Raw genomic sequence first — 57,671 nt, 5'->3', positions numbered from 1 at the left:
TTGATAGTCCAGGCCCCAGCCAGGCAGGTTGCTGCTCAGCAGCTCGGCCAGGCCACTGCCGGCCTTGCTCAGGACCACCACGCGTCCACGCAGCGGCGCGGCGGGAATCGCTTCGGTGTGGGTCAGCAGCGGCAGGTCGGCGCTGAAACGGCTGCCAAAGCCTGCGGCTGACTGGATATGCAGGTGGCCTTGCATGGCTTTGCACAGGTTGCGCGTCAGGGCCAGGCCCAGGCCGGTGCCGCCGTACTGGCGGGTGATGCCGGCACCGGCCTGGGTGAACGGCTGAAAGATTCGTGCCTGGGCCTCTTCGGGGATGCCGATGCCGGTGTCGCAGACTTCCAGGCGTACGCCGCCGACAATTGGCGACAGGCGCACATCGACACGGCCAAAGCGGGTGAACTTGAGCGCATTGGACAGCAGATTGCTGACGATCTGGCGCACCCGCGTTGGGTCGCCGAGCACGGTACTGGGAAACTGGCTGGCGATCAGGCAGGTCAGCTCGACGTTGGCGGCGGCGTTCTGCGACAGCAGGTTGGCGGTGTCTTCGACCATCGCGCCGAGGTCGAACGGGATGCGCTCCAGCTCCAGCTGGCCGGCGTCGAATTTGGACAGGTCGAGGATATCGTTGAGCAGTTCGACCAGCACCTTGCCGGAATCATGGGCGATCGACAGCTGTTGGCGCTGCTCGGCCGGCAGGCCGCTGTCCAGGGCCAGCGAGATCATGCCCAGCATGCCGTTCAGCGGGGTGCGGATCTCGTGGCTCATGTTGGCCAGGAACGCCGCGCGGGCCTGGGCCATTTCCAGGGCGCGGCGGCGTGCTTCTTCAAGGTCCTGGTTGGTCTGGCTGAGGCGATCGTTGCTTGCCTTGAGCTCGTCGGTGCGGGCCGAGACGCGGTCCTCCAGTTCGTTGAGGTAGTCGGTCAGGCGGTTTTCCGCAGCGCGCCGCTGCTGAATCTCGGTGGCCATGCTGACGAACTGCCGATTGGCCACCTTGACCAGCACGCCGATCTCGTCCGACTCGTGCCCGGGCGGGCAATCCACCCGGGTTTGCTGGGGCTGGCGCGGGTCGCTGTTGCTCAGCGCGGCAATCACCGTCACCAGCGGCTTGGTCAGCATCATGTAGAACAGGCCGAGGAGGATGCCGGTCAGCACCAGGCTGCGGGTAAAGCCGTTGAGCAGGGTGACCCAGGCGCGCTCGAGAAAGCGCCCGCCGAAGGTGTAGGTGTCGACGTCCAGGTACAGCGTGCCGAGGTAGTCCTTGGGCATCTGCGCCAGGTGCAGGCGCTCCTGAAACTGGCGTTGCTCGCCGAACAGAAAGTCGCTCAAAAGCCGATAGCGGTCTTCCAGGCGCGGGCGCTGCACATCGGCCAGCACCGTGTCATTGTTGTCGATCAGCCGCGCACGGATCACCGCCGGCGATTGCAGCAGGCCGCCGGTCAGCTCTTGGGCAAGCTCGGTGTCGATGTTGTAGGCGATGCGCGAGGCGGGGTTGTGGCTGATTTGCAATAATGCCTGCACTTCGCGGTTGATAGACGCGTCTTCGCTGGCATAATCGATACCGATCTGGATGAGACTGAGCAATGTTCCCAGTATGAAGCCGACCAGGACAGTCAGCCGGGCTTGCTTGTAAGACAGACGATTGGTGAACTTTATATCCATGGATCCCAAGCCGGTTTCGCGCTCCTGCGCTGCGCAAGCATAGCCGATCAACCTCGGCAACTGGTGGGTCTGTCAAACATTCAGCCTTTCCCTGCATCCGTTTTAACCAGGAGTCACCATGGACCCCCGCCTCACCGCCTTTCTCGAGCGCGCCGAATCGGTGCTCGCCCGGCTCGAACCGCTGCTGCCCGCGCTGCGCCCGCAGATCGACTGGGACATAACCCTGGCGGCCCGTTGGCAGCGCGATGGCCGCAGCGGCTACCTGATGCCGCTGGAAGTCAGCCTGGACATGCGCCTGTCCGACCTGATCGGGGTGGACAAGCAGCGCGATCAACTCGGCCGCAACACCCATCAATTCATCAACGGCCTGCCGGCCAACCACGCGCTGCTGTGGGGCTCGCGTGGCACCGGCAAGTCGTCGCTGGTGCGCGCCTTGCTCGCCGAGCACGCCGGCGCCGGTCTGCGCCTGATCGAGATCGAGCGCGATCACCTAGCCGACCTGCCGCGGGTGGTCGAGCAATTGAGCAAGCTCAAGCAGCGCTTCGTGCTGTTTTGCGATGACCTCTCGTTTGAAGCAGGCGAGGGCGACTACCGCGTGCTCAAGAGCGTGCTCGATGGCTCGCTGGAGCAGGCGCCGGACAACGTCCTGCTGTACGCCACCTCCAACCGCCGCCACCTGGTGCCAGAGAAGCAGAGCGACAACGAAAACTGGAAGATGGTTGACGGCGAGCTGCACCCCAACGAGGCGGTGGAGGACAAGATCGCCTTGTCTGACCGCTTCGGCCTGTGGCTGTCGTTTTACCCGTTCACCCAGGAGCACTTCCTCGATGTGGTCGAGCACTGGATCGGCCAACTGGCCAGTACCGCCGGGTTGCAATGGCAGCGCGACGAAGCACTGGAAATTCTCGCCGTGCGCTGGGCCACCGGGCGCGGTAATCGTAACGGCCGCTGTGCCTATCAGTTCGCCCGTTATTGGGTCGGCCTGCAATTGCTGGAGCAAAACTGAAATGATCGACCTCAATGCCAGTGGCGCAGGCCTGGACGGCTATCACCTGCTGGCCGCGCAAGTGCAGGCGCTGTTTGCCGACGAGCGCGACTTCATCGCCAATGCCGCGCAGTTCTCGGCATTCCTGTACAGCCAGCTGGATGACCTGAACTGGGCCGGCTTCTATATCAACCGTGACGAAGAGCTGGTACTTGGCCCATTCCAGGGGCAAGTGGCCTGCGTGCGCATTCCTTTCGGCAAGGGCGTGTGCGGCGCGGCCGCAGCCAGCTGGCAGACCCAGCGGGTGGAAGACGTGCATGCGTTTCCCGGGCATATCGCCTGTGACAGTGCATCGCAGAGCGAACTGGTGATTCCGCTGGTCAAGGAGGGCAGGCTGATTGGCGTGCTCGACCTCGACAGTCCCAGGCTTGCGCGTTTCACTGAGGCCGATCAGATGGGGCTGGAGCGATTGGCGGCGATCTTTCTGGAATTGACCGACTGCTGAAAACGACAAGGGGCCTGATCAGGCCCCTTGTGCTGTGTTGCAACCGATGCAGCATGCCAATCAGTCGTAGATGACCTTTTTCTTCCAGGTCTCTTCCTCGTCGGTCTTGAGGCCTTCGGTCAACTCATTATTGTCGCTCTCGGCAGGCTCCATCTGGTCCAGCACCATAGCGTTGGCGCGGGCCAGCAGCTTCTCCAGATAGGTCAACTGCTCTTCATACTGCTTGGGCTCCTGCTGCTTGCGCAGGTACTGCACGCCGCGCTCGAAGGCCAACCGCGCCTGACCAGGCTGATTTTGCTGGAGTGCCTGCTGGCCGAGGTTGTTGAAGAACTCGATGTGCAGCAGCACCAGGATATGGCGGATTTCCTTGACCCAGTACTTGCCCTCGTTGCTGGCCAGGAAGCCTTCCTGGGTGGCACGCACGATCTGGTTGTGCAGTGCTTCCAGCAGGAAACGCACATCCTTGGCTTTGACTTCGGTCTGGATCGGGCTCGGTGGGTTGTTCACCGGCAGCTTGTCGCCCAGTGCAATCAAACCTTCCAGCTCGGCCAGGCGCGCTTTCAGGGGGGCGCTGTTCTTGTCCACCGCCAACTGGCGCTGCGTGACGTTGTGTTCCAGGCGCGTCATCAACAGCTTCAGCGCCGGGTTCATCAGCTGCCCGGGGAACGTCTCGTTGATTTCGCCACAGCGGCGGGCACGTTCGGCCAGCTCGATTTTCAGCCGTGCGCGTTCGAGCTTGCTGTTCTCGACCACATTGTTGAGGTAGCCGATAACGATTAGCAGGGCAATGCCGGCAACGATGAGCAGAGTGATCAGAAGTGGTGTCACCGTTAACGCCTCATGAATAAGTTTTGCTGCAATGAGTGTAGTGAGTTCGCTGGAGGGCGAACAGTGCAGCTTGGCGGACGCCAGGCACGATGCCTGTATCCTGTGTCGGCTCGCACGGCAAAAACTGCAGTGCAGTCGATCGCTAGTGGCACTTTGCTGCGAGCTTGCCGGGCTGCTGTCAGAAAATCAACGCCAATCCCCGGACGCTACCTATATAGCTGCGCAGCCAGCGCCGAAGTCATTGATTTCAATAAATTTATACAAAGGGGTTGACGGCTTTCGAAGGCATCCCTAGAATGCGCGCCACTTGCAGCGGAAAGCTAACCGCTAGATGCAGCAAGTCAGTAATAAATAGTGAAGATGTAGCGTGTCCCCTTCGTCTAGTGGCCTAGGACACCGCCCTTTCACGGCGGTAACAGGGGTTCGAGTCCCCTAGGGGACGCCATTGCGGGAATAGCTCAGTTGGTAGAGCACGACCTTGCCAAGGTCGGGGTCGCGAGTTCGAGTCTCGTTTCCCGCTCCAGTTTTCAGGGTTTTGCCTCACGGCAGGGCTCGAAAAAAGAAATCCAGGGCTTGTACCTGGTGCGCTGCAAAGCGTCGGCATTGTCCCCTTCGTCTAGTGGCCTAGGACACCGCCCTTTCACGGCGGTAACAGGGGTTCGAGTCCCCTAGGGGACGCCATTTGCGGGAATAGCTCAGTTGGTAGAGCACGACCTTGCCAAGGTCGGGGTCGCGAGTTCGAGTCTCGTTTCCCGCTCCAGTTTTTCAAACTGTGGCGTTCATGACGTAACAGCGGTGGTGCAGGGCAGTACAGCCTTTCACGCCGACAGAAGCACGCTTTACATTGCGGGAATAGCTCAGTTGGTAGAGCACGACCTTGCCAAGGTCGGGGTCGCGAGTTCGAGTCTCGTTTCCCGCTCCAAACGTAGTACGAAAAAGGGGACCTCTGGTCCCCTTTTTTGCGTCTGGATTTTTTCACGCTGATCCAGTGACTGCGCCGGCGCCCCTGAATCAGGGGCGTGTAGGGCTCAGCGGTAGGTGATGGTGAAGTTCAACGCGCCTTCACCCACGCCCGGTTTCACCCGCGGGTCGATCTGAACATAGCGTGCCTGAAAATCCAGGCGGGTGAGGCCGATGTCCAGGGCTTTCATCAACTGATCGGCTTGCAGCGGCATCGGCGAGCCGTCGCTGCGCAATATCTGAATACCCAGGCCGATATCGTCCGACGTGCTCGTCAGGCTGAACACGCCTTGATCAGGGTCGATTGCCCGAGAGCCTTTGGCACCGTCGAGATACACATGGACATCCGCACGGGTGGCGCCGGGCACACTGCTGTCCTGGCAATCGTTTAGGGTGATATGGAAGGGTACAGACGGCGTGTGCGTGCCGACGCCCTTGAAGTCTTCAACCTTGTGATCACCCAGCAACACCGGGTCGGCACTCACCGCATCGGCTCTGAGGGAGCATTGCGCGCGAGTGACCGTCGCCGTGAGCCGGTAGTCCAGCACTTTGCCCAGGTCGTGGACAATCCCATGGAACATCTCTCCAGCGATCCGCTGCGGCCCCGCGGCGATGTCGTCGGTCTTGATGAACACCGCCTCGCCATTGATGGTGCTCAGTGACGCGGGGAAGCTGGTCATGGTCCTCATGGCGCCAGAGTAGGGGACTGCGTTGACAGCGTCCGGGCTGAAGCTATTGGTGCTGCTGCCATCGTAGGGATATCCCAAATCGATATACACACCGACGCCTGGGATATTGGTTTGCAGCACGTGACCATCAACGTTCTTGCCTTCGACCGGTGGCAGGCTGCCGCTGAACAGCGGTGCAGTGTTGGGCAACCTGGCGGTGACTGGGGTGGCGGCATCATAAAAACACTCCAGCGTCGTGCTCTCGTTATTGCGAGCGAATAATCGTGCTTTGCCAATGACGGTGCCGACCGGGGCGTCTCGAGGGATCCAGAAGCTGCCCATGTCTTTGACGAAGGTCATGTAGGCGCCACCGGTGCCAAATGCGCATCTGCCGTAGGCGTTGGTCGAGGCCAGCCCGAGCGCGAGGTTGCCCAGGATCAGCACGAGGGGACGCAGGGTACTGCGCAGCGCAGAAGTCATGAGGTGTGTTCCTGTAAGAGGGTAGCGGAGGCCGGGGCGGCGTCGTCAGGGGAGTACGGCAGGCACGCCAGCGTTTGCAGGCGATAGCCGTCGCTGTACGGCATCGTTTGCGCATCCAGCATCACCTGGCAGTGTTGAATAGCGCTGTCGCCCCAGCGCACCTGCAGCTGCTGCAGCCCGGGTTCGGTGATGGCCAGCAGGGTTTGCCCGGCTTGGCCGACGCTCCCCAGGACCTCGCCCTGGGCATTGCTGACCTGAGCGCCGAAGGGCAGCGGGCGGCCGTCGGGCTGATGCAGGGTCAGCACCATCCGCAGCACCTTGCGGGCATCGAAACGGGCCTTGATCACCGCGCCCCGGCGCGGCACCACCTGCTGGCTGGCATTGTCGATGATGACCTCGGGCGACAGCTGGTCGGTGTCCAGCACCAGCGAATTGATCCGATACGGGTTCAGGTGCGAGACCAGCAGATAGCCCTGGGCGTCGGTGCGAGCCGAGGACGCGTTCTGCACGCCGACGTTGGCGACGTCGGGTACATGGACCAGGGCCGGGGTTTCGCCCAGATAGCTGCCTAAGGCGATACCGTCGGCATGCACCAGTACCGCACCGCTGGCGTTCAGGGACAGGCTGCGTTGCTGGCGTGACTCGTTGTAACCTGCCCCGAAGCTGGCCTGGCTGCCCTGATAAGCGAGGGATACGGCGCCGTTCTGGTGCTGGTTCCGATCGTTGTTGAGCGAGGCATGGTAGCTGAGGCGATCATCCAGCATGCCGCCCTGCAGGCTCGCCCGCTCGGTGGACTTGCCATCGACGTGTTGCAGGTTGAACGAAGCGGTATGCGGGCGGCGGCCAAAGTCCAGCGGCAGGCTCAAGCTGACCCCGAACTGGCGGCTGTCGGTGTTGCGCGAACTGAGCGATTGCGAGGCGAACAGGTTGATCCCCAGCTTGTCCACGCGGGTGTTGTACTGCAACTGATACTGACGGCGTTGCTGATTGCTGTGCCAGAAGTCTTCCTGCGACAGGGTCAGGCTCAGCGAACTGCTGCGGCCAAGGTTCTGGTACAGCGAGGCCTCGACCCGGCTGCGCCGGCTGCCTGCAAAGCGCGCGTCGGCGAAGCGCTGCTGGACCGCTTCGTCAAAGTCGCGGTAGCCCTCGGTGGAGTAGCGGTAGCCGGCGAAGCGCAGGCTGGTGCGGGTCTGGAAGGTCTTGCCGTAACGCAGGCTGTAACTTTGCCCCTGGACGTGGCCCAGGGTACTACCCAGGTCGGTATTGGCCTGGGTGACATCCAGCGAAAACGCGCCCAGCTCGCCGAAGTCGCGGGCCATGCCCAGCACATCGGCTCGGTAGTGGTCACTGACAAGCAGGCCGCCATAAAGGGTGGTGCCCCAGGCGCCGCCGCGCGCCAGCGTGCCCTGCCAGAAGCGCGGCTCGTCGAGGTGCCTGGCGCCAGTGTAATTGCCAACGGTGGCGCTGTAGCGCCAGACGCCTTCGCGCAGGAGGCTGCCCATCGATGAATAGGGCTGGATGAAACGGCTGACCTGGCCATCGCTCTCGGTGACGACGATTTCCAGCTCACCGTTGCCGGAGCCGACACTCAGGTCGTCGATTTCGTAGGGGCCGGGCGCCACGTAGGTCGAGTAGATCGGGAAGCCGCTGCGCAGCACTTCGACCTTGGCCCGGGTTTGTGCCACACCGCGGATCACCGGGGCGTACTGTTGCAGGGTATCGGACAGCATGCCCTGGTCGGAGGCCAGGCGCGCGCCGGAGAAGGCGAAGGAGCGAAACATGTCGCCGCTGGTAAAGGTTTCACCCAGGGTGAGGTTGGCATACAGGCCCGGCAGGTCGCGCTGGGCGTAGGTGTCGGTGCGGGTCCAGCGGCGCCGGCCCTGTTCATCCTCGCGCAGGAACTGTTGGCTGCGCAGGCGCCAGGCCCCCAGATTGAGCCCGCTGTTGAGGTTGAGGTCCTGGCTGTGGGTGTTGCGCCCGTCGCGCCGGCTGCTGTGCTGGGCAGACGCCTGGTAGTTGATGAAGGCGGCCGGGATGCCGGTGTCCCAGCGTTCTTGCGGCACGCTGCTGGAGCGATCCTGGCGCAGGGCAATCTGTGGGATCGACAGCGACAAGCGTAGCTGCGACGGATCGAAATCAACCCGCGCCTGGGGAATCAGCGCTGCCAGGTCGATACAGCGATCGTCATCGGGCAAGGGCGTTTCCAGCGCCTGCTCGCGCAGGTTCAGGCCGCGCAACAGGTCGCGGGTCAGGCAGGCCTGCAACGCTTTGCCCGTGGCAGACTGACGGAATTCGATCTCGCGCGTTTCGACGGGCGTGAGGTTGACCAGCAGTGCCACCCGATAGCGCCCAGGGGGCAGCGGGGTATCCGCCGCCAGGCTTTGCAGGGCAAGCGCACCCGCTTCGGCCGCCTGGCCGGGTGGTTGGCGCATGAAGCCTGCCTGGAACTGCGAAGAGGGGCTTTCGGCAAGGGCGGGTGCGCTCAGCACCAGGGTCAGGCAACTGCCCGTAAAGGGTGGAAGCAGGGCGATGCGCAGGCGCGACGGCAGAGGCCTGCGCCGGTCAAGTCGGGACATGGGAGGATCCTGAACTGCATGCACTACCGATCGCAGCGGATCGGTGAGTGGTGGCTGGAGCGTGGGGGGAACCGCGATGTACCGACCGCCTCAGCGGCAGGTACATCGGGTTCGAGGGCGCTAGGTTAGGCTGGCGCCGGAAGGGGGGATGTAGGCAATTTCTCTGGTTCGCAGTGGAGTAGTCTACGTAGCGATATGGACTACCGCTGCATGGCGCAGAGCGTGCTCAGGCTCGACAACCCTCAGGTTTAGCCATTTATGATTCTCCATTGCCGGTGATTATCTCTCCAGGCGATGTATTGCCCCTTACCCACTTGGGTAAAGTCAGCGGGCACTGGTCTCCATGGGGATGCCGCCCCTGGTGTGGCAGTTGTATGGCCACTGTTTGCTACCGGATTGACGCTCGACGCTGAGCTCGCGCGCGAGAGTGCCGGGGAAGCGGCTGGTGACGGACTGGAAGCGTTGTCGAACATCGTTAGGTCCAGCCCTGCCCAACTTTGTGAACCGGTTCTGCTTCCCATGGCTGCGCCGGGCTCGGGCAAGGTGGCGATCGAGCTTCTGGTGGATCCACTCAAACTCGGCGACCTCGACAGCCCCGCTGGCGCATTACCTTTGACCTTGCTCGTGGCCGTGGCGACCTTGGAGACATTGTCGAACAAGGCTTTTTTCGCCGCTTGGTAACTGGCTGCGGCTTTCGCAGACTGCGCCGCCTTGACTGCGCCAAGTGCAGCGCGAGTGCCATTGATCCCCGCAGCCCCGATGAAGCCGCCCATGAAACTGAGCCCGTAGGCGATGTAGGTCAGGTTGGCGTTGTCATCTCCGGTAATTGCGGTGTAGGTCTGGATGCCGAGCGCCGCTGCGTTGGCTGCCACCCCGCCCAGACCGGCAACATAGCTCAGCGTGAGGCCAATGGTCGCCGGTGCGGTCCACGGCATGGTGAAGGCCGCCACGCCGAGCATCAAGGCGGCGATGCCTACGCCGATCCATGCGCCCCACGGTGTCTTCGGCTTCTCCGGCGGATCGACATACGACGGTGGATCGCGATCCGGCGAGACGCCTTCGGCCCGGTGCCCGGTGGGGTCACGCCAGTTGACCGGGTTGCCCAGTGCATACAGGTAGGGGTTGATGCCGGCCTCTTCGGGGCTCAGCGAATCCGGGCTGTGGAAGCGCATCAAGCCTGGGTTGTAGGCACGATAACCGTTGCCCAGCAGGTACCAGCCAAGCGCCTCTTCACGGGCTTCGCCGTTGAACGCCAGCAGGCTGCGCATGCCATTGTCATCGGGCCGTTCGCCGTAGGCACTATAGTCTGCGTGGCGTGTGCCCTGCGCATCGCATTCGCCGATGACGCTGCCCGACAGGTCGCTGAGCAGCAGTTGCGTGGCGTCGGCATCGGCGGGGTAGTGCTGCACCCCCAGCGGTTGGATGCCGGCATACAGGTAGTGGGTCAGCACATCGTCTTGCGAGGTGCAGTGCAATTGCTGACCTAGGAAGCGCCGGTCGACCTGGCGAGTGCCGCCGTGCAGCGAGCCCACCAGCTCATCATGGCCATCGTACTGGTACTCGACCAACGGAGTCACACCGTCGACCTCCAGCACCCGTTGCAGGCGGCCGAGGGTGTCGTATTCAAGCTTGCGCCCCTGCTCGTCATTGAGCATGTTGCCGAATTCGTCGTAGTCGAACGCTTGCTCTGCGGGGTAATCCTCAAGCAGGCGATGGGTCACTTTGGTCAGCTTGAAGCTGCCATCCGTCGCGTAGGTAAAGTCGGCTCGGTCGCTGGTGCCATCGGCGAATTGGGTTACGCAGCGGGTGAGGTTGTCTCGTTCGTCGAATCGGAACTGCTGCAGACTGATCGGCCGCCCTTTGGCATTGCGCGGCAGTGCCTCGCCGTCACAGCAATGTTCGAAGAGGCGATCGAGCTCATCGTACTCGAAAGTCTCTTTGCGCACCTGTTTGCCAGCGCGGTGCAAGGTACGGCTCGCAAGAAGGTCGTTGTCCAGCCAGGTCAGGTTGACTACCTGCTGTTCGCTGCCATTGACGCTCAGTGTGCGGGTAACCTCGCGTCCCAGCGCGTCGTAGGCCAGCGTGCACTGCACCTGGCGATCGGCATTGTCGCTGTCGCGGGTGGTGGTGGAGGCGAGCAAGCCTTCGCTGTTGTAGCCGAAGGTACAGTGCAGGCTGCCCTGGTCCACGCGGGTGACGCGCCCGAGGCTGTCATAGGCATAGTGGCAGTCGTGACCATCGGAGTGCTCGCGGGCCTGGATTCGCCCTTGCAGCGAGTGCCGGTAGGCGTTGTGATGCTGTTGCTGGTCGGCGACTTTCCAGGTTTCTGCGCGCAGGTGACCCTGAGCGGAGTAGTGGTATTCGCGGCTACCGCTGGCATTGGCGGCACTGGCAATCTCTGCGCTCACCGCGTCGTAGGCATAATTGGCCTGCAGTTCGCTGCTGGGCGCGCTTTGACCCTCCACTTCGATCCGGGCGCTGACGTGGGTCGGCTGCACGGTCAACTGCGGCAGGTACTGGTAGCCGATCACCCGCTTGCGCAGGCCCTTGCCAGTGCGCTCGAGGCTGTAGCTCGTGCGCTTCTCCACCAGCGGGGTGGTGCTGCGGTAATCGTATTCTTCGAGGCGCGGGCCAACCTTGACCTTGACCAGCCGATCCAGGCCGTCAAAGGCACGCTCGCAGACTGTCTCGGCGTCGCTGCCGGCACTTTTGCGCACCTGCAAGGCGGTGGTCAGTTCACTGGCGCTCTGCGCGGCGAAGTGACGGATCAGGGCGCTGCCATCCGGACGCACGGTCTCGACCATTCGGCCCCAGACGTCATAGGTGTATTGCGTCACGCGGCGTACTGCCTGGGTGCTGTTGTCAGTGAAGCTGAAGGTGTCCTGGACGCAGCGGCCGAGCCCGTCATAGACGAAGTCCTTACGCCCCACCTGGAGCGCTGGCTGGTCTCCCTGCTCGAGCTGGCGGTACTCGAATACCGGCTTGTTGAACGCATTGAGTTGGCTGACCCGCAGCTGTTGCTTGACCCCGGGTGCATCCGGGCTCTCGGACCAGTTGGTGAGACGGTCGCCACCGTCGCCGAACGGGGTGAAGTGGGTCAGCTCCCTGACGCCGTCTGGACGGGTCACTTCACTGCGTCGGCCCCAGCCGTCGTAACCGTAGCTATAGCTCAGGGTGACGTCCGGGGTCAGCGCCCGGGCATCCCCCGGCTGCGTCGGATAGTCATGGAAGGTTTCACCGACCAGACGGCCGACCGAGTCGTAGCGCATGGTCGACACGGTGTACTTCAGACGCTGTTGCGGGTCGCCTGGCATGGCGACTTCGCGCTCTTCCCTGATCTGGCGGTTTTGGCCATCGTAGACGATGCGCGTGAGCACCCCCTTGGCGTCGGTGACTTCCTCGCAGCTGCGCGTGCGGCGGTCTTCTTGCAGGATCGGGTAAGCGAAGCGGCGGGTGGCCCGGTAGGTCGGGTCATCGGGCGCGGTGGTCTGCTCGACCAGGCGATCGAGCACATCGTACTGGTAGCGGGTGACCACACCGAGGGTGTCCTGGTCTTCGACCAGATGGCCGCTGATGATCGACTGCGCCGAACGGGTAGTGGTCTCCAGGGTGCCGCATGGCGCGCTGTAGGTCTCGCGTGTCTGCAGCCAGGTCGATTGCCCGGCAGGGTCATCGACCAGCTCGTAGCGCCAGCGGCGGCTGGCGGAAACGCCATTCATGCTGAACTGATGCTGGTCGAGGCGACCGTGCAGATGCGGCTTATCGGGCAGGTTCAGGTAGCTGCGACGGTTGCTGTGCAACAGCGCTTCGTGTTCCTTGGCCTGATCGAGGGTGACCTCGAAGGTATCCTCCTGCGCGAGTGCGAGCCAGCCTTCAGGCCGCGTCTGAAGGGTGTTCCGGCTCAGGCCAGGGAGCAGCGTATAGCGATAGCGATTACGTTTGATCGCCGCGGCGGGCAGCGTCTCGTCGTCGACCGGGGCGGGGTAGACCGTCTCGCATTTGAGGTTGCGCACGAAGCCTTCCGGGTCCGCCGGGCAGCCGTCGCTTTGCGTCCTGGGATAGTACTCGCGCACGGTGCGTATGCCATTGGCGTTGGTCTCTTCGATCAGGTTGCCAAACGCGTCATAGCGGGTTTGCAGGGTTTCCGCGCGCCGGTCCTGCGAGTTGCCCTGCAGGGTCCAGGTCTTGGTCACCGTGTGCGGCAACTGGAAGAAGTTCGGCTGGTCGGCGAACTGCAGGTTGGGCAGTTCATGGTAGGTGGTGGTGACGGTTTCAATGCAGCCTTGTTGGGTAGTGACCTGTTCGGTCATCAGGTGGAAACGGTTGAAGCTGCGTTTGACGGTGCGCAGTACCGGGCCATCGAGGTAATGGCTGGCGGTGGAGTCGTAGCTGAAGTTGGCCTGGGTCGACTTGTAGAGGTTGTCCTCGCCCTGGTCGGACCAGGTGACGCCGGCGCCATAGCCGAGAAAGTTATTGCTGCTGAAGGTGTAGGTGTTCTTCATGTGGGTGGATTCATCCAGCGGGTCAGGCTGGAGAATGTGTACGGCGGCATAGGGCAGCGTGCGTGCGACCCCCGGAAGCGCGTGACCGTCTTCCTTGTAGGCCACCGTCTCGACGCCACCGATGGGGTTGGCCAAGCGAGTCAGGTAGTACAAGCCGCCTATGGTTCGATAGGTGAAGTCCCAGCCCGCCTGGTCGGTGCCGGGCAGGGTGATCCGGGTCAGCTGGTCGCCTTCCAGGCCCAGGGTGAAGCGGGCATGGGCGTCGGTCGCGGGGTGCAGGTCGAGCAGTACCCGGGCGTTGCCGCTGTAGTCGATGCTCAGCAGGGTGCGTTGGCTGTCGTCGCTGATCGACGCCAGGCGCGGTTGGCCGTTGAGGACTTGATACGTCAGGTCGACGCCATGCCCGGAGGGCGCCAGTACCCGCACCGGCAGGGCCACGTCGAAGCCTGGGCCCTGGGGTTCGAGGATTTCGACAAGGCCCGATTTATGGGCAATGCGCAAGCGCTTGTGTTCGCCTTCGCTGATGTTGCTGAACTGGAAGCTTTCCAGTTTGCGCTCCGCGATGACCGCGGTTTGCCCAGGGCCGTTATCGGCGACCTTGAAGCTTTCGCCGGTGTGCAGCTCGAGCATGCCATCGGCGAGGCTGAAGCGGGTCAGTTTAAGGCTCCAGCCGATGCCGAAGCCGCTGTTGCGTTCGTTCATCGGGTTGAAGCTCAACTGCAGGGGCAGATCGGGGCCGCACAGTGCGTTGGGGTTGAGTGCCGGCAGGTCGATGCCCAGTGCATATTGGCCGGTGCGTGGGTCGACACTGCCCTGAACGAAACTCATGAAGTTGAAGGCATTGGAATGCAGAGACATACAGTGCTCCAGGTGAAACCACTCAGCTCAGTGGGTGGGGGGGACAGGGGACGTGTCGACGGTGACTTTGCCGAGGGTGTCGCGGGTTATATTATTTTCAGTCTTTGCATCGACGACGATGCCCAGGCCTTCCTTGATAAAGTCGTTCGCCAGATAACCATTAACGAAGTAATCGACGTCGTGGCTGTCCAACTTTGAAGTCTGGTGAGTGGTTTTCAAACGCATCCACCACTGTGGTGTACCGTCACTGTTCAGTTGTCTGGACGCGAGTGTGATGCGTGTGGCAGACGGTAAGTCGTCCATTTGAATCTTGCGCGGTCTGCCCAGTTGGGTATCGCCTCGGGTGAGGTCCAGTGTGAAGGTTCGACCGTTGGCATCTGCCGGGATATTGAGAATCTTTGAATCTTGATCGGGATCGCTGACGATGATCACCGCAGATTGCAAGCGTGCGTTGTTATAGGTCATGAAACACTAACCTCGTGAATTAATAGTTTGGTTCACACGTGCGTGCAGGGCCTGTGTGAGCACAATTGGCGGGTGCCGTGCAGCGCTGTTTGAAGATTGGCAGGCTAGGAGAGTTTGACTGGGTGCGCACCTCGTAACATTCACAGGTGCGCGCAGGCTGGCCGCAAGCTGGCGAATCCAGAGGGCTGGTGAGTTCACCGTGAGCAGCCTAGTAGTTGTGCCAGCTGTTCGACTCATTCAACCCGGCTTATAACTGAGGCCCGGCAACCGCTGGCGATGCGGCGGTTAAATAAGTTCCGTCTCTGATTTGAGGTCGCTAAACATGAGTGTGCAACAGACGGCAGGGCTCGAAGAACCGTCAGTTCCTTATTTGAATGAATCGAATGAATTGGACCTGGATGCGTTGGGTAACCAGGACCTGCTGACCTATATCAAATATACCGGTATGCAAGATGGTGACTTGCTCCGGCCGCGTTGGATAGGCGCCAGTATCAGCGGCGAGCCGTTCGACGATGTCGGGGCCGTACGTCAGGTGGGCCCGGATGATCTGGTGAGCGGTCATCCAGTCATTATCAAGAATGAAGATATTCGCGCCGCCGCAGGGGGGCTGGCGGTGTATTCCTATAGCGTCAACGAAGGGCCGGAATCACTGCGCAAGATCTGCTACCTGGGCCTGCGTCCAAAGCCCGCGGCGGAAACCCTGTCGGTGCTGCATGCCTTGCCCTCGCATGACCTGACCCTGCAGCCACGGGCGTTGCCCTCCAATGGGGTCATCACGCTGGTGGTCGCGCCTTACCAGGCCATGCAGGTCGGTGACAAGATCACCGTGAAGCTGGTGGGCTACGACGAAGATGGGGTCGAGGACGATGACTGGTCGACTGTGCTGACGGTGGACAAAGACCATTTCGACAAGAAGCCGCTGTCCGCCAACGTTCCCAAGAACTGGTTCAGTTTCCTCGAAGACGGATGTGTAGAAGGCCATTACCGCATTGCCCTGGCTGACGGTAGCAGCCTGGACTCGCCTGCGCAGCGCTGGAAGATCGACTCGAGCGCAACGCTCCCCGGCCTGCTCGATGCAGCCGCCATCGAGGGCCACACCGAGGGCGAGCCGTTGGACCCGGCACGCTTTCGCAACGGTTTGACCCTTCGCGTGCCAGGTTATCCGGGGATGGCTGTGTCGGACCATGTCGTGCTGCATTGGCGTAGCCCGGCGGGTGACCTGATCCAGGCGGCGCGGGTAGACCTCAGCAGCGTGACGGCGGATTCGATGTATTTCCGAGTGCCTGCCGAAAACCTGGTGCACAACGCGGGCGCGAGCGTGCGCTTGACCTACCAGTATGGGCGCGAGGGCGCCAGTCTGGGCTCCAGGGAGCTGCTGATCAATGTGGCATTGATACGCACCTTGCTTGCCGCTGATGTCCGAAGTGCCATCCCGGAAAACGCGCCTGGCTCAGGCCGGATACCCGCTCTCGAGGCCCGAGGCGGAGTCTATGTGGTGGTGCCCCCAGACACCCTGGCCCCGGGCGAGCGAGCCGAGGTTCACTGGATGGGCCAGTCAGCGCTGGGCCAGTATGTCGCCAAGTCACCGGTCAGCGAGGCCAACCCGCTGCGCTTCCTCATTCCGCAAGACTATGTGCCGGCGAACTTTGGCCGCGGTGACCGGGACGAGTCCAGGCGTTTTCCGGTGTTCTACCGGTTGATCGGAGCTAACGGCCATGTCGACTCGCTGCCGTACAACCTTCGGATCACGCCGGTGCCCAGCGCCAACTACCCGCAGATCAACTGTACCCAGGCTGATGCGGGGGGGCTGTCACTGTCGAGGGTTCCTGCTGCGGGTGCCGACCTCACGTTGGGGACCTGGCTGTTCGGCAAAGAAGGCCAACTGCTGACGCTGGTAGCCAGCGGCCTGACGGCAACGGGCGAGGTCGAGGAGGTGATTCTCGACAGCGTTCCGGTCACGGCCGAGCAAGCCGAGAAAGGGGTACAGGCAAAGTTGCCCAGGGCATTCCTGCAAGGGCTGGTAATGGGCGAACGTTTCACACTTTCGCCACGACTCAGTTTTAACGGCGGGGACTATTACACGCCGTTTCGTAGTATCACATTAACGTTGAACCGCTAGTTCATACCATTCAATAACCCCGGTTGGCACGTTGTCAAGCTGCCTTCCAGGACACTGACTGATAGCAAACAATCCAAATCGACTCCAGGTTTATCTGGCGATTCATATCGCCTGCAATTCCATGCAATTCGCAGAATTGTTCATGACGACTCGATAGGTTAGGAGAAAGACCCTGATGGCTAAGCTTACATTCGCAAATTATTTAACTTACTTGAAACGTGAACCCCGCACCAAAGGCTGGGGTGCGCTGTTGGTGTATGACCGTTTCAAAACCAACATGCTGTTGGCGCAGGAACATATCGAACGCTTTGACAACAGCCGTTGGTTGAAACCGATCAGCGTGCGAGTGGAAACCGAAGGCGGCAGCTGGACCGATGTTTCCGAACTGACAATGGATAAGCCGAGCCTGTCCTTCGTCAATTCGAACATCAGCAGTTCGGCGGCCCGTTTGAGCATGTCTATGCAAGGTGGCAAACTCAAACAGTTGCGCAGAAAGACCGGCAGTGAGCAGATCGAACTGGTGGGGCTGTCGCGGCTCGACCCGCTGAGTGCACCGGCCGTGCGCATGAATATCAACCTCAACCAAAGTAACAACGGCACTATCACCGATCAGGGACGGGTGACCCTGGACCTCTCCGAGGGTTCGGGCTACACCTTCGAAGTGTCGAGCTGGAAAGACTTGAACGAAAAGGTCGGCGCCGCTATTCAGCGGAGCTTTGCCGCGCTACCGATCGAGGAGCGGGTGTGGGAGCTGAACACGCTGAAGCCGGTCGAGGGTGAGCTCAACCCCACCTCGTTTGCGGTACGCACCCATTCCTTGGCCAACGCCGGGCAATCTGTAGCCAGCACCGATCGGGCTGAGCAAGAAGAGGGCGCAGTGGTGATCGGTGTCGCCTTCAACGGCGCGAAGGGGGGCGATTTTCCAACCCGTGACCAGGACATGCCGTACTTGCTGCCCGAGCCTGCGCCGAACAGTGGTCATGCGCCGTACACCATGAACGTGCTCTTGAGCAATGCCAGCTGGACCCAGCAGGTACTGGTGAAGTTGCTCAGAAGTGTGCCTGGCTTTACCGAAACCGTGCCGACCTATGTGGTGGAGAATGGTTTCAATGTAGGGGTTGAGTTCGGCTCAGCCAATGTCGCGTTCCCGGCCGGCCGCGATGACTTCGATGGCGATAACTGGGTGACATGGCAGGCCTATGATGCCTTCGATCTGCAGCCGAGCCGTAGCGCGCTGAATTTCCGTGTGGAAGACAACAACATTGTTTTCTCGTGGCGCGCCGTGGCGGTCGGCACCTTCTCATCCCGATTCAAATATGCCGAGTCGTGGGTAGTGGCAGAGGGCCGAAAGGCTGAGTTTACCTTTACCTGCACCAAAAAGTTCGTATCGGAACTGCAGACCAGTGGTGCGCGCAAAGGCAGTGTCATTTTCAAGGGTGACGCGGTCACGTCCACTGTGGACGTCAAGCAGGTGGACGATACCAACTGGAATATCGGCCCCTTCCAGGATTACATTCGCCGTGATACTGCCCCCAAACTCCTGGCTCAGGTCGTCGAGAAGTTCGATACCTTTACCGCTGCCGTAGATGCCGCCGGGGTCTCGCTGGACGTCCTGCGCTTGAACAGCCTGCTGTTTCGCAGCGAGCAGGCTGCCGAGCCGGAGAGCCTCCAGGCCCCTGGTGACCTGTCACTGCTGGGCACCTTGGCACCCAAGCTCACCGCATTCGCCGTCGAACCGCTGAATGCCTCGCTCTCTGCGGGTACCAGCCAAACCTTCCAGCTGACGCCACGCCCTTCGGGTACGGTGACCTGGACTGTCGACCACCTGCCAGGGGAGACCGGCGACAAAGGCACGATCGTCAACGGTGTGTATAGCGCGCCGGCCAGCGAAACCATCACCGGTACGTCGAAGCGGGTCATCGTTACGGCCAAGGTCGGCGACCAGCTCAGCCGCGCGTTGGTGACCGTCGTTCCCCGCAGCGTGTCGGTCTTCCCCTTCCTGCTCAGTGGCCAATTCTCCAGCGAGCCGCCTGCGAAACCGTCCCGCTATGTCGTGACCGGCGGTAGCCTGGGCGCCCCGTTGACCTGGTCGATGGCACCCGGGGCCAAAGGCACCTTGCGCACGCCGGGCGCTGAAGACTCGGACCTGGACATCCCAGTGGACCAGGAGGTGCGGATCTATGTCGCGCCGACCAAACAACCGGGCGCTAGCGGCACGATCGACTCCCTGATGCAGCTGGATACGGTCAAGGTGAGTGCGGGTGCACAAACAGAGACCATGGATGTCGTCCTGCCCTGGATGCCCACCACCGCCGAACTCAAGGTCACTGCGCAACCGGGCAATACGCTCAAACTGGGCTTGTGGGGGCAGAGCTGGGGCGGCGGCTCGGTGGAGGTGCCACCTGAAAATACCCTGTGGTTCCTGGTCAAGGGTGAGGGCACCCTGGCTGAAACAGGGATCTACACGCCAGGTGCCGAGGGTGACTACATCATCGTTGCCGCGGTTGACAAGACTTCTCCGGCCCTTGTCTGGAGCTACACCATCTTGCCGATGCCATATGACCAGGCCTACACCGAATTGGTCGAGCATGTGCACGCGCACAGCACTCAAAGGAAGGGCTGATCATGACTGGCAACGCTAAACAAACCCTGCTCGATGAGCTGAAAAAGGGCGATGCCCTGCATGGTTGGGGCGCGATCCTCGCGCTGGGACGTAATCGCTTCAATCAGTTGCTTGAATCGCAATTCGTCGATGCGTTCGCGACCCAGGATTTCACCTTGCCGATCAGCGGCGAGTACTTCATGGAAAACCGCACCGAGAAGGTCGTCTTCGACAACCTCATGCTCGGCCCGCCTCAGCTGTCGTTCAAGCATGCCAGCGGGAAAACGGCGCAGGTCACGGTCAGCATGGAGCTGATCGCCGGTACCTGCTACGCGATCGGCCAGCATCCAGGCGCCCCCGACTGGCTGCGCCGCAGCCATCGCTTGCTGCAGGGCATGGGCTATCACTTGGAAATGCAGGCGGTGCTGCAGGTGGTCCCGCTGGAAGCGTCCGGCCAGAGCCAGTTGATCCTGGACCTGGGGGCTGCCACTGAGCCCACCTGCAACCTGGGGATGAGCGATATCGCCAGGCGCGCAATGGGTAACTTCATCCAGCAGCAACTCGGTGAGCAACGCCCCGAGTGGATACTGCCGGTGATGACCCTCGACATGCTCGGCTATGACGCAACCTCGGTGGCCGATTTCAATGTAGTCGCGCAGAAAGCACCGCAAGGCGCTGGCAGCGGCGCGTCACCGGCAGACGATGGTGCCGTGCTGCTGCTCCTGCAGTTGCGCGGTAGTGCCGCCGCAGGTGACGTCCCTTCGGCGCTGCCGTACCTGCTGCCGGCGAAGGATACCGGTGGCGGCAACTACAATGCCGCCCTGCTGGTCGACAGACTTCGTGCGCCGCTGTTGGGCCAGAAGGCCAGCAATACCCTGACGCGCATGCTGCTACCCCAGGCTTATCAGGTGCGCATGAGCGAAGAGCACCTGCCGCACGACATGATTCTGTTCGGTGACCTCGAGGCCACTGCGCAAAGCAGTGACCTGCAACCCGCCCTGAGCAGTGTCGCGGCCTCACGGCAGGTCAGTTACAAGCTGAACGGAACACCCGCCAGCGCATGGTCGGCGCGCAACCTCGTCCATCCACGTGCGTGCGGTGCGATCAGTCAAGGCCGCTATACCGCATCTGCGCGCGAAGATTTCGTCAGCGATCAGCAAGTGGTGCTGGTCACCGCACACGTGGCCGATGCAGCGGACAGCAAGCTGCGTACGGCGTTGCTGGTCGAGTCCAGCGAGTCCCTGGCCATCTCGCCGAGGGTGGTGCTGTGGGGCAAGGGCGATGGCCCCGTCAGCCTGCGCGCGTCGCAGAGTGACGGCCTGCGCTGGGAGCTGGAGGGCGCAGCGCACGGCAGTCTGCAGCCCGACCCGGCAAACCTGGGTACGGCGCAGTTCGTGCCCAAGGATCAGACCGGTGCGGCGCAGGTCGTGCTGCAGCGGATCAAGGTCACCCGTGGCGCGGACAGCGGTTATGCGACCGTGGCGATTCTCAACTACACGCCAGTGTTGAACGTCGAACCCTTCCATGTGAGCACGATGCCCGCCAGTGGTGTTCAGACGTTCGCCCTGGCCGATTTCCCCGCTGATGACTGGGTACTGTTCGGTGCCGGCGAAATCGACCGAGCGACCGGTGAGTACACGGCGCCTGAGAGCGGCGCGGGCGAGGTCAGCGTGGTCGCCGGCATCGCCGGTATGCACGCCGGCTTTGCGGTTATCGAACACCAGCGTAACAGCCCGCAACAAATGGCCAGCCTGCGCGCGCGCTGGAAAACCCTGAACAGGTTCGAGGTTTCGCTCAACAACGCCAACCGTAACCGGGTGCTGGCCAATGGGTTGCAGCAGGTGGGCATCGATATCCTGCTTGAAACCAACTCGTTCGAGGACGATGACGGTACGGCCTGGGACCCGGTCAGCGACCTGGAGCTGTCGACGTTGGTGATCCTGCATGAGGACGGCACTGAAGTCGATTACCTGCTGCCCGGGCGCGAAGGGCTTGACCCGGATAAACCCGGCGACGGCAAGCACTGGGCGGTGAGCAAGGTGCGCAATCGCTTCGACTACCTGCCAACCGCCAACCGCAGCGCCCAGGCCACGCCGGCACCGCAGCTGGCGCCGGCTGATGCCCGACGCATCGTCACGGTGTACGTGCATTGCCTGGAGGCAGAGGTTCGCAAGTTCAAGGCCAAGTTCCAGGATCATGCCAATGCCTGGCATTACTCCGAGCTCAAGGACGAAACCAAGGGCGTCGTGCAGCTCGAAGGGGTGGTGGTACCGCCACCGAACCTTGGCAACTACGTGATCGCGCCCAAGCGCGTGGCCCGTCGCATGGGCTTTGATCACGGCCAGCCACTGGATACCTTCAACTACTGGCACTACACCACCGATTACTGGGTGATCAGCGCAAGGGACACGCAATTCACCAGTGTCAGTTTCGATAAAGCGTCGATGATCCGCTGGGAAAGCGAACTGCTCAAGGAGTCGTATTGCACGTACACCGGCTACGCCTTCAAACCGCGCCGCTACCGGGGCGCAGTGCCGACATCGACAGGTATCGAATACCAGGCCGAATTGCAGCTGTTGGCGCAAGAACGGCAAGTGGCTTTCAAGGAACTCGACTATGGCTTCAAGGGCCAGGAAGACGTCGCTGAAGGCAGCCTGCTATTGACTCTGGATCGGGTACCGAACCTCGCCTACTGGTATGACACCGCAGGCACCAATTACCGCAAAGTCCTGGACACGCCGCTGTCGTTCACCCTGATCGACAACTTCGGCATTGCGCATCGGCTCAAGGTCACCTTCGGTGCCGGAGCAGACAGTCGCAACACCCTGACGCTGGACCTTCAGTAAGTGTGGGTCGCCCCTTCGCGGGGCGACTTTCCATCGCTATCAGAACGAAAACGATCCTATGACGACGCAAACCCTGATTCACTCCAACGCCTTCAACTTCCTCAGCTTCGTGCAGGGCAGTGTCGACCCGCGCACCGGGTTCTATTCCCTGGCCATCGCACTGCCCGAGCTGCCGGCCAACCACCTAAGTGGGCCCAACCTGCCACTGAGCCTGCGCTACAACCCATTGAACATTCAGGACAGCGGCTTCGGCGTCGGCTGGAGCCTCAACCTGACCCAGTTCGACGTCACCACCGGCATGCTCGGCCTGCACACCGGCGAAAGCTTCAAGGTGGCCGACAATGGGCCTGGCCAGACGGCAGTGATCCCTGAACGCAAGATCGACAGCTTTCACTTCGAGAATGTCAGCGAGGGTGCGCAGGAGCGTTTGCGCATCGCCCACAAGTCCGGCCTGATCGAGGTGCTTGAACCGCAGGCACCGGATTACTCGGTGGCGCTGCCAGTGCGCGTACTGGCCGCCAGCGGCCACGGCATCAGCCTGAGCTACCGCGTGGTAAACGGCGCGCCTTGCCTCGAAACGATCACCGATGACACGCTGCTCGACGGCCGCCCGCGCACCCTGCTGGCGATCGATTACAGCGGCAATGCGCAGGTGAAGATCGACCTCAATCCCGGCACTGAAGCCTTTGCGCGCTACACCCTCGAACGTTCGGGTGATGAGCTGGGCAAGGTCGTGTTGCCGACCGCCGACCAGGCATGCTGGGCCTTCACCTATCGTCGGGTGGGTGAGCTGCGCTGCCTGACCGCCATGCAGACCCCGGTCGGTGCCCGCGAAGTGATCGAGTACAAGGATGACGGCCATGCCTTGCCCGGCGGCCAGGGGCGCACAGTGCCGTACGTGCGGCGCCATGTCATCAGCCCCGGCGCCGGGCAGCCGGACGTCGAGACGCACTACGCGTTCAGCAGCAACAACTTCCTCGGCAATGGCACCGGGGTGAGCTGGGATAACGATGGTCTGGACAACCTGTACAAGTTTACCGGCTCACGCTTCGTCTACAGCTCGACGGCCAGTCACTACCAGGACGGCGCCGCGCTGCGCACGATCACCCGCGAGTTCAACCGTTTCCACTTGCTCACCGCCCAGGTCACCACCCAGCAAGGCTGCATCGAAACGGCGACAACCACCTATCACGAGCTCAGCGATCTGCCGTTCGCCGACCAGCCTGAACATTTCCAGTTGCCCCAGACGGTGACCACCGAGTGGCGCTTGCAAGGCAACCCCCAGGCTCGCCGCAGTGAAGTGACCGCCACCGACTACGACACCCACGGCAACCTCATCCGCGAGGTCCAGGCCAATGGGATGCAAACCCACTACAGCTATTACCCGGCCACGCAAAGCCAGGGCTGCCCGCGCGATCCGGAAGGCTTTGTGCGCACGCTCAAGTCGCAGGTCCAGCTGCCGGCCGCCGACGGTGAGGGCCAGGCCGAGGCCCTGCGCCGCGATTACACCTACATCGCGCTGGCCGCCCTCGATGCTCAGGCCAAGGGCGAGCTGTTGCAGGACAGCGAAGTGCTGGTGCGAGTGAGTGACGGCACGGTCCTCAGCCGCACCCAAGTCGAGTACGCGGCCGCGCTGGCCGATCCGCTGCTGCATGGCCGGCGCCTGAGCGAGATGCGCACCCTGGGCGGCAAGCGCACCCGTACCGACTACCGCTACGCCCAGCGCGTGGTCGACCGGCACCCGGTGGTGGAGACGGTGGCTACCCGGACGGGGTTCGATAAAACGCAAAAAGTCACCACCCTGCACCACTCGGTGCTGATCGGTGAGCCGCTGCTCAACTATGACGACAATCAGGTGCAGATTGCCTACGAGTACGACCCGCTCAGGCGTGTAGTGCGCGAAACCGTCTCGCCGAACGAGGAAGCATTCAAGGCCGCGCGCGCCTACAGCTACTACCTGTCGGCCACGGGCAACCAGGCGGTGCAGGTCATGACGGACGTCAAGGGCGTCACTACCTGGAGCTACGTCGACGGCCTCAACCGGGTGGTCCGGCAGATGCGCCAGGACCCTGACTACGCGACGACCCGGCTGGCCCAGGAAGCGCCGCGGCTGAGCTACAGTGCCCGCTACGATGCCCTCGGCAATCTGTGTGAAGAGATCGAGCACGAGTGGCTGGCGTTGGACGACCTGCCGCTGCGCACCCGCTTCGAATACGACGGTTGGGGCCAGCGCAGCTGTGTGATCGGCCCCGACGGCGTGCGCAACCACGAGCAGGTCGATCCGATCGGCACGCCAGAATCGAACGGGCCGATCCTCACCCAGTGGCGTGAGTCGGCGGATGGCCGTGTGCGCACTGGCAAGACCGTCATCTGGAACAATCTGTTCGACAAGCCGGTACGCGTCGAACGTCTGCGCTGTGACGATGCGCGCGAGAGCCTGCACCAGTACTTCTATGACGGCCTGGGCCGGACGGCGCGAGAAATCGACGGCCGTGGTGCGCAGACCGCCTTCGCCTACGACGAGTTCGACCGCCTGCACACGCATACCCTGGCCGATGGCGCGCAGGTGCTGCGCGAGTATGCCGAGCACAGCGATGAAGACCTGCCGGTGCTGATCAAGGTGCGGCATGCCGACGGTGCCACCCAGAGTGTGCTGGGTGAACAGGTGTTCGACGGCCTCGATCGCATGGTCGAGACCATCACCGGTGGCCGTCGGCGGGTGCTGCAGTACGCCGATGGCATGCGCCAGCCGGAGTCGGTGGTCACCCCCAGTGGCCAGGTCATCCGCTATGAGTACCTGCCGCAGTTGGGTGAGGAACCCTTGCAGCGGGCGGTGATTGGCTCCGGGGTCGAGGCGCGATACGACTACGACAAGCACAATGCGCGGCTGCTGTATTGCAAGGAGCAGGGCGAGGAGCTCTCGCGTACCTACTTCAGCACCGGCCAGGTGCGGTCGGAGGCGCGCGTGCAGGAGGGCACCCGCTACGAGATGGCTTATGTTCACAGCCTGGCCGGTCGCCTGTTGAGTTACACCGATGTGCTCGGGCAGGTCCAGTCCTATAGCTACAACCCGCTGGGCCAACTCGAGCAGACCAGCCTGGGCACGCTGACCAGCACCTTCAGCTATGACGCACTGGGCCGCAACACGTCGATCACCACCCAGACGCGTGACGCCGATGAGGCTGTTCGCAGCGTGCAGATCACCCTGGACTATGACGACTTCGAGCGTGAGACCGCTCGCCACTTTGATTTTGGCGATGCGCAGCAGGTATTGGCGCAGACCTACGATGCGGTCGATGCGATCGTCACCAAGACGCTCAGCGAGGGCGGACAACGGCTTCGCGAGGAAACGTACAACTACGACGAGCGAGGCCGATTGACCCATTACGAGTGTGAGGGTGAAGACGCGTACGTGCCGGTGGACCCCTACGGCAAGAAAATCCAGATCCAGCGGTTCGATCTGGACGCCCTGGACAACATCACCCGCGTGCGCACGCGCTTCAAGGGGGGCACCATTGACGCCCGCTATCAGTTCGACAATGCGCTCGATCCTGCGCAGTTGACCGGTATCGAGGTCCGCGGGCTTGAGGAAACGCCGCGCCGGATCGTGCTCGACTATGACCTGGATGGCAACCTGGTGCTGGACGAAGAAGGGCGCGAGCTGCAGTACGATGCCTTGGGGCGCTTGCACAGCGTCAAGGACGAGGACCGTTCAACCATCGCCCTTTACGGCTACGACCCGTTGGATCGGCTGGCGATGCAACAAACGCTTTGAGTGACGGGCGCGGTGTGACCTGGCATGTGCAGGCACAGCGGCCCTTGGATTGCCTCGAATGAACAAAGGCCTGTGCATGCACAGGCCTTTTTTTTGCTGTGGGCTGCGGCCGGGTGGTTACCGGCCAGCCGCTAACGACGCTGAATCACTGCACGCCCACCGGGCTGGAACGTTCGGCAGTGATGCCGCTGTAGTCATTGATCGTGGTGAAGCTGACCTGCAGGCCGTTGGTGACCGATACCTGCTTCAACGCATAGGTCTGGCGGGCCAATGGCAAGGCCATGTCGTGGGCGGTGATGGTTTCACGGACGCCGGCGCCGCTGATGACCAGCTGGTTGAAGGTGAAGTGGTAGGGCGAGGGATTGTCGACCACCAGGTGCGGTTTACCGTCGATCCGTTGTACCGACCAGACCAGGTCCTTGAGTCGATCTTCCGGGCGGCCTTTGAGGTGGCTGGGCCGGTAGAACAGCTTGATGCGTGTGCGCAGGGCGATGTTGAGGACGTTTTGCCCAGTGTCCGTCGCTTGCGGAATTTCCTGCAGGTTGAAATAGAACAGCGATTCACGGTCTTGCGGCAGGTCGTTGGGCAGGGCGTTGATCTGCACCGTCTGTTCATTGTCAGGGTCGATGCGGAACAGGCTGGGCGAGGCAATCAGGGGGACGGCAGTGGTCGCATCGTCGGCCTGGGTATTGACCCAGGCCTGTGCGGCGTACGACGTTTTCGAAGGGTTTGCGACAATCACCGAAGAGCTGCGCTTGGCGCTCTCATGGACGATTCGCGTGTGGCTTATGGTGAGTGCGGCATACGCGCTAGGTATGCTGGCGCTGAGCAGCAGCAGGCAGCTGCTCAGGGTAATCAGTGAGCGGGGCAGAGGCTGCATGATGTTTGACCGAGCGTAAAGAAATCGACTCCAGGTGCCAGCACCTGGAGTGCGTGTTAAGGCAGGCTCACCAGGAACGAAACTTCCGCTTCGGCCAGGCCTTCGCCAACCCTGGCGGCGTGGGACTCATACGCCGCATAGAACATCAAGTCGGTAGGCTGCGACTGGTACAGGTCGTAATCGGGAGATGCCGCATTGGGGTTGAGTTTGGTGCGGGTCCGGTCCTTGATCGTGATGCCCAGTCCCGTGGCGCCGCCATCGCGAATGGCGTAGAGGTTGGTGCCGATCACGCCGTGCAATGGCGTGAAGGTCACCTTGGTTTTGGTACCGGGAGCGATGACGCACGTGGTGGTCGGCGTCACGCGCAAGGCAAATGCCACGTCTGGGGTGGCAGTGCCGCTCGCGCCAAAGTAGCCGGTGGTGAAGTTACCCATCGATACACGGGGGATGACGCTGCCGCCCGGGTTGACCACCTCGATGGGGCAGGTGCCACCGCCGTAAACGGTACCGTAGAAGTTGATCTGGCCGGTTTCGGGTGCTGCGAACACGGTGCTGCTCGCCATTCCCAGGGCAAGCATGAGTAACGTCTTTTTCATGGGTCGTTCCTTGAATCTGTTCGTATGTGTGGCAGGCCCAGCAGGCTCGCTGATGGAGCGGCGCTGGGTGGATGTGAGCGACGAGCAGATTAAAGGGGACGCGACAGGCAGGATGTAGGGCTAATTAACCCGCGCCTGTGGATTATCAGATGGGGGCGCCGCAAGGGGCGCAGAGGCGGGGCACACGTCAGCCTGACGCGCCGCCCCGGATATGGCAGACCGCAGTGTTCAGTGCGCGGATCCTCGATTGGACAGCATCAACATTTCTTTGTGTTGATGCCAATCGAACGCTTCGCCTTGCTGTTCGGCGTCGTAGCGCATTTCTTCCAGTTGCTGGTACAGCTCGAGCTCGTCGTCCGGCATGAAGTGCAGGCAGTCGCCACCGAAGAACCACAGCAGGTCACGGGGCACCAGGTGGGCGATCTGCGGATAGCGCTGGATGACCTGACAGATCAGGTCCTGGCCGAGGTATTGGCTTTCCAGTGGATCGGTCGGCAGACGCTCCAGCAGTTCGTCGAAACGCTCGAGGAACAACGCGTGGCTTTCTTCGGGAACCTGTTCGGCTTCGCCGAGCGCCACCAAGATGGTACGCAGGTGCTGCAGAAGCTGCAGGTGGTGTGCCAGATAGGAGTGGGCCATGTTAACAACTCGAGTACGTAGAAAATGCGCAATTATACGCTCAGGGCCGACCTCCTGTCCCGAATGGGCGCCAACGGCTATCGCCCCGTCTCAATGTGGGTGGGCGGCAGACAGGGTGTTCTGCCAATGAGTGGGTTGTCTACTGCAAGGGCTGTCAGTTGGCGGGGTGGTGACGCAATGTTGGTATGGGCGACCTGAAGAACAAGGAGTTTTGCCATGCCTGATACTACGCCACGCCGCGCGCAACCCACGACGCCCGACAGTTCCTTGAAAACGCTGTGTGTCGACCCGCCAACGCTGCTTATCGGTGTCTTTGACCAGCAGGTCGTCAACGCGTCCTGGTCGGCTTATGCTCAGCGTGATGCGCAGCGCATCAGTGAGCAGATACCGTACGACCGGATTGTCGAGGGTAATGTGTGGCGGGTGGGCACCCTCGCTGTGGGTGTTCCACGCGTGCACTACGGCGATCATTCCATCAGCCTGACCCTGCCCGTTGTAAAGGACTCGCAGTTTACCTTTCGCGCGGAATTGGGGCGTGCCGAGCGACGGGTTCATGAAATCCTGGAAGTCTTGCCGGGTGCGGACACGACATTCACCGTCAAGGTACCGCTGGCCAATGGCTACTTGCGTTACAAGACGATCGAGGGGCGGGTCGTTCGGCTGCAGTGGTCGGGTCAGGCGACGTTCGAAAACTCGGGCGGTGATTACAATTGGGCAGCGCTGAGCGAGTTTTATAAAACAGCGGCTCGGGTCAACTTGTATGAGGTACTTCCGCCAGTCAGTCCGCTGCTGCACGACATCAAAGGCAGTTACACGATACGCGACGACAGTATGGACCTGGTGTTGTCTTCGTTATCGGGAGAACATGCCGCGGTTGATGCAACGCCAGCGCCTGCGCCTGCACGTGCAGGGGATGCGGGCGTTTTATCGTTCCTCAGCATTCTTTTTCCCGAGGTATTAACCGGGCTGCCACCTGTTGATAGGGCCTGGCTTGCCAACTTCTGCACGCCGCCGGCTTCCCTGCGATTCACCGCCGGGCAATTGATACCTGAACTGTTGATGTATTGGGCCATGTATGACGTCAGCAGCGTGGCGGGCCCAGACCACAGTCAGGCACTCGCTGCACCACCGCTGTCCATTACGCCTCGGCTTCGGTTGGTTGGCGCAGGTGATGCAAAACAGGCCCTGAGCTTGCCCCCTGGCGCGCCGAGCGTGCAGTGGAGCTTTGAGGGTCGAGCTCTCGGCCGCTTGGTAAACGAACAGGGGCAGATGTTCTATTACCCGCCCAATGCACCCTCGCCGGCCTTCGTGCTCGAGGCCAATAATAAGACCAGGCATCCTGTAGCGCGCCGATCCGACGCAGGTACGCTGATCAGCGCGGATGTCATCAAGGCAACAGCGGGCGGTCAAAGTGCAACGTCCACCTTCGTTGCGTTGCACACCACAGAGTCCCATTACATCAAGGCGCAGTTGGCCAACAACAAGGTCAAGTTGAAGGTGTTTTATGAGACTTGGGGGGGGGTGGTCGAGGTGCCTGATGCCCAGGTCCGATGGACCGTCATCAGTGGTAATGGCAGCATGTCTGCAGCGGGGGTGTTTACGCCACATCCGAGCGATCCGTCCCCCTTCACTGTGCTATTGGCAGAAGATACTCAGGATCAGGCGCAGTTCCACTATTGGGCGTCGATTGTCCTGCCTGTACCGACGCTGGACGCCGCTCGCTTCGTTGAACTGACCAACGGTTGAGGCGCCTGTAGCGCCAGCCCGGGACCGAACGCCTGTCCCGGGCTGGCACGCCGTCAGCGAATCTGGCCCTCGGTCAGCGCCAGATGCTCGGGTTCGAACGCGTCCACATCGATCACCTGTCGACGGGCCTGTTGCGCATCGAGCAGGCGTTGCCCGTCCTGCGGCTGCAGTACGCCTGCGTTCACCGCCGCATCGATGGCCGACTCGCCGGGCGCGGGTCGCACGGTGCCGTCCTTGAGGGCCTGGTGCAGCGTTCGTTGCAGCGGGGCGACCTCATCGAGCAGGTCGCTGGCGCGCTGCAGTGCACCCACCGGGTCGTCGGCGGCATTGGGCCGGTAGCAGCCCGCCAGCAATTCCTCGAGCGCCGGGTCGCCTTTGCCGCGACCGATCAGTTCGGCGACCTGCGCATCCAGTTCGTCACTCGGTCCGGTATGGCAGCGGCCGGTGGGGAATACCAGCACCCGCAGGGCGCAGCCGATGAAGCGGTTGGGGAAGTTGTCCAGCAGGCGATCCAGGGCTTTTTCCGCCTGGCCGAGGCTTTCTTCCATGGCCCAGCGCAGCAGCGGTTGCATGTGCTCGGGCGAACCCAGGTCGTGGTAGCGCTTGAGCGCCGCCGAGGACAGGTAGAGGTAGCTGAGCACGTCGCCCAGGCGGGCACTGAGCCGTTCGCGGCGCTTGAGCGCGCCGCCGAGCAGCATCATCGACAGATCGGCGAGCAGCGCAAAGGCCGCGGCCTGGCGGTTCAAGGCGCGGAAGTAGCCCTGGCTCAAGGCGTCACCCGGTGCCCGCTCGAAGCGCCCCAGGCCAATGCCCAGGACAAAGGTGCTGGCCGCGTTGCTGACGGCGAACGAGATGTGCTTGAGCAGCAGATCATCGAACGTCCTCAGCCCCTGCTCACGGTCTTCGTGCCCGGCCGCAGCCATTTCCTTGAGCACGAACGGATGGCAGCGGATGGCGCCTTGGCCGAAGATCATCAAGTTACGCGAAAGAATGTTGGCGCCTTCGACGGTGATGAAGATCGGCGCGCCTTGCCAGTTACGGCCCAGGTAGTTGTTCGGGCCCATGATGATGCCCTTGCCGCCGTGCACGTCCATGGCGTGCTGAATGCACTCGCGGCCGCGCTCGGTCAGGTGGTACTTGAGGATTGCCGAGAGCACCGAGGGCTTCTCGCCGAGGTCGACCGCCTTGGCGGTGAGCAGGCGCGCGCTGTCCATCAGCCAGGCATTGCCGCCGATGCGCGCCAGCGATTCCTGGATGCCTTCAAAGGCGGCCAGGGGTACGTTGAACTGCTCGCGGATGTTGGCGTACTGGCCGGTGACCAGGCTGGTGTACTTGGCGGCGCCGGTGCCGACCGCTGGCAGGGAGATCGAGCGGCCGACCGACAGGCAGTTCATCAGCATCATCCAGCCTTTTCCGAGCATGGATTGGCCGCCGATGAGGAAGTCCAGCGGGATGAACACGTCCTTGCCGCTGTTCGGCCCGTTCATGAACGCTGCCCCCAGCGGCAGGTGGCGCTGGCCGATCTCCACGCCGGGGGTGTCGGTGGGGATCAGAGCCAGGCTGATACCCAGTTCCTCTTCCTCGCCCAGCAGGTGCTCGGGGTCGTAGGCCTTGAAGGCCAGGCCGAGCAGGGTAGCGACCGGGCCGAGGGTGATGTAGCGCTTTTCCCAGTTCAAGCGCAGGCCGAGGACTTCCTCGCCTTGCCATTGGCCTTTGCAGATGATGCCGGTGTCAGGCATGGCGCCGGCATCGGAGCCGGCCAGCGGGCCGGTGAGGGCGAAGCACGGGATATCGTCGCCGCGGGCCAGGCGTGGCAGGTAATGGTTACGTTGCTCATCGGTGCCGTAGTGCAGCAGCAGTTCGGCCGGGCCGAGCGAATTGGGCACCATCACGGTCGAGGCGAGGTCACCGCTGCGGGTGGCCAGTTTCATCGCGACCTGGGAGTGGGCGTAGGCGCTGAAGCCCTTGCCGCCATATTCCTTGGGGATGATCAGGGCGAAGAAACCGTGTTGTTTGATGTATGCCCAGGCTTCGGGGGGCAGGTCCAGGTCCTGGCCGATCTGCCAATCACTGACCATCGCGCAGAGCTCGTCGGCGGGGCCATCGATGAACGCTTGCTCTTCTTCGGTGAGTTTCGGCGCGGGGTAGTCGAGCAGGGTATGCCAGTCAGGACGGCCGCTGAACAGCTGGCCATCCCACCAGACGGTGCCGGCCTCGATCGCCTCGCGCTCGGTTTGCGACATCGGCGGCAGGGTGCGCTGGAACCACTTGAACACCGGCCCGGTAAAGATCTTGCGGCGCCAATCGTGGAGCACCAGCAGGGCGGTCTTCGCCGCCAGCACTAGCCAGATGAGCGCCAGCAGCCAGCCGGGTGCCTTGCTGAAAATGCCCATCAGCAGGGTATAGGCGGCAACGATGGCGAGAATCTGCAACGGTGGCAGACGCCGGTGGGTGAGGTACGCCGTGCCGATCACCAGGACCAGCAACCACAACAGCAACATAATCCTTCCTCCTTGGAAGTTGGGCTTGAGCCGACCCCAGCAGCATAGACGGCCTCGTCTGTTCAGTGACCGGTCGTGGCGCCAAGAGTTCGCCGGGTGTTGTCAGGGCATGTTTCCTGGGTGTCCGCTGGAGTAGACTCCAGGTTCTGCATTCATAAGGACGTCGTCATGCTGAAGATCTGGGGTCGCAAGAACTCGAGCAACGTGCGCAAGGTATTGTGGGCTGCCCACGAACTCGGCCTGGATTTCGAAGCGATCGATGCCGGCGGCGCTTTTGGTCTGGTCAATGAGCCGCACTACCGTGCGCGCAACCCCAATGGCCTGGTGCCGATGGTCGAAGACGACGACCTGACCCTGTGGGAATCCAACACCATCGTGCGCTACCTCTGCGCGCAGTACGGCCGCGAGCAGGGCTGGTATCTGGATGATCCACGCCAGCGCGCCCTGGCGGACAAATGGATGGACTGGACCACTTCTTCCTTGGCCACCCCGTTCCGGCCGCTGTTCTGGGGCATCCTGCGCACGCCCGAGGAGCAACGCGACTGGGTGGCGATCAACGCCGCGCTAAAGACCTGTGGCAACCTGCTGACGATCGCCGATGAGACCTTGGCCAGGCAACCGTACTTGTCCGGCGAGCAGATCGGCATGGGTGACATTCCCCTGGGCTGTTTCGCCTACGCCTGGTTCGAGATGCCCATCGAGCGCCCTGATTTGCCCCATCTGCAGGCCTGGTATGAGCGCCTCAAGGCGCGGCCGGCCTATCAAGCGGCGGTAATGACCGCGCTGACCTGATCGAACACCTGTGCGCTTTCGATAGTCACTATCAATGCACATGACTGTACTTGTGTGGCCCTGGCTTGCACCATGGGCCGCACTCACTGCGCCAGTGACCTTATCTGGCGTGTCCTGAACCTCCTAGAATGGTACGTGACCCGCTATGAGTTCTGCTCTGTCCATCCGACAGCTGACCAAAACCTACGGCAACGGCTTCCAGGCCCTCAAGGGTATTGATCTGGATGTCGCCGAAGGTGACTTCTTCGCCTTGCTCGGCCCCAACGGCGCCGGCAAATCCACCACCATCGGCATTCTCTCGACCCTGGTCAACAAGACCAGCGGCAGCGTCAACGTCTTTGGCCATGACCTCGACCGCGAGCCTGCCGCGCTGAAGCGTTGCCTGGGCGTGGTGCCGCAGGAATTCAACTTCAACCAGTTTGAAAAGACCTTCGATATCGTCGTCACCCAGGCCGGCTACTACGGCATCCCGCCCAAGCTGGCCAAGGAACGCGCCGAGCAGTACCTGACCCAGTTGGGCCTGTGGGACAAGCGCGACGTGCCATCACGCTCATTGTCTGGCGGCATGAAGCGTCGGCTGATGATCGCCCGTGCACTGATTCACGAGCCGCGCCTGTTGATCCTCGACGAGCCAACCGCGGGCGTCGATATCGAGCTGCGTCGGTCGATGTGGAGCTTTCTCACCGAGCTCAACGAGAAAGGCATCACCATCATTCTGACCACGCATTATCTGGAAGAGGCCGAACAGCTGTGCCGCAACATCGGCATCATCGACCACGGCACGATTGTCGAAAACACCAGCATGCGCAAACTGCTCGGCACGCTGCATGTCGAGACTTTTGTGCTGGACTTGAAGCAGGACCTGACCACGGTGCCAGCCCTGCACGGCTACCCGTGCCGGCTGATCACCCCGCATACGCTGGAAGTGCAGGTCGACAAGGATATCGGCATCACCGCGCTGTTCGGCCAGCTGGCCTTGCAGAACATCGAGGTGCAGAGTCTGCGCAACAAGACCAACCGGCTTGAGGAGTTGTTCGTGTCACTGGTAGAGAAAAACCTGTCGAAGGTGGCCGTATGAGTGTGGAACTGCGCACCAACTGGGTCGCCCTGAATACCATCGTCTACCGCGAAGTGCGTCGCTTCTTGCGGATCTGGCCGCAGACGCTGCTGCCGCCGGCCATCACCATGGTGTTGTACTTCGTCATCTTCGGTAACCTGATCGGTCGGCAGATTGGCGACATGGGTGGCTTCACCTACATGGAGTACATCGTGCCTGGGCTGATCATGATGTCGGTGATCACCAACTCCTATGGCAACGTGGTCTCGAGCTTCTTCGGCAGCAAGTTCCAACGCTCGATCGAGGAGCTGATGGTGTCGCCGGTGTCGCCGCACACCATTCTCGTTGGCTATGTGCTCGGCGGCGTGCTGCGTGGGTTGGCGGTAGGGGTGATCGTGACCATCCTGTCGATGTTCTTCACCCACCTGCAGGTGCATCACCTGGGCGTGACCGTGGTGGTAGTGCTGTTGACCGCAACCATCTTCTCGCTGCTGGGCTTCGTCAACGCAGTGTTTGCGCGCAACTTCGATGATATTTCGATCATCCCGACCTTCGTGCTGACCCCGCTGACCTACCTGGGCGGGGTGTTCTACTCGATCAGCCTGCTGCCGCCGTTCTGGCAGGTGGTGTCGCTGGCGAACCCGGTGCTGCACATGGTCAACTCGTTCCGCTACGGCATCCTAGGGGTTTCGGATATCAGTATCGGTACTGCGATCACCTTCATGCTGGTGGCCACGGCTGTGCTGTATGCCCTGTGCATTCGCCTGCTGGTCAGCGGCCGCGGCATGCGTGCATGACGTACGTTGCTTGCGGCGCCGCCACTGGCGGCCGACCCACCAGCGCCAGTAGCTCATGGTGATGAAGTAGGCGGCGATGCCCAGCACCACGCCGCACACCACTGAGCCGAGCAAAAATGGCTGCCACACGGTAGCCAGCTGGTCGGTGATCCACTCGAAGGTGAGGTCGTCGGGCAGGCTGCGTGGTGGCGTCTGCAACAGCCAGGCGCCGGTCATGTAGGTGACGAAGAACACCGGCGGCATGGTCAGCGGGTTGGTCAGCCAGACCAGGCTGACCGCGATCGGCAGGTTGCCCCGCAGCGGGATCGCCAGGCTGGCGGCCAGCAGCATCTGCATCGGCATCGGGATCAATGCGGCAAACAGGCCCACGCCCATGGCCCGTGCCACTGAATGGCGGTTCAGGTGCCAGAGGTTGGGGTCGTGCAGCAGCTTGCCGAAAAAGCGTAAGGACTTGTGTTCCCGAATGCTGGTCGGATCCGGCATGTACCGTTTGAACAGGCGGCGCGGCATGGGGGCTCCCGGGGCAGTGATCGGGCAAGTATGCCTTGATTCCCGGAATGGCTTGTTCAGAGTTTGTGACAATTGTTGAGCAAGACTGACCCTTAAATACGCTATTCCTCTGCAGGCTGTCTTGCTTGCGGAGCTCTACCTTATGCGCACAGGGATGTTGGCGCTTGCGCTCGGGCTGTTGTGCCTGGGCTTTCTACCCGTTCTGCCGACGGTCGGCTGGCTGGTGGTGATGCTGCTGGCTGCGCTTGGCTGCCTGGCTACGCGAGTCTGGCCGCTGGGCTGCTTGCTGCTGGGCTTTTGCTGGGCGTGCTGGTCGGCGCAGCAGGCGCTGGATGATCGTCTGGCGCATTCACTTGATGGCCGCACGCTATGGCTTGAGGGGCGCGTGGTCGGCCTGCCAGCGGTATCGGCCCACGGTGTGCGCTTCGAGCTGGATGAACCCGCTTCGCGCCGCGCCGAATTGCCCGGGCGCCTGCAACTGAGCTGGTTCGACGGCCCAGAGATTCGTGCCGGAGAGCGCTGGCGCCTGGCCGTGACCCTGAAACGCCCGCGCGGCCTGCTCAATCCACATGGGCCGGACCGCGAGGCGACGCTGTTGGCCCGGCGCATCGGCGCCACTGGCACGGTCAAGGCGGGAGCGTTGCTAGAGCCGGTGGCCGGCGGCTGGCGCGACAATTTGCGCCAGCGCCTGCTGGCAGTGGATGCCTGGGGCCGCGAAGCGACGTTGGCGGCGCTGGTACTGGGCGATGGCTCGGGGCTGGCCAGGCAAGACTGGCAAACGCTGCAGGCGACCGGCACGGTGCACTTGTTGGTCATCTCGGGCCAACACATTGGGTTGGTCGCAGGGTTGGTCTACGGCTTGGTGGCGGGGCTGTTACGTTACGGAGGCTGGCCGCGGCGCTGGCCATGGCTGCCGTGGGCGTGCGGGCTGGCCATGACGGCCGCGCTGGGCTACGGCTGGCTGGCCGGGTTTGGCGTGCCTGTGCAGCGGGCCTGTCTGATGCTGGCGGTGGTGCTGCTCTGGCGCCTGCGCTTTCGCCAAGTGAGCGCCTTTGTACCACTGTTGATGGCGCTGTGTGGTGTGCTGCTGGTTGAGCCGTTGGCCAGTTTGCTGCCCGGATTCTGGTTGTCGTTCGGCGCGGTGGCAGTGCTGATCTGCTGCTTTGCCCAGCGCCTAGGCGGTTGGCGGCCTTGGCAAGCGTGGACGCGTGCGCAGTGGGTGATCGCCATCGGCTTGTTGCCGGCGATGCTGGCGTTGGGCCTACCGATCAGTCTGAGCGCGCCGTTGGCTAATCTGCTCGCGGTGCCCTGGATCAGCTTCGTGGTGCTGCCGTTGGCGTTGCTGGGCACCTTGTTGCTGCCGCTGGCGGGGTTTGGCGAACTGCTGCTATGGCTGGCCGGCGCAGCGCTGGCTGGGTTGTTCGACGTGCTGACGGTGGTGGCTCAGTGGCAGCCGGCATGGATTGCCCGGCAGTTGCCGCTACTGGCCTGGTTGCTGGTGCTCAGTGGCGCGTTGATCGTGTTGCTGCCCCGTGGCGTACCCATGCGTGGCCTGGGCGCGCTGATGCTGCTGGCGCTGTGGGTGCCTGGCAAGTCGTTGCCGCAGGGGCAGGTCGAGGTGCTGCAGCTGGACGTCGGCCAAGGCCTGGCGATCCTTTTGCGCACGCGCAACCACAGCCTGCTCTACGATGCTGGCCCAGCACGCGGCGAGAGCGATCTGGGCGAAAGTGTAGTGCTGCCTACTTTGCGTAAACTGGGCGTCGATCGACTGGATGTGCTGCTGATCAGCCATGCCCATGCCGACCATGCCGGCGGCGCAGCGGCCGTGCAGCGCGGCCTGTCGGTCGGGCGCGTTGTGGCCGGTGAGTCGGAGCAGGCCTTCCAGGCACAAAGCTGCGAGACGGGGCAGGGCTGGCAGTGGGACGGGGTCGACTTTTCACTCTGGCATTGGCCGCAGGCGCGCTCGAGCAATGACCGCTCCTGCGTATTGCTGGTCGAGGCGCAGGGCGAGCGTCTGCTGTTGGCCGGCGACATTGAAGCCAGCGCCGAACGCGCCTGGCTGGCGGCGCATGAAGGCAAACGCATCGACTGGCTGCAGTCACCGCACCACGGCAGTCGCAGCTCCTCCACCGAGGCGTTCATTGCTGCCACCAGGCCGCGCGGCGTATTGATTTCCCGCGGTGCGCACAACGGTTTCGGCCATCCGCATGCGCAGGTGCTGGAACGCTACCAGCGCCATGGGCTGGCGATTCACGACACCGCCATAGAGGGCGCCTTGAGCTTGCGCCTGGGCGCTCAATCCCAGGTTGCCGGGCAGCGTGCCCAGCGCAGGTTCTGGCGTGACAAAGAATGACCCCGGCACGCGCATTGTTGCGACCTCCGGCAACTCAGCCGAGGGCGATCCTATGGTAGAGTGGCGGCCTTTTTCGAGGGGATGATTACTGTGTGGGAATTGGTAAAGTCCGGTGGTTGGATGATGCTGCCGATCATTCTGAGCTCCATCGTCGCCATGGCTATCGTCGTCGAACGCCTGTGGACCCTGCGTGCCAGTCGCGTAACCCCGCCGCACCTGCTGGGTCAGGTGTGGATGTGGATCAAGGACAAGCAGCTCACCAGTGACAAGCTCAAGAGCCTGCGCGCTGACTCGCCGCTGGGCGAGATCCTCGCTGCCGGCCTGGCCAATTCGCGCCATGGCCGCGAAATCATGAAAGAGTGCATTGAAGAAGCCGCCTCGCGGGTTATTCACGAGCTCGAACGTTATATCAGCACGCTCGGCACCATCGCTGCGATGGCACCGCTGCTGGGTCTGCTCGGTACCGTGCTGGGCATGATCGACATCTTCAGCGCGTTCATGGGGTCGCAGATGACCGCCAACGCTTCGGTGCTCGCCGGTGGCATCTCCAAAGCCCTGGTGACCACGGCTGCAGGCCTGATGGTCGGTATCCCGGCGGTATTCTTCCACCGCTTCCTGCTGCGCCGCATCGACGAGTTGGTGGTCGGTATGGAGCAAGAGGCGATCAAGCTGGTCGAAGTCGTGCAAGGTGATCGCGAAGTGGAAGTGGCGGGAGTCAAGGCGTGAAGTTTCGGCGCAACCGTGCGCGGGAGAACGTCGACATCAACCTGGCGTCGTTGATCGACGTGGTGTTCGTGCTGCTGCTGTTCTTCGTCGTCACCACCACCTTCACCCGCGAAAACCAGCTGCGGGTCGAACTGCCGGAGGCCTCTACAGGCGCGCCGGCCGAGGCCGACGAGGGCAAGCGGGTGGATATCACCATCAGTGCCGACGGGGTGTACTCGGTGAACAACCACCTGCTGCCGAAAAGCGACCTGGCCACTCTGGTCGAAGCGCTGCAGCAGGAATCTGGCGGTGATACCAAGCTGCCGTTGTCGATCAGCGCAGATGGCAAGACCCCGCATCAGTCGGTGGTGACGGCCATGGACGCGGCGGGCAAGCTTGGTTTCAGCCAGCTGCGCATGACCACGGTCGAGGCCGCAGCGGGGACGCCCTGATGGCTTTCACCGAGCGCTTGCTCGCTGCCTGGTACAACGGCCACCCAGCGCTGGCCTTTTTGCGGCCGCTGGAGCTGTTGTACCGTCGCGTCGTGCTGCGCAAGCGTGCGCGCTTCATCAGTGGTGCAAGCGCCGCTTACCGCGCGCCGGTGCCGGTCATTGTGGTCGGCAACATTACCGTTGGCGGCACCGGCAAGACGCCGATGATCCTCTGGCTGATCGAACACTGCCGCAAGCGGGGCTTGCGCGTCGGTGTGGTCAGCCGCGGTTACGGTGCCAAGCCGCCTTCGCTGCCCTGGCGGGTGGCGGCGGAGCACAGCGCCGAGCAGGCCGGCGACGAGCCGTTGTTGATCGTTCAGCGCACCGGTGTGCCGCTGATGATCGATCCCGACCGTTCGGCGGCCGTACGCGGGCTGCTTGCCAGCGAACCCCTCGACCTGATCCTCTGCGACGACGGCATGCAGCATTACCGCCTGGCGCGTGACCTTGAGCTGGTGCTGATCGATGCCGCACGGGGCTTGGGCAATCGCCGATGCCTGCCCGCAGGGCCACTGCGCGAGCCGGTCGAGCGCCTCGACGAGGTCGACGCGCTGCTCTACAACGGTGCCAGCAGCGACCGCAAAGACGGCTTCGCCTTTCAACTCAAGCCTTCGGCGCTGGTCAACCTGCGCAGTGACGAACGCCGTGGGCTTGACCATTTCAGCCCTGGCCAGGCCGTGCATGCGGTGGCTGGCATCGGTAATCCACAACGTTTCTTCAACACCCTGCTGCAGCTAAACTGGCAGCCGGTGCCGCACCCGTTTGCCGACCATGCGCAGTTCAGCGCCGAAGCGCTGACGTTCAGCCCGACGCTGCCGCTGGTGATGACCGAAAAAGATGCGGTGAAATGCCGTGCCTTTGCCGCTGACGACTGGTGGTACCTGACAGTCGAGGCGCAACCGTCGCCGGCCTTCAGTACCTGGTTCGACGCCCAGCTTGAGCGTCTGCTGCCTGCGCAGCAGCCCTGACCCTGTTCAATTTTCCGGCCGCTTGGCCCCAAGGACGCACTCATGGACACCAAACTGCTTGATATCCTGGCTTGCCCGATCACCAAAGGCCCGCTCAAGCTCAGCGCCGACAAGACCGAGCTGATCAGCAAAGGCGCAGGCCTGGCCTACCCGGTGCGCGATGGCATCCCGGTCATGCTGGAAAGCGAAGCACGCACCTTGACCGACGACGAGCGTCTGGACAAATGAGCCTGGACTTCACTGTGGTCATCCCCGCCCGGCTGCGCTCCACGCGCCTGCCGGGCAAGCCGCTGCTGTTGATCGCTGGCAAGCCGATGGTCCAGCACGTCTGGGAACAGGCGCGCAAAAGCAGCGCCAGCCGGGTGGTGATCGCCACCGATGACGCCAGCATCGTTGCCGCCTGTCAGGCATTTGGTGCCGAGGTATTGCTGACCCGCGCTGACCATGAGTCGGGCACTGATCGCCTGGCAGAAGTTGCCGCCCAGCTGGGTTTGGCCAGTGATGCCATCGTCGTCAACGTGCAGGGCGACGAGCCATTGATCCCGCCGGTAATCATCGACCAGGTCGCGGCCAACCTTGCTGCGCACCCGGAAGCCGGCATCGCCACCCTGGCTGAGCCGATCCATGAGCCGCAGACGGTGTTCAATCCCAACGCGGTCAAGGTAGTCAGCGACAAGAATGGCCTGGCCCTGAGCTTCAGCCGTGCACCGTTGCCGTGGGCCCGCGATGTGTTTGCCGTGAACCGCGAGCAGTTGCCGCCGGCAGTGCCTTATCGCCGCCATATCGGCATGTATGCCTACCGAGTTGGTTTTCTTCAGGACTTCGTCAGCTGGGGCCCGTGCTGGCTCGAGCAGACCGAAGCGCTGGAACAGCTGCGAGCGCTGTGGCATGGCGTGCGTATTCACGTTGAAGATGCGCTCGAGGCTCCCGCCGTGGGCGTTGATACCCCAGAAGACCTGGAGCGCGTTCGGCGCTTGTTGGAGGCCTGATGCGCGTCCTGTTTGTGTGCCTGGGCAATATTTGCCGCTCGCCCACCGCAGAAGGGGTGTTGCGCCATCAGTTGCAACGCGCCGGGTTGGCCGACCAGGTAGAAGTGGCATCGGCCGGTACGGGCGACTGGCACGTGGGCAAGGCGCCGGACGCGCGCACCTGCAAGGCAGCGCTGGCGCGCGGCTATGACCTGTCGGCGCAACGTGCCCAGCAGGTCAAGGCCGGCCATTTTGCCGAGTACGATCTGGTGCTGGCCATGGATGCCAGCAACCTCGCCGACCTCAAGGCCATACGCCCGCCGGCGTCCAAGGGCGAGCTGGATCTGTTCCTGCGTCGCTATGACGGCGCGTTGGATGAAGTCCCCGACCCGTATTACGGCGGCGCGGCCGGTTTCGAGCAGGTGTTGGACCTGATCGAGCTGGCGTGCGAGCAGTTGGTCAATGAAATCAGGGGGCGGCTATGACTGCCACCTGGCAACAGCAGGTATCGCTCAAGCCTTTCAACACCTTTGGTATTGACGTCAAGGCCCGCTATTTCGCCCAGGCGCACAGCGACGCCGAGGTGCGGGCGGCATTGCTCGAAGCGGCCCGTCTTGAGCTCCCGGTGCTGGTCATCGGCGGTGGCAGCAACCTGCTGTTGACCGGTGACATCGACGCGCTGGTGCTGCATATGGCCAGCCGTGGCCGGCGGCTGCTGAGTGAGGAGGGCGATCGTGTGGTGGTCGAGGCCGAAGCCGGTGAACCCTGGCATGAGTTTGTGCAGTGGAGCCTGGCGCAGGGTTGCAGCGGGTTGGAAAACCTCAGCCTGATTCCCGGCACCGTCGGTGCCGCGCCGATGCAGAACGTCGGCGCGTATGGCGTCGAGATCAAAGACGTGTTTGCCGGCTTGACCGCACTCGACCGTGAAACAGGCGAGCTCAAGGATTTTTCCCTTGAGGAGTGCGGGTTTGGTTACCGCGACAGCCTGTTCAAGCGCAATCCCGGCCGCTGGTTGATCCTGCGCGTGCGCTTTGCCCTGAGTCGCAGCTTGCATGCGCACCTGGACTACGGCCCAGTGCGTCAGCGTCTGCACGAGCAGGGCGTCGTCGAGCCGACCGCGCAGGCAATCAGCGATGCGATCTGCAGCATTCGTCGCGAGAAACTGCCTGACCCGCTCGAACTGGGTAATGCTGGCAGCTTCTTCAAGAATCCACTGGTCAGCGCCGTGCTCGGCGAGCAGCTTCGCGCTCGCTATCCGGGTGTGGTGGCTTATCCCCAGGCCGATGGCCAGCTGAAGCTGGCGGCGGGCTGGTTGATCGAGCAGGCAGGGTGGAAGGGCTATCGCGATGGCGATGCCGGCGTGCATCGGTTGCAGTCGTTGGTACTGGTCAATTATGGCCAGGCCTCGGGGGCGCAGTTGCATGCGCTGGCGCAGAAAATTCAGGCTGATATCTTCGCCAGGTTTGGCGTGGAGCTGGAGATGGAGCCGAATCTGTACTGAGTAGGTGGCACATGGATATGCCAGTGCAGCGCTGAATGCAACGCAAAAAAAAGCCCCGCCAGTTCGCACTGGCGGGGCTTTTTCATTCAGCCGTGGCTATCAACCGTGATGAGGCTTGTGCTCATCGGTCGATGCCTGGGCCTGAGCTGCGGCAGCAGCGGCCTCGGCTTCACGCTTGCGGCGACGCACTTCACGTGGGTCGTTCGGTGCGCGACCGTTGGCCAGCATTACAGGCGCCGGTTCAGCCGCTACAGGCGCTGCCTCGACAACTTCGGGCTTGGCTTCAACCGGTGCAGCCTGCTCGACCACCGGTGCTTCGACTGGCGCGGCCGCTGGGGCCTCGGCAACGTGCACTGGCTTCTCGGCTTCACCCGACTCGACCACGGCGGTTTCAACCACCGGAGCTTCAACCACAGGGGCTTCGGCGGCTGGTGCCTCGACCAGTGGCGCTTCAGCAACTGGCGTTGCAGTTTCCACTTCTGCTGCAGCAACCGGGGTTGCTTCAACGGCAGGTGCTTCGACTACGGGCTGCGGCGCAACCTCGACAACCGGCTCGATGCTCGGCTCGACCACTGCAACCGGCTCGCTGACAGGCTGCTCGACCACAGGGGCGATCGCAACGTCATCAGCTTGCTGTGCAGGCTCGGCTGGCAGGGCGATAACTTCACCGGTAGCCGCTTCAGGCGTTTGGGTAGAAGCGATTTCAGCCTGCTGATTGGCTTGTGCTTCGGCTGCAGCGCTGATGTTGCTAGTGGCAACAGCGGCAGTTACGGCCAGGCCAGCGGCGAGGTCGGCACCCAGATCAGTCGCCTGACGTGGTTGCTGTTCTTCACCATTTTCGTTGCCTTCGCTGCTTTCTTCGTCGCCATCGATCAGATCGCCATTGGCATTGCGCTGACGTTCACGACGGTTGCTGCGACGACGCTGGCCGCGCGAGCGACGACGTGGGCGTTCGCCATCAGTGGCTTCTTGTTCTTCCTGCTGCAGTTCGTCGTTCGGCAGTTGCTCATCGGCGATCTCTGCGGCCTGCTCGTCAGCCTGGGCGGCTGGGCGCAGTTGACGCTCTTCCTGCGGCACACGTTCTTCACGTGGAGCACGTTCTTCGCGAGGGGCGCGTTCTTCACGTGGAGCACGCTCTTCGCGAGGGGCGCGTTCTTCACGTGGAGCACGTTCTTCGCGAGGGGCGCGCTCTTCACGTGGAGCGCGTTCTTCGCGAGGTGCGCGTTCTTCACGTGGAGCACGTTCTTCGCGAGGGGCGCGTTCTTCACGTGGTGCACGTTCTTCAGTCGATGCAGGGGTAGCGTCAAGTGGCTCACGCAGCTCACGCACAGGGCGCTCGTCACGGTTGCCGCGACGTGGGCGATCTTCACGTGGAGCACGCTCCTCACGTGGTGCGCGTTCTTCGCGCGGCGCACGCTCTTCACGCGGTGCGCGTTCTTCACGCGGTGCACGCTCTTCACGTGGAGCGCGTTCTTCACGCGGTGCACGCTCTTCGCGCGGCTTGCGCTCTTCGTCGCGACGACCGTTACGGTTGCGACTCTGCTGACGACCGTTGCGGCGCTCTTCGTTGCGCTGTGGGCGCTCGGTAACAGGCTTCTCGGTGGCAGCCGGTGCAGCGACCGGTTCTTCCTTGGCGGCAAACAGGCTCACCAGCGATTTGACCAGGCCTTTGAACAGGCTTGGCTCAGGCATGCTTGGTGCTGGCGCAGCGGCAACCGGAGCAGCCTCTTCTACAGCAGCCGGTACCGGAGCGCTGGTACGCGGTGGAGCAGTCTTGACCGCAGCTTCCTGGCGAACCAGGGTGCGGGTCGCGGCCTGCTGCGGCGCTTCCTCGGTTTCGGTGGTGGCGATTTCGTAGCTGGACTGGTTGGTCAGCACTTCCGGGTTGTCGTCGCGCAGGCGCTGGACTTCGAAGTGCGGGGTTTCCAGGTGGTCATTCGGCAGAATGATGATGCGAGCACGGGTGCGCATCTCGATCTTGGTGATCGAGTTGCGTTTCTCGTTGAGCAGGAACGCGGCAACCGGGATTGGCACCTGAGCGCGCACTTCGGCAGTGCGGTCTTTCAGGGCTTCTTCTTCGATCAGGCGCAGGATCGCCAGCGACAGCGACTCGACGTCACGGATGATGCCGGTGCCCGAGCAGCGTGGGCAGACGATGCCGCTGCTTTCACCCAGCGATGGACGCAGGCGTTGGCGCGACATTTCCAGCAGGCCGAAGCGCGAGATGCGGCCAACCTGGACGCGAGCACGGTCGGCCTCGAGGCATTCACGCACACGCTCTTCGACCGCGCGCTGGTTTTTCGCCGGGGTCATGTCGATGAAGTCGATGACGATCAGGCCGCCGATATCACGCAGACGCAGTTGGCGGGCAATTTCTTCAGCCGCTTCCAGGTTGGTCTGCAGGGCGGTTTCTTCGATGTCGCTGCCTTTGGTGGCACGCGCCGAGTTGATGTCGATCGACACCAGCGCCTCGGTTGGGTCGATCACGATCGAACCGCCAGACGGCAGCTCGACGACGCGCTGGAAGGCGGTCTCGATCTGGCTTTCGATCTGGAAGCGGTTGAACAGTGGCACGCTGTCTTCGTACAGCTTGACCTTGCTGGCGTACTGCGGCATCACCTGGCGGATGAAGGTCAGAGCTTCTTCCTGGGCCTCGATGCTGTCGATCAGGACTTCGCCGATGTCCTGGCGCAGGTAGTCGCGGATGGCACGGATGATGACGTTGCTTTCCTGGTAGATCAGGAACGGCGCGGTGCGGTCCAGCGAGGCTTCCTTGATGGCGGTCCACAGCTGCAGCAGGTAGTCGAGGTCCCACTGCATTTCTTCGCTGCTGCGGCCAAGGCCGGCAGTGCGCACGATCAGGCCCATGTCGCCCGGTACGGTCAGCCCGTTGAGGGCTTCACGCAGCTCGTTGCGCTCTTCGCCTTCGATACGGCGGGAGATGCCGCCAGCGCGTGGGTTGTTTGGCATCAGCACCAGGTAACGGCCAGCCAGGCTGATGAAGGTGGTCAGGGCGGCGCCTTTGTTGCCGCGCTCTTCCTTCTCGACCTGAACGATGACTTCCTGGCCTTCGGTGAGTACTTCCTTGATGTTGACGCGGCCTTCTGGGGCCTTCTTGAAGTACTCGCGGGAGATTTCCTTCAGCGGCAGGAAGCCGTGACGGTCGGAGCCGAAGTCGACGAAGGCGGCTTCGAGGCTGGGCTCGATCCGGGTGATCTTGCCTTTGTAGATGTTGGCCTTTTTCTGCTCACGGGCGCCGGATTCGATATCCAGGTCGTAGAGGCGTTGGCCATCCACCAGGGCTACACGCAACTCTTCGGGTTGAGTTGCGTTAATCAGCATTCTTTTCATGTTGTACCGTCGGTTTCCGGGCTGCCGGAAACGGCGTTCGGCACACACGACTTCTCATGGTCGGTGTCAAGGTGCGCAAAGGGTGGCGAACCACCCCCGTGTCGGCGACGTTCGGCACCAGCCGGTTGCCCAGCCTGCCGTTGTCGCGACGACGCGTCCTGTTGCTGCGGTGCTGTGGGCCTGTGGTATCGGGATCAACCTGGCAGGCCTGGTGCACTCAGTCAGGAGGAGGAATCAACCGTCAGCCGTGGACGCCTACGTGGCATCTGTAAGGACCTTATCCGCTCGCCGCCCATTACAGTGGGGCGGTGGCCGGACGCGGTGCTACACGGTCCGAGGGCTGTGCATCTCCACCCTGCACGTATCCCTGATAATTCGGGTGCTGCCGCGCGCTGAATCCGCAACGGGTTGCATTTTTCGCCATCTTCATAAGGGAAGCTGGCGCCATTCATGTCCAAGGCAGGTATTTCCGAAGCATTCGCCGGGTGCAGGAGGAAGTGACGATGGCGGTGCAGAGACACGGCGAAAAAGCCAGTTAAGCAGGTGAACTACCGCACTTATGATTTTTTCGGTCTTCTCTACCCGGCGCGAGTGGCGCTTCCAGGTATTTCGATAAACTGGCGAAAGCCCCGTAGGACGGCCTCGCGTCCTCGAGAATTGCGTTGGTCAGGGGCTGGCAAAGCGCCGTGTACCGCTGGCCCACCGCTTTTGGCGGCGTTCGCGACTATAGCAGCAATGATTAAGTGCTTCAATTCCCTAAAAAATTGTTATTATCGGCGCCATGACTACCAATACCCCTCCGACTTCCGGCGTCCAGCTGATCGAAGTCGCGCCGGAGCTTGCCGGCCAACGAATCGACAATTTCCTGATCACGGCGCTCAAGGGCGTGCCTCGCACCTTGGTCTACCGCATCCTGCGCAAGGGTGAAGTGCGGGTCAACAAGGGTCGGGTCAAGCCTGAATACAAGATCCAGGCCGGCGACATCGTGCGCGTGCCACCGGTGCGTCTGCCCGAGCGTGACGAGCCGGTGCCGGTGGCGCAATCGCTGTTGCAGCGCCTGGAGGCGGCCATTGTCTATGAAGACAAGGCGCTCATCGTGCTCAACAAACCGGCCGGCATTGCCGTGCATGGCGGCAGCGGCCTGAGCTTTGGCGTGATCGAAGCGTTTCGCCAGTTGCGTCCGGATGCCAAGGAGCTGGAGCTGGTGCACCGGCTCGACCGCGACACTTCCGGCCTGCTGATGATCGCCAAGAAGCGCAGCATGTTGCGCCATCTGCACGCTGCCCTGCGCGGTGATGGCGTCGACAAGCGCTACATGGCGCTGGTGCGTGGCAACTGGCCAACCGCGAAGAAACAGGTTAATGCCCCATTGCAGAAGAGCAACCTGCGTTCTGGCGAGCGTATGGTCGAGGTCAACGAAGAGGGCAAGGAAGCGCTGACCCTGTTCAAGGTGCTGCGCCGTTTCGGCGACTTCGCCACCATGATCGAAGCGCGTCCGATCACCGGTCGCACCCATCAGATCCGCGTGCACGCCCTGCATGCCGGGCACATGATTGCCGGCGACAACAAATACGGCGATGAAGAATTCTCCCGCGAGATTCGTGATCTCGGCGGCAAGCGCCTGTTCCTGCATGCCTATGCCCTGACCGTGCCGCTGCCCGATGGCGGCGAGCTCAAGGTAGAAGCGCCGGTCGACGAAATGTGGGCCAAGACTGTAGAGCGCCTGGCGCGGCCTGACTTCACATGAGCAAACCCTACGAGCTGCTGATTTTTGACTGGGATGGCACCCTGGCTGACTCTGTCGGGCGCATCGTTCTGGCGATGAATGAGGCCGCTGAGCGCGCCGGTGAGGCGCCCAGTGCCGAGGATGCAATCAAGGGCATTATCGGCCTGGCCCTGGGCGAGGCGATCTGGACCCTGTATCCGCACCTTGAGCCGCTGCAGGTCGAACGCTTCCGTCAGCACTATGCTGATGTGTACATGGCGCTCGACCAGCAGCCGTCACCGTTGTTTGACGGTGTGGTCGAGTCGCTGGATGCGTTTCGCGCCCAGGGCTATCGCCTGGCAGTAGCTACTGGCAAGGCTCGTCGCGGGCTCGATCGGGTGCTCAAGGCCAATGGCTGGGAAGACTTTTTCGATATCACTCGGGCGGCTGACGAAACCCGCGGCAAGCCGCACCCATTGATGCTTGAAGAAATTCTTGCCCACTGCCGCGCCGAACCCGGCCAGGCGCTGATGGTCGGAGATTCTGCGTTCGACCTGCAAATGGCCAACAACGCCGGCATGCACTCGGTGGCTGTCGGTTACGGGGCTATGTCGCTGCAGGCGCTGGCAGAGTTCGGGCCGCAGGTGTGCATCGATCACTTTTCCCAGCTGCGCGAGTGGTTGGCAGGTTCGGCGCAATTATCAATTCCAAGGTAGGTGAGCATGGCTGACGAGTGGAAAGCGCCCGAGACCGAAGTGGTCGAGAGTGAGGATCGCAAGAGCTGGAAGCTGCTGGAGAAAACCCTCCTTGCTGGTGTGCAGGAGCAGCGTCGAGCGCGACGCTGGGGGATTTTCTTCAAGCTGCTGACGTTCCTTTACCTGTTCGGCATCCTGTTCCTGTTCTCGCCGCTGATGAGTATGGACGGCGCTGCTTCGCGCAGTGGCAGCCATACCGCACTGGTCGAGGTGCGTGGGGTTATTGCTGATCAGGAGGCGGCCAGTGCCGACAACCTGATCAAGAGCCTGCGCGAGGCATTCAAGGATGCCAATACCAAGGCAGTGGTGATGCGTATCAACAGCCCAGGCGGCAGCCCGGTGCAGTCCGGTTACGTCTATGACGAGATTCGCCGCCTGCGCGCCGAGTACCCGCAGATCAAGCTCTACGCAGTGATCACCGACCTCGGTGCCTCGGGTGCCTATTACATCGCCAGTGCTGCCGATGAGATCTATGCCGACAAGGCCAGCCTGGTCGGCTCGATCGGCGTTACCGCTGCGGGCTATGGCTTTGTCGGTGCCATGGACAAGCTGGGCATCGAGCGGCGCACCTATACGGCCGGTGAGCACAAGGCATTCCTCGATCCGTTCTCGCCGCAAAAACCTGAAGAAACCGAGTTCTGGCAGGGCGTGCTCAACACCACTCACCAGCAGTTCATTGCCATGGTCAAACAGGGGCGTGGTGATCGGCTCAAGGATAAAGAGCACCCTGAGCTGTTCAGTGGCCTGATCTGGTCCGGTGAGCAGGCCAAGGCGCTAGGCCTGGTAGATGGTCTGGGCAGTGCCAGCTATGTCGCCAGAGACATCGTTGGCGAGAAGAATCTGGTCGATTTCACTGTGCAGGAGTCGCCGTTCGACCGTTTCTCCAAACGCATCGGCGCCAGCGTAGCTGAGCACCTGGCAATGTGGATGGGCTTCCAGGGGCCGACCCTGCGCTAAGCGCTGCTGGCCTGTGCGTGCAGGCCAGCAGTTTCCCTTCAGGGCACCTGTACGCCTTCTTCCAGCAGCATATCCACCAGGCGAATAAGCGGCAGTCCGATCAGGCTGGTCGCGTCGCTGCCATGGGTGCTCTTGAACAGGCTTACCCCCAGTCCCTCGGCTTTGAAACTGCCGGCGCAGTCGTAAGGCTGCTCTGCGCGCAGATAGCGCTCGATACTGGCCTGGCTCAGCTCGCGCATGACCACCGTGAACGGCACGCAGTCGACCTGGCAGTGGCCGCTGCTGCTGTTGAGCAGCGCCAGGCCGGTCAGAAAGGTGACCTGTTGGCCGCTGGCGGCAAGCAGTTGCTCGCGGGCGCGCTCGAACGTATGTGGCTTGCCGAGGATCTGTTCGCCCAGCACCGCGACCTGGTCAGAGCCGATGATCAGATGGCCGGGGTGGGCTGCGGCCAATGCCTCGGCCTTTTGCTGCGCCAGGCGCTTGACCAGTGCGATGGCGGGTTCGTCAGGCAGGCGCTGTTCGTCTAGGTCGGGGCTTGCCGAGGTAAAGGGCAGGCGCAGGCGGGCGAGCAATTCGCGGCGGTAGGCAGAGCTGGAAGCCAGCAAAAGGGGCAGCATGGTAGACTCCTTGGCAGATCAACCGATTCTATCATCCACTTGCCGCCGAATTTCCTTTGACAGGGGCGGGGGCCATCCCTAGAATGCTGCGCCTATGTTGAATGACCCGATTCCACCTCACGTTGACCCGCGCAAATTAGCCGATCGTGGCGTAACCCTTCAAGGTTCGTTGCAACTCGCTGATTTGGAAAGACTCTGCGACCCGCTTTCCGACAATGTCGGTACGGTGCAGGCGAAGTTCGATTTTGAACGAGATGAACAGCATGCCGTGGTTATCCACAGTGAGCTCGACGTCGAAGTCAAAATGGTTTGCCAGCGTTGTCTTGAGCTGGTCACCCTACCGATCCACAGCGAGTGTTCGTACGCGGTGGTGAAGGAGGGTGCGAATACCCAGTCGTTGCCGAAAGGCTATGACGTGCTGGAACTGGGCGAAGATCCTTTGGATCTGCAGGCGCTGATCGAGGAAGAGCTTTTGCTCGCCTTGCCCATCGTGCCTGCTCATCATCCGGAAGAATGCCAGCAGCCGGCGGGCCTCGATGAGCCCGAATCGAGCGAGGACGAGGTAACGCGGTCCAACCCGTTCAGTGTCCTGGCGCAGTTAAAGCGTGACCCAAACGTTTAGGAGTTAATCAATTATGGCTGTTCAGCAGAACAAAAAATCCCGCTCTGCCCGTGACATGCGTCGTTCGCACGATGCCCTGTCGGAAAACGCGCTGTCGGTAGAAAAAACCACCGGTGAAATTCACCTGCGTCACCACGTTTCGCCAGAAGGCGTTTACCGTGGCCGCAAAGTGATCGACAAGGGCGCTGACGAGTAAATCTTGTCCGCTCAGATCATCGCGATCGACGCAATGGGCGGGGACTTCGGTCCCCGCAACATTGTTCAGGCAAGTATCGCTTGCCTCTCGGCTACGCCCTCGCTGCACCTGACCCTCGTCGGTCAACCCTCCCTTCTTGAATCACTCGTCAGCGGCCTAGAAGCTGCCGATCGCGCGCGCCTGCAAATTGTCGCGGCCAGTGAAGTGGTGGAGATGGACGAGCGGCCCTCGCAAGCGTTGCGCAGCAAGCCTGATTCGTCGATGCGCATCGCCCTTGAACTGGTGCGGGACGGCAAGGCCCAGGCCTGCGTCAGTGCCGGCAATACCGGTGCACTGATGGCGCTGTCGCGCTTTGTCCTCAAGACCGTGCCAGGCATTGATCGGCCGGCCATGGTCGCGGCGATCCCGACTCAGTCAGGCTTTTGCCAGTTGCTCGATCTGGGCGCTAACGTTGACTGCAGTGCCGAGCATCTCTACCAATTCGCGTTGATGGGCTCGGTGGCGGCGCAGGCCTTGGGCATTCCGCGCCCACGTGTTGCGCTGCTCAACATCGGCACCGAAGACATCAAGGGCAATCAGCAGGTCAAGCTGGCGGCAACGCTGCTGCAGAATGCCCGCGGTATCAACTACGTCGGCTTTGTCGAGGGTGATGGCCTGTATCGCGGTGAAGCCGATGTAGTGGTGTGTGACGGCTTTGTCGGCAATATCCTGCTCAAGTCCAGCGAGGGTCTGGCAACCATGATCAGTGCCAGAATTGAGGCGCTGTTCAAGAGGGGGGTGCTGGCGCGCGCGGTCGGTGTGCTGGCCATGCCGCTGCTCAAACGCCTGCAGGCTGACCTGGCGCCTGCACGGCACAACGGCGCGAGTTTTCTCGGTCTACAGGGCATCGTCATCAAGAGTCACGGTTCGGCAGGGGTCGAAGGCCTGCAGAGCGCTATCCAGCGTGCGCTGATCGAGATCGAGGAAAACCTGCCCGGGCGCCTGCAGAGCCGCCTCGAAGACCTGCTGCCTTAGGCATAATCGCCATGAGGTGGTTAAATGTGACCGCTGGGTTTTCGTATTCATCCAAGTTTTCAGATTCTGCGTACAGCCGTGGGCTGGGCGCATCCTCTCCGACGACAAGATCATAAGGGCTTGTTCAATGTCTGCATCCCTCGCATTTGTCTTTCCGGGTCAAGGTTCCCAATCGCTGGGCATGCTCGCCGAAATCGGCGCAGTAGAGCCGGTGATCGTCGAAACCTTCAAGGAAGCTTCCGACGCTCTGGGCTACGACCTGTGGGCACTGGTTCAGCAAGGTCCGGAAGAGCAACTCAATCAAACCGACAAGACTCAGCCGGCCATCCTCACCGCCTCCATTGCGTTGTGGCGCCTGTGGCTGGCGCAGGGCGGCGCAAAGCCTGCGTTCGTCGCCGGGCATAGCCTTGGCGAGTACAGCGCGTTGGTAGCGGCCGGTAGCCTCAGCCTGAAAGACGCGGTGCGCCTGGTCGAGCGCCGTGGCCAGCTGATGCAGGAAGCAGTCCCGGCAGGCCATGGCGGCATGGCCGCGATTCTCGGTCTGGACGACGAGGTCGTGGTCGCCATCTGCGCTGAAGCAGCAGAAGACCAGGTGGTCAGCGCGGTCAACTTCAACTCGCCAGGGCAGGTGGTCATTGCTGGCAACAAGGCAGCGGTAGATCGCGCCATGGAGCTGTGCAAGGCTAAGGGCGCCAAACGCGCCTTGCCGCTGGCGGTCAGCGTGCCGTCGCACTGCGCCCTGATGCAGCCTGCTGCCGAGCGCTTTGCCGAGTCGGTCAACGCCATCGAATGGCAGGCGCCGCAGATCCCAGTGGTGCAGAACGTTTCTGCAGCCATCCCAGCTGACCTGGGCGTGCTCAAGCAAGACCTGCTGGCCCAGTTGTACCAGCCCGTGCGCTGGGTTGAATGCGTGCAGACCCTGGCGGCCAATGGCGCGGTCAATCTGGTCGAGTGCGGCCCGGGCAAGGTCCTGGCCGGTCTGAACAAGCGTTGCGCTGAAGGCGTGACCACCTACAACCTCAATACCCCTGATGCCATCGCCGCCACCCGTGCGGCGCTGGCCTGAAACTGGAGAAGCTTGCATGAGCCTGCAAGGTAAAGTTGCACTGGTCACCGGCGCCAGCCGTGGTATCGGCCAGGCCATCGCCCTCGAGCTGGGCCGTCAGGGCGCTACCGTCATCGGTACCGCGACCTCGGCCTCGGGCGCCGAGCGCATTGCTGCCACGCTCAAGGAGCATGGCATCACCGGCACCGGCATGGAGCTGAACGTGACTGATGAAGCGTCGGTCAACAGCGTTCTGGCCGCGATCCAGGAACAGTTCGGCACTACCGCGATCCTGATCAACAACGCCGGCATCACCCGCGATAACCTGATGCTGCGGATGAAAGACGACGAGTGGTTCGACGTGATCGACACCAACCTTAACAGCCTCTACCGCCTGTCCAAGGGCGTGCTGCGCGGCATGACCAAGGCGCGTTGGGGCCGCATTATCAGCATTGGCTCGGTTGTGGGTGCCATGGGCAACGCCGGTCAGGTAAACTATGCCGCCGCCAAAGCCGGTCTGGAAGGTTTCAGCCGCGCTCTGGCACGTGAAGTCGGGTCGCGCAACATCACTGTCAACTCGGTAACTCCAGGTTTTATCGACACCGATATGACCCGTGAGCTGCCAGAGGCTCAACGTGAAGCGTTGCAGACCCAGATTCCGCTGGGCCGTCTGGGTCAAGCCGACGAAATCGCCAAGGTAGTTGCTTTCCTGGCGTCCGACGGCGCAGCCTATGTCACAGGTGCTACAGTGCCTGTGAACGGCGGGATGTACATGTAATATCGCAACTCAATGTGACGGATTGCTTCAAAAAAGAGTCATACTCCGAGCTTAAAATCCGTTATAAAGCTGCAACCAGATTCCGGGCAGAGGGTCGAGTGACCACATAGCCAGTTGATGGCGGGGCGCGTTACGCTTGAAAAGCAGGCGTCTTGCTATAAACTCGGTCACCGGCCAGCTGCCTGACATATGTCTATTAGGAGTGAAAATTAGGTATGAGCACCATCGAAGAGCGCGTCAAGAAAATCGTCGCCGAGCAACTGGGCGTCAAGGAAGAAGAAGTAACTAACAGTGCTTCTTTCGTAGAAGACCTGGGTGCCGATTCGCTTGACACCGTTGAGCTGGTGATGGCTCTGGAAGAGGAATTCGAGACCGAAATCCCTGACGAAGAAGCCGAAAAAATCACTACCGTTCAAGCTGCTATCGACTACGTCACCAGCCACCAGGCTTAAGACGTCTGTAGTCGACGCTTCTTGTCGGGGAAAACCGCACTGCCGTAACTGGCGTGCGGTTTTTTCTTTGCGAGATGTGTGAAGCAGGCACCAAGAGCCTTTTGCCATTGCCTTTTGCTGCAGAATGCAACGGCAAGAGACTCTGTTACTGGACAATGAGGAGAGTACTGTGTCGCGTAGACGCGTCGTGGTCACTGGTATGGGCATGCTGTCGCCGCTGGGTACCGATGTACCGAGCACCTGGCAGGGCATTCTGGCTGGCCGCAGTGGCATCGGTCCGATCGAACACTCCGATCTGACGGCCTACTCCACCCGTTTTGGCGGCTCGGTGAAGGGCTTTGAAGTCGAGCAGTACCTGTCGGTCAAAGAGGCCCGCAAGCTCGACCTGTTCATTCAATACGGCCTGGCCGCAGGTTTCCAGGCGTTCCGTAACGCCGGGCTGGAAATCAACGACAGCAACCGTGAGCGGATCGGCGTGGCCATGGGCTCCGGCATCGGCGGCCTGACCAATATCGAAGAGACCAGCCGGACCTTGCACGAGCAAGGCCCGCGTCGCATCTCGCCGTTCTTTGTGCCTGGTTCGATCATCAACATGATCTCCGGCTTCCTGTCGATCCATTTGGGTCTGCAGGGTCCGAACTATGCCATCGCCACTGCCTGTACCACCGGCACCCATTGCATCGGCATGGCCGCGCGCAACATTGCCTACGGTGAAGCCGATGTGATGATCGCCGGCGGCGCTGAAATGGCCGCGTGTGGCCTGGGCATGGGCGGTTTCGGTGCTTCGCGTGCGCTGTCGACGCGCAATGACGAGCCAACCCGGGCCAGTCGGCCGTGGGACAAGGGCCGTGATGGTTTCGTGCTCTCCGACGGTGCCGGTGCACTGGTGCTCGAAGAGCTCGAGCACGCCAAGGCGCGCGGCGCCACCATCTATGCCGAGCTGGTTGGCTTTGGTATGAGCGGTGATGCCTATCACATGACCTCGCCACCGGATTCCGGTGGGGGTGCGGCGCGCTGCATGACCAACGCCCTGCGCGATGCCGGCATCGCCCCGGAAGAAGTCAGCTACATCAATGCTCATGGCACCTCGACCCCGGCCGGCGATATCGCCGAAGTGGCCGCGATCAAGCGTGTGTTCGGTGAGCATGCGTACAAGGTGGCAGTCAGCTCGACCAAGTCGATGACGGGTCACCTGCTCGGTGCTGCCGGTGCCGTGGAAGCGATCTTCAGCGTGCTGGCAATCAACAGCCAGATGGCGCCGCCGACCATCAACCTGGACGAGCCGGACGAGGGCTGCGATCTCGACTTCGTTGCCCATCACGCCCGCAGCATGCCGATCGACGTGGTGCTGTCCAACTCGTTCGGCTTTGGTGGTACCAACGGCTCGCTGGTGTTCCGCCGGTTCGCCGACTGATGCATAGCTGGATCGACGGCCAACCCGCGACTGCAGTCAACCTGCACAACCGCGGGCTGGCCTACGGCGATGGTCTGTTCGAAACCATCGCCGTGCGTGCCGGCAAGCCCAGCCTGCTGGAGCTGCACTTGCAGCGCCTGGCACTGGGCTGCCAGCGTCTGGCTATCAGCATCGACCTGCCGTTGGTGCGCGACGAGCTGCTGCGCTTTGCCAGCCAGCTCGGCGACGGCGTCGCCAAGCTGATCGTTACCCGTGGCGACAGCCAGCGCGGCTACGCTCCAGGCGTTGGCGCCGCGGCTCGGCGCATCCTTCAGGGTAGCCCGCTGCCACAGTATCCCGCAGTCAATGCCGAGCAAGGCGTGCGTTTGTTCGCCTGCCAGACGCGCCTCGCGGAACAACCCCTGCTGGCCGGCCTCAAACACCTCAATCGCCTTGAGCAAGTGCTGGCCCGCGCCGAATGGCAGGACGCCGAGCACGCCGAAGGGCTGGTCTGTGACAGCCACGGGCGGGTCATCGAGGGCGTTTACAGCAATCTGTTCATGGTTCGTGGTGGGGTGCTGCAAACGCCTGAGCTGAGTCGCTGCGGTGTAGCCGGGGTAATGCGCGGCGCCTTGCTGACGCAAGCGCCGGCACTGGGTATCAGCGTGCAGGTCAGTGATCTGGCCCTGGCTGACCTGGAACAGGCCGAGGAAGTCTTTCTCTGCAACAGCGTGTATGGAATCTGGCCGGTACTGGAGTGCTCTGCGCTCAAGCTGAACTGGCCGGCGGGGCCGCTCACCCGTAAACTGCAGGCCGTTGCCCGGACGTTACTGGATACCTGATTCGTGAGACGCAAATTTCTCCTGCTGCTGGAAATGGGCCTGATCCTAGCCGGTCTGGCGTTGGGCTGGTCGGCCTGGAAAGTCCATTCGGCCCTTGAGCAGCCTCTGCACGTCGAGCAGGAGCGGATGCTCGAGGTTCCCAACGGCACCACACCCAATCGCATGTTCTACCGCATGCAGACTGACGGCTTGCTCGACGATGCCGTCTGGCTGCGCCTTTACTGGCGCTTCAACATGGCCGGCACGCCACTGCATACCGGTGAATACCGGCTGACACCTGGCATGACCGTCAACCAGCTGTTCGATGCCTGGCGCCGTGGCGATGTTGTGCAGTACAACCTGACTCTGGTCGAAGGCTGGACCTTCCGCCAGGTGCGTGCGGCAGTGGCCAAGCACGAGAAAATCACCCAGACCTTGGACGGCCTGTCCGATGCCGAGGTGATGGACAAACTCGGCCATAGTGGCGTGTTCCCTGAGGGACGCTTCTTTCCGGATACCTACCGCTTCGTACGTGGCATGAGCGATGTCGAGTTCCTGCAGCAGGCGTACATGCGTCTTGAGCAAGTGCTGGCCAAGGAATGGGCCGAGCGGGCCACCGAACTGCCTTACCGCGACCCGTACCAGGCGCTGATCATGGCTTCGCTGGTCGAGAAGGAAACCGGTATCCCGCAAGAGCGCGCGCAGATTGCTGGGGTGTTCGTGCGGCGTCTGCGGCTGGGCATGATGCTGCAGACCGACCCGACCGTGATCTATGGCATGGGCGAGCGCTATAACGGCAAGATCACCCGTGCCGACCTGCGTGAGCCCACGCCCTACAATACCTATACCATCAGTGGCCTGCCGCCGACACCGATCGCTATCGTCGGCCGCGAGGCGATTCATGCCGCGCTGAACCCGGCCAACGGCACCAGTCTGTACTTCGTTGCGCGGGGCGACGGCAGTCACGTGTTTTCCGACGACCTCGACAACCACAACTCGGCAGTGCGCGAGTATCAACTCAAGCGCCGCAGCGACTACCGCTCCAGCCCCGCGCCGCAGGCTCAGCCGGGTGCGATTGAGCAGCCAGAACCGGCAGCGGGAGACCAGCCGACACCTGCTGCGGATGCACCGGCGGACGCACCTGCGTCGACCCCGCCAACCGCACCGGCGACCGACGCTGCCCCCGCAGCGGCGCCGACACCCGATGACAAACCCTAAGGACTGCGCGTGAGCGGCTTGTTTATTACCCTGGAAGGCCCCGAAGGCGCGGGCAAAAGCACTAACCGCGAATATCTGGCGCAGCGCTTGCGCGAGCAGGGCCTGGACGTAGTGCTGACCCGCGAGCCGGGCGGCACGCCGGTTGCTGAACAGATTCGTGAGTTGCTACTGGCACCAAGCGACGAAAGCATGGCAGCGGATACTGAATTGCTGTTGATGTTTGCGGCGCGTGCCCAGCACCTGGCCAAGGTCATCCGCCCGGCGCTGGCGCGCGGTGCGGTGGTGTTGTGCGATCGCTTCACCGCGACGTTATCTATTCTTAGGGAGGAGGGTAAACCAAGCAAACTTTGACTCCTCACTCCCTCCTGCTTCACACCTGATCGCCTAAAACCCCTGTATACAAGGGTCTGATCTG

Annotated in this window: 42 protein-coding genes, 5 tRNA genes and 2 pseudogenes (1 of these 49 cut by a window edge); 36 read left to right on the top strand and 13 right to left on the bottom strand. The window is 62.3% G+C overall.

Going from position 1 to position 57,671, the window contains the following annotated elements; genetic code table 11:
- Window positions 1-1,700, bottom strand: a pseudogene (locus AC58X1_RS08460) (response regulator); it reaches 657 nt to the left of the window's first position.
- Between the two features lie 77 nt (window positions 1,701-1,777).
- On the opposite strand from AC58X1_RS08460, the gene AC58X1_RS08455 reads away from it, so the two are divergent.
- Entirely contained in the window at window positions 1,778-2,665 is an 888-nt protein-coding gene (locus tag AC58X1_RS08455; RefSeq protein WP_101321545.1) for an ATP-binding protein, read from the top strand.
- A gap of 1 nt (window position 2,666) precedes the next feature.
- Complete coding sequence (locus AC58X1_RS08450) at window positions 2,667-3,149, top strand: GAF domain-containing protein (RefSeq protein WP_150570125.1); 483 nt, start codon at window positions 2,667-2,669, stop codon at window positions 3,147-3,149.
- 60 nt (window positions 3,150-3,209) lie between these two features.
- Here AC58X1_RS08450 and AC58X1_RS08445 read toward each other — a convergent pair whose 3' ends face one another.
- Window positions 3,210-3,977, bottom strand: coding sequence for a hypothetical protein (locus AC58X1_RS08445; protein ID WP_150570126.1), 768 nt, complete (start codon window positions 3,975-3,977; stop codon window positions 3,210-3,212).
- 369 nt (window positions 3,978-4,346) lie between these two features.
- Between AC58X1_RS08445 and AC58X1_RS08440 the strand changes: the two genes are divergently transcribed.
- From AC58X1_RS08440 to AC58X1_RS08420, 5 genes are all read left to right on the top strand, one after another.
- Window positions 4,347-4,422 (top strand) — tRNA-Glu (locus tag AC58X1_RS08440).
- Window positions 4,423-4,424: 2 nt separating this feature from the next.
- Window positions 4,425-4,500, top strand: a tRNA-Gly gene (locus AC58X1_RS08435).
- Window positions 4,501-4,582: 82 nt separating this feature from the next.
- Window positions 4,583-4,658: transfer RNA gene (locus tag AC58X1_RS08430), tRNA-Glu, on the top strand.
- Between the two features lie 3 nt (window positions 4,659-4,661).
- Window positions 4,662-4,737: transfer RNA gene (locus tag AC58X1_RS08425), tRNA-Gly, on the top strand.
- 86 nt (window positions 4,738-4,823) lie between these two features.
- Window positions 4,824-4,899 (top strand) — tRNA-Gly (locus AC58X1_RS08420).
- Window positions 4,900-5,005: 106 nt separating this feature from the next.
- On the opposite strand, the gene AC58X1_RS08415 is transcribed toward AC58X1_RS08420, so the two are convergent.
- The 4 genes from AC58X1_RS08415 to AC58X1_RS08400 all read right to left on the bottom strand — a co-directional run bounded on the left by AC58X1_RS08415 (window position 5,006) and on the right by AC58X1_RS08400 (window position 14,486).
- A complete protein-coding gene (locus AC58X1_RS08415) occupies window positions 5,006-6,085 on the bottom strand; it encodes a fimbrial protein (RefSeq protein ID WP_497428672.1) in 1,080 nt (359 codons plus the stop codon).
- The gene (locus AC58X1_RS08410; RefSeq protein ID WP_497428671.1) at window positions 6,082-8,661 is read right to left on the bottom strand and encodes a fimbria/pilus outer membrane usher protein; all 2,580 of its coding nucleotides are present in this window, start codon (window positions 8,659-8,661) and stop codon (window positions 6,082-6,084) included. The genes AC58X1_RS08415 and AC58X1_RS08410 overlap by 4 nt, the downstream gene beginning before the upstream one ends.
- 248 nt (window positions 8,662-8,909) lie before the next feature.
- Complete coding sequence (locus AC58X1_RS08405; RefSeq protein WP_497428670.1) at window positions 8,910-14,021, bottom strand: RHS repeat-associated core domain-containing protein; 5,112 nt, start codon at window positions 14,019-14,021, stop codon at window positions 8,910-8,912.
- 27 nt (window positions 14,022-14,048) lie between these two features.
- A complete protein-coding gene (locus tag AC58X1_RS08400; RefSeq protein WP_191622867.1) occupies window positions 14,049-14,486 on the bottom strand; it encodes a hypothetical protein in 438 nt (145 codons plus the stop codon).
- A gap of 322 nt (window positions 14,487-14,808) precedes the next feature.
- Between AC58X1_RS08400 and AC58X1_RS08395 the strand changes: the two genes are divergently transcribed.
- From AC58X1_RS08395 to AC58X1_RS08380, 4 genes are all read left to right on the top strand, one after another.
- The gene (locus AC58X1_RS08395) at window positions 14,809-16,605 is read left to right on the top strand and encodes a hypothetical protein (RefSeq protein WP_497428669.1); all 1,797 of its coding nucleotides are present in this window, start codon (window positions 14,809-14,811) and stop codon (window positions 16,603-16,605) included.
- 211 nt (window positions 16,606-16,816) lie between these two features.
- On the top strand, window positions 16,817-19,228 hold the full coding sequence (locus AC58X1_RS08390) for a hypothetical protein (protein WP_401182166.1): 2,412 nt from the start codon (window positions 16,817-16,819) through the stop codon (window positions 19,226-19,228).
- A 2-nt stretch (window positions 19,229-19,230) separates the two neighbouring features.
- Complete coding sequence (locus AC58X1_RS08385) at window positions 19,231-22,053, top strand: hypothetical protein (protein ID WP_497428668.1); 2,823 nt, start codon at window positions 19,231-19,233, stop codon at window positions 22,051-22,053.
- Window positions 22,054-22,111: 58 nt separating this feature from the next.
- Window positions 22,112-25,828, top strand: a complete 3,717-nt coding sequence (locus tag AC58X1_RS08380; RefSeq protein ID WP_497428667.1) for an RHS repeat domain-containing protein — start codon at window positions 22,112-22,114, stop codon at window positions 25,826-25,828.
- 145 nt (window positions 25,829-25,973) lie between these two features.
- Here AC58X1_RS08380 and AC58X1_RS08375 read toward each other — a convergent pair whose 3' ends face one another.
- From AC58X1_RS08375 to AC58X1_RS08365, 3 genes are all read right to left on the bottom strand, one after another.
- Window positions 25,974-26,708, bottom strand: coding sequence for a fimbrial biogenesis chaperone (locus AC58X1_RS08375; RefSeq protein ID WP_497428666.1), 735 nt, complete (start codon window positions 26,706-26,708; stop codon window positions 25,974-25,976).
- A 56-nt stretch (window positions 26,709-26,764) separates the two neighbouring features.
- Complete coding sequence (locus AC58X1_RS08370) at window positions 26,765-27,304, bottom strand: fimbrial protein (protein ID WP_150570134.1); 540 nt, start codon at window positions 27,302-27,304, stop codon at window positions 26,765-26,767.
- Between the two features lie 228 nt (window positions 27,305-27,532).
- Window positions 27,533-27,943: a PA2817 family protein gene (locus AC58X1_RS08365; RefSeq protein ID WP_101321521.1), complete on the bottom strand. Its 411-nt coding sequence runs from the start codon at window positions 27,941-27,943 to the stop codon at window positions 27,533-27,535.
- Between the two features lie 216 nt (window positions 27,944-28,159).
- On the opposite strand from AC58X1_RS08365, the gene AC58X1_RS08360 reads away from it, so the two are divergent.
- Window positions 28,160-29,689, top strand: a complete 1,530-nt coding sequence (locus AC58X1_RS08360; protein ID WP_497428665.1) for a hypothetical protein — start codon at window positions 28,160-28,162, stop codon at window positions 29,687-29,689.
- Window positions 29,690-29,742: 53 nt separating this feature from the next.
- On the opposite strand, the gene AC58X1_RS08355 is transcribed toward AC58X1_RS08360, so the two are convergent.
- A complete protein-coding gene (locus AC58X1_RS08355; protein ID WP_497428664.1) occupies window positions 29,743-32,190 on the bottom strand; it encodes an acyl-CoA dehydrogenase in 2,448 nt (815 codons plus the stop codon).
- A 168-nt stretch (window positions 32,191-32,358) separates the two neighbouring features.
- On the opposite strand from AC58X1_RS08355, the gene AC58X1_RS08350 reads away from it, so the two are divergent.
- The 3 genes from AC58X1_RS08350 (at window position 32,359) to AC58X1_RS08340 (ending at window position 34,836) form a co-directional block, all read left to right on the top strand.
- The gene (locus AC58X1_RS08350; protein ID WP_101321515.1) at window positions 32,359-32,982 is read left to right on the top strand and encodes a glutathione S-transferase; all 624 of its coding nucleotides are present in this window, start codon (window positions 32,359-32,361) and stop codon (window positions 32,980-32,982) included.
- A 145-nt stretch (window positions 32,983-33,127) separates the two neighbouring features.
- A complete protein-coding gene (locus AC58X1_RS08345) occupies window positions 33,128-34,060 on the top strand; it encodes an ABC transporter ATP-binding protein (RefSeq protein WP_150570138.1) in 933 nt (310 codons plus the stop codon).
- Window positions 34,057-34,836, top strand: a complete 780-nt coding sequence (locus tag AC58X1_RS08340; RefSeq protein WP_103438136.1) for an ABC transporter permease — start codon at window positions 34,057-34,059, stop codon at window positions 34,834-34,836. The genes AC58X1_RS08345 and AC58X1_RS08340 overlap by 4 nt, the downstream gene beginning before the upstream one ends.
- Here the strand turns inward: AC58X1_RS08340 and AC58X1_RS08335 are convergent.
- Entirely contained in the window at window positions 34,720-35,346 is a 627-nt protein-coding gene (locus AC58X1_RS08335; RefSeq protein ID WP_150570139.1) for a DUF2062 domain-containing protein, read from the bottom strand. The two genes, AC58X1_RS08340 and AC58X1_RS08335, sit on opposite strands and share 117 nt — an antisense overlap.
- Before the next feature lie 142 nt (window positions 35,347-35,488).
- On the opposite strand from AC58X1_RS08335, the gene AC58X1_RS08330 reads away from it, so the two are divergent.
- The 8 genes from AC58X1_RS08330 to murB all read left to right on the top strand — a co-directional run bounded on the left by AC58X1_RS08330 (window position 35,489) and on the right by murB (window position 42,332).
- Window positions 35,489-37,699 (top strand): DNA internalization-related competence protein ComEC/Rec2, encoded by a 2,211-nt coding sequence (locus tag AC58X1_RS08330; protein ID WP_497428663.1) that lies wholly within the window; start codon window positions 35,489-35,491, stop codon window positions 37,697-37,699.
- A gap of 90 nt (window positions 37,700-37,789) precedes the next feature.
- Entirely contained in the window at window positions 37,790-38,425 is a 636-nt protein-coding gene (gene pocA / locus AC58X1_RS08325; RefSeq protein WP_060481604.1) for a flagellar polar localization protein PocA, read from the top strand.
- Window positions 38,422-38,856, top strand: a complete 435-nt coding sequence (gene pocB, locus AC58X1_RS08320; protein WP_060481531.1) for a flagellar polar localization protein PocB — start codon at window positions 38,422-38,424, stop codon at window positions 38,854-38,856. The genes pocA and pocB overlap by 4 nt, the downstream gene beginning before the upstream one ends.
- On the top strand, window positions 38,856-39,863 hold the full coding sequence (lpxK, locus tag AC58X1_RS08315; protein ID WP_188036485.1) for a tetraacyldisaccharide 4'-kinase: 1,008 nt from the start codon (window positions 38,856-38,858) through the stop codon (window positions 39,861-39,863). The genes pocB and lpxK overlap by 1 nt, the downstream gene beginning before the upstream one ends.
- Window positions 39,864-39,905: 42 nt before the next feature.
- A complete protein-coding gene (locus AC58X1_RS08310) occupies window positions 39,906-40,091 on the top strand; it encodes a Trm112 family protein (protein ID WP_028633616.1) in 186 nt (61 codons plus the stop codon).
- Window positions 40,088-40,852 carry a 3-deoxy-manno-octulosonate cytidylyltransferase gene (kdsB, locus tag AC58X1_RS08305; RefSeq protein WP_497428662.1) on the top strand — a complete coding sequence of 255 codons (765 nt, stop codon included), beginning with the start codon at window positions 40,088-40,090 and terminating at the stop codon, window positions 40,850-40,852. The genes AC58X1_RS08310 and kdsB overlap by 4 nt, the downstream gene beginning before the upstream one ends.
- Complete coding sequence (locus AC58X1_RS08300; protein WP_101321504.1) at window positions 40,852-41,316, top strand: low molecular weight protein-tyrosine-phosphatase; 465 nt, start codon at window positions 40,852-40,854, stop codon at window positions 41,314-41,316. The genes kdsB and AC58X1_RS08300 overlap by 1 nt, the downstream gene beginning before the upstream one ends.
- On the top strand, window positions 41,313-42,332 hold the full coding sequence (gene murB, locus AC58X1_RS08295; RefSeq protein WP_150572939.1) for a UDP-N-acetylmuramate dehydrogenase: 1,020 nt from the start codon (window positions 41,313-41,315) through the stop codon (window positions 42,330-42,332). Before AC58X1_RS08300 ends, murB begins: the two co-directional genes overlap by 4 nt.
- Before the next feature lie 99 nt (window positions 42,333-42,431).
- Here the strand turns inward: murB and rne are convergent, their stop codons facing one another.
- Entirely contained in the window at window positions 42,432-45,683 is a 3,252-nt protein-coding gene (gene rne / locus AC58X1_RS08290; RefSeq protein ID WP_497428661.1) for a ribonuclease E, read from the bottom strand.
- Between the two features lie 781 nt (window positions 45,684-46,464).
- On the opposite strand from rne, the gene rluC reads away from it, so the two are divergent.
- The 3 genes from rluC to sppA are packed head-to-tail and all read left to right on the top strand — an operon-like array spanning window position 46,465 to window position 49,100.
- The gene (gene rluC / locus AC58X1_RS08285; RefSeq protein WP_101321498.1) at window positions 46,465-47,430 is read left to right on the top strand and encodes a 23S rRNA pseudouridine(955/2504/2580) synthase RluC; all 966 of its coding nucleotides are present in this window, start codon (window positions 46,465-46,467) and stop codon (window positions 47,428-47,430) included.
- Window positions 47,427-48,104 (top strand): HAD family hydrolase, encoded by a 678-nt coding sequence (locus tag AC58X1_RS08280; RefSeq protein WP_150570145.1) that lies wholly within the window; start codon window positions 47,427-47,429, stop codon window positions 48,102-48,104. Before rluC ends, AC58X1_RS08280 begins: the two co-directional genes overlap by 4 nt.
- A gap of 6 nt (window positions 48,105-48,110) precedes the next feature.
- Window positions 48,111-49,100: a signal peptide peptidase SppA gene (sppA, locus tag AC58X1_RS08275; RefSeq protein ID WP_103438127.1), complete on the top strand. Its 990-nt coding sequence runs from the start codon at window positions 48,111-48,113 to the stop codon at window positions 49,098-49,100.
- Window positions 49,101-49,138: 38 nt separating this feature from the next.
- On the opposite strand, the gene AC58X1_RS08270 is transcribed toward sppA, so the two are convergent.
- Entirely contained in the window at window positions 49,139-49,717 is a 579-nt protein-coding gene (locus AC58X1_RS08270) for a Maf family protein (protein ID WP_497428660.1), read from the bottom strand.
- A 94-nt stretch (window positions 49,718-49,811) separates the two neighbouring features.
- On the opposite strand from AC58X1_RS08270, the gene AC58X1_RS08265 reads away from it, so the two are divergent.
- The 10 genes and pseudogenes from AC58X1_RS08265 to tmk form a co-directional block, all read left to right on the top strand.
- Complete coding sequence (locus AC58X1_RS08265) at window positions 49,812-50,339, top strand: YceD family protein (protein WP_101321489.1); 528 nt, start codon at window positions 49,812-49,814, stop codon at window positions 50,337-50,339.
- Window positions 50,340-50,352: 13 nt separating this feature from the next.
- Window positions 50,353-50,535, top strand: coding sequence for a 50S ribosomal protein L32 (gene rpmF / locus AC58X1_RS08260; protein WP_016485486.1), 183 nt, complete (start codon window positions 50,353-50,355; stop codon window positions 50,533-50,535).
- 3 nt (window positions 50,536-50,538) lie between these two features.
- Entirely contained in the window at window positions 50,539-51,549 is a 1,011-nt protein-coding gene (gene plsX, locus AC58X1_RS08255; RefSeq protein WP_497428659.1) for a phosphate acyltransferase PlsX, read from the top strand.
- A gap of 127 nt (window positions 51,550-51,676) precedes the next feature.
- Window positions 51,677-52,615: an ACP S-malonyltransferase gene (gene fabD / locus AC58X1_RS08250; protein ID WP_101321485.1), complete on the top strand. Its 939-nt coding sequence runs from the start codon at window positions 51,677-51,679 to the stop codon at window positions 52,613-52,615.
- 16 nt (window positions 52,616-52,631) lie between these two features.
- Complete coding sequence (gene fabG, locus AC58X1_RS08245) at window positions 52,632-53,372, top strand: 3-oxoacyl-ACP reductase FabG (RefSeq protein ID WP_101321482.1); 741 nt, start codon at window positions 52,632-52,634, stop codon at window positions 53,370-53,372.
- A 215-nt stretch (window positions 53,373-53,587) separates the two neighbouring features.
- Entirely contained in the window at window positions 53,588-53,824 is a 237-nt protein-coding gene (gene acpP / locus AC58X1_RS08240) for an acyl carrier protein (protein WP_004371293.1), read from the top strand.
- A gap of 169 nt (window positions 53,825-53,993) precedes the next feature.
- Window positions 53,994-55,238 carry a beta-ketoacyl-ACP synthase II gene (gene fabF / locus AC58X1_RS08235; RefSeq protein ID WP_497428658.1) on the top strand — a complete coding sequence of 415 codons (1,245 nt, stop codon included), beginning with the start codon at window positions 53,994-53,996 and terminating at the stop codon, window positions 55,236-55,238.
- Window positions 55,238-56,059, top strand: coding sequence for an aminodeoxychorismate lyase (gene pabC / locus AC58X1_RS08230; protein WP_150572942.1), 822 nt, complete (start codon window positions 55,238-55,240; stop codon window positions 56,057-56,059). The genes fabF and pabC overlap by 1 nt, the downstream gene beginning before the upstream one ends.
- A gap of 3 nt (window positions 56,060-56,062) precedes the next feature.
- Window positions 56,063-57,256 (top strand): endolytic transglycosylase MltG, encoded by a 1,194-nt coding sequence (gene mltG / locus AC58X1_RS08225; RefSeq protein ID WP_497428657.1) that lies wholly within the window; start codon window positions 56,063-56,065, stop codon window positions 57,254-57,256.
- A 9-nt stretch (window positions 57,257-57,265) separates the two neighbouring features.
- Window positions 57,266-57,559, top strand: a pseudogene (tmk, locus tag AC58X1_RS08220) (dTMP kinase); the annotation flags it as partial.
- Window positions 57,560-57,671: the final 112 nt, after the last annotated feature.

The organism is Pseudomonas sp. PGPR N4, assembly GCF_059693665.1.
The sequence above is the reverse complement of the archived record's forward strand: the minus strand, read 5'-3'. Positions and strand labels throughout refer to the sequence as shown.

Coding starts and splice junctions, on each gene's coding strand:
- AC58X1_RS08455 (WP_101321545.1), top strand. CDS start 1,778: ATGGACCCCCGCCTCACCGCCTTTCTCGAGCGCGCCGAATCGGTGCTC.
- AC58X1_RS08450 (WP_150570125.1), top strand. CDS start 2,667: ATGATCGACCTCAATGCCAGTGGCGCAGGCCTGGACGGCTATCACCTG.
- AC58X1_RS08415 (WP_497428672.1), bottom strand. CDS start 6,085: ATGACTTCTGCGCTGCGCAGTACCCTGCGTCCCCTCGTGCTGATCCTG.
- AC58X1_RS08410 (WP_497428671.1), bottom strand. CDS start 8,661: ATGTCCCGACTTGACCGGCGCAGGCCTCTGCCGTCGCGCCTGCGCATC.
- AC58X1_RS08405 (WP_497428670.1), bottom strand. CDS start 14,021: ATGTCTCTGCATTCCAATGCCTTCAACTTCATGAGTTTCGTTCAGGGC.
- AC58X1_RS08400 (WP_191622867.1), bottom strand. CDS start 14,486: ATGACCTATAACAACGCACGCTTGCAATCTGCGGTGATCATCGTCAGC.
- AC58X1_RS08395 (WP_497428669.1), top strand. CDS start 14,809: ATGAGTGTGCAACAGACGGCAGGGCTCGAAGAACCGTCAGTTCCTTAT.
- AC58X1_RS08385 (WP_497428668.1), top strand. CDS start 19,231: ATGACTGGCAACGCTAAACAAACCCTGCTCGATGAGCTGAAAAAGGGC.
- AC58X1_RS08380 (WP_497428667.1), top strand. CDS start 22,112: ATGACGACGCAAACCCTGATTCACTCCAACGCCTTCAACTTCCTCAGC.
- AC58X1_RS08375 (WP_497428666.1), bottom strand. CDS start 26,708: ATGCAGCCTCTGCCCCGCTCACTGATTACCCTGAGCAGCTGCCTGCTG.
- AC58X1_RS08370 (WP_150570134.1), bottom strand. CDS start 27,304: ATGAAAAAGACGTTACTCATGCTTGCCCTGGGAATGGCGAGCAGCACC.
- AC58X1_RS08365 (WP_101321521.1), bottom strand. CDS start 27,943: ATGGCCCACTCCTATCTGGCACACCACCTGCAGCTTCTGCAGCACCTG.
- AC58X1_RS08360 (WP_497428665.1), top strand. CDS start 28,160: ATGCCTGATACTACGCCACGCCGCGCGCAACCCACGACGCCCGACAGT.
- AC58X1_RS08355 (WP_497428664.1), bottom strand. CDS start 32,190: ATGTTGCTGTTGTGGTTGCTGGTCCTGGTGATCGGCACGGCGTACCTC.
- AC58X1_RS08350 (WP_101321515.1), top strand. CDS start 32,359: ATGCTGAAGATCTGGGGTCGCAAGAACTCGAGCAACGTGCGCAAGGTA.
- AC58X1_RS08345 (WP_150570138.1), top strand. CDS start 33,128: ATGAGTTCTGCTCTGTCCATCCGACAGCTGACCAAAACCTACGGCAAC.
- AC58X1_RS08340 (WP_103438136.1), top strand. CDS start 34,057: ATGAGTGTGGAACTGCGCACCAACTGGGTCGCCCTGAATACCATCGTC.
- AC58X1_RS08335 (WP_150570139.1), bottom strand. CDS start 35,346: ATGCCGCGCCGCCTGTTCAAACGGTACATGCCGGATCCGACCAGCATT.
- AC58X1_RS08330 (WP_497428663.1), top strand. CDS start 35,489: ATGCGCACAGGGATGTTGGCGCTTGCGCTCGGGCTGTTGTGCCTGGGC.
- lpxK (WP_188036485.1), top strand. CDS start 38,856: ATGGCTTTCACCGAGCGCTTGCTCGCTGCCTGGTACAACGGCCACCCA.
- AC58X1_RS08310 (WP_028633616.1), top strand. CDS start 39,906: ATGGACACCAAACTGCTTGATATCCTGGCTTGCCCGATCACCAAAGGC.
- kdsB (WP_497428662.1), top strand. CDS start 40,088: ATGAGCCTGGACTTCACTGTGGTCATCCCCGCCCGGCTGCGCTCCACG.
- AC58X1_RS08300 (WP_101321504.1), top strand. CDS start 40,852: ATGCGCGTCCTGTTTGTGTGCCTGGGCAATATTTGCCGCTCGCCCACC.
- murB (WP_150572939.1), top strand. CDS start 41,313: ATGACTGCCACCTGGCAACAGCAGGTATCGCTCAAGCCTTTCAACACC.
- rne (WP_497428661.1), bottom strand. CDS start 45,683: ATGAAAAGAATGCTGATTAACGCAACTCAACCCGAAGAGTTGCGTGTA.
- rluC (WP_101321498.1), top strand. CDS start 46,465: ATGACTACCAATACCCCTCCGACTTCCGGCGTCCAGCTGATCGAAGTC.
- AC58X1_RS08280 (WP_150570145.1), top strand. CDS start 47,427: ATGAGCAAACCCTACGAGCTGCTGATTTTTGACTGGGATGGCACCCTG.
- sppA (WP_103438127.1), top strand. CDS start 48,111: ATGGCTGACGAGTGGAAAGCGCCCGAGACCGAAGTGGTCGAGAGTGAG.
- AC58X1_RS08270 (WP_497428660.1), bottom strand. CDS start 49,717: ATGCTGCCCCTTTTGCTGGCTTCCAGCTCTGCCTACCGCCGCGAATTG.
- AC58X1_RS08265 (WP_101321489.1), top strand. CDS start 49,812: ATGTTGAATGACCCGATTCCACCTCACGTTGACCCGCGCAAATTAGCC.
- rpmF (WP_016485486.1), top strand. CDS start 50,353: ATGGCTGTTCAGCAGAACAAAAAATCCCGCTCTGCCCGTGACATGCGT.
- fabD (WP_101321485.1), top strand. CDS start 51,677: ATGTCTGCATCCCTCGCATTTGTCTTTCCGGGTCAAGGTTCCCAATCG.
- fabG (WP_101321482.1), top strand. CDS start 52,632: ATGAGCCTGCAAGGTAAAGTTGCACTGGTCACCGGCGCCAGCCGTGGT.
- acpP (WP_004371293.1), top strand. CDS start 53,588: ATGAGCACCATCGAAGAGCGCGTCAAGAAAATCGTCGCCGAGCAACTG.
- pabC (WP_150572942.1), top strand. CDS start 55,238: ATGCATAGCTGGATCGACGGCCAACCCGCGACTGCAGTCAACCTGCAC.